This is a genomic window from Acidobacteriota bacterium (assembly GCA_016712445.1).
Lineage (GTDB): Bacteria > Pseudomonadota > Alphaproteobacteria > Caulobacterales > Hyphomonadaceae > Hyphomonas.
The window spans coordinates 1-57,671 of sequence record JADJRB010000001.1 but is presented as its reverse complement, the minus strand read 5'-3'; the positions used below and the strand labels follow the sequence as shown (position 1 = coordinate 57,671).

The window sequence follows — 57,671 nt, the reverse complement described above, 5'->3', positions numbered from 1 at the left end:
CCCCTCCATGGCAACGCGGCGCCGCCAGATTTGCGGGGCCCGCGGCGTCACCCGGCGGTTGCCGGCAATGGCTGGCGTGTTAAGCAGGCCTGGGCCGAAGGATGGCCGGTCAGGGAGCGTGACATGAATTATCTCGTGACCGGCGGCGCGGGTTTTATCGGCTCCGCCCTTTGCCGCGAACTGATGACGAAGCCGGGCGTGCGGGTGACCGTGCTCGACAAGCTGACCTATGCCGCGAATCCGGCTTCGCTCGCATCACTTGAAGCGCATCCCGGGTTTCGGCTTCTAAGGGCCGACATTTCAGACAGGGCGGCGGTTGAGCTTGCGTTCGCAGAGACAGTGCCCGATGCCGTGTTTCACCTCGCCGCCGAAACACATGTCGACCGCTCCATCGACGCGGCGGCGCCGTTTGTCCAGACCAACATTGTCGGCACAATGGTGACCCTGGAAGCGGCGCGGTCGTGGTGGAGCGCGCTGGAAGGCGATGCGAAAACGCGTTTCCGGTTCGTGCATGTCTCGACAGATGAAGTGTTCGGATCGCTCGGCGCGCAAGGGCTTTTCAGCGAGACAACGCCTTATGATCCGTCCTCGCCTTATTCGGCAAGCAAGGCAGGCTCCGACCACTTGGTGCGCGCCTGGCACCGTACCTACGGTCTGCCGGTGGTGATATCTAATTGTTCCAACAATTACGGCCCACGCCAGTTTCCCGAGAAGCTTATTCCCCTTGCTTTGCTGAACGGGCTGCAGGGAAAGCCGATCAGTCTCTATGGTGACGGCATGAATGTACGCGATTGGCTTTATGTACAGGACCATGCCCGCGCGCTGGTTCGCATGGCGGAGGCAGCGCCGGCGGGTGAGACTTTTGCCGTGGGCGCCAGCTCTGAGCGGACGAACCGCGACATCGTCGATATCATCTGCAGATTGCTGGACGAGCGGTTTCCGGCGGCTGCGCCCCATGCAAGGCTGGTGCATTTCGTAAAGGACCGTCCCGGACATGATCGCAGATATGCGATCGACAACAGAAAAATACGGAGGAGCTTGGCTGGTCACCTTCGGTGCGTTTTGAGACCGGCATTGCCGAAACCGTGGACTGGTATCTGGCAAACGAAAGCTGGTGGCGTTCGCTTCGCGACAAGGTATATGCCGGCGAGCGGATTGGCGAAGGCGCGCCCTCATAGCATTTTGAACAAAAAGGTCCGGAATGAAGGGAATTATCCTTGCAGGTGGACGTGGCAGCCGGCTAGAGCCGGTAACCCGCGGCGTAACGAAACAGCTGTTGCCAATTTATGACAAGCCGCTGATCTTTTATCCGCTGTCGGTGCTCATGCTTGCGGGTATTCGCGAGATCTTGGTTATCGTGACGCCGGACTCTTTGAACCAGTTCAAAGGCCTGCTCGGTGACGGCCGACAATGGGGAATTGAGATCGCTTATGCGGTGCAGTACGAACCGCGCGGACTGGCCGACGCGTTCATTCTGGGGGCGGACTTTCTCGACGGCTCGCCGGCCGCGCTCGCGCTGGGCGACAATATTTTCTATGGCGCGGGCCTTTCGGGCCTCGTGACGGACGCGGCAAAAGTTCCGAAGGGGCGAGTGTTTTTGCCTATGGCGTTCGCGATCCGGAGCGGTTCGGCGTCATCGAACTGGATTCTAACGGCCGCCCCTTGTCGATTGTGGAGAAGCCGGCAAATCCGCGTAGCAACTGGGCTGTGACAGGGCTTTATTTCTATGATGCGCAAGTGGTGGATATTGCCCGCGCCATCAAGCCCTCGCCTCGCGGGGAGATCGAGATCACCGACGTGAACGCGGCCTATCTGGCCATGGGCCAACTCAAAGCGGTCTGCCTGCCGCGCGGCTTTGCCTGGCTGGATGCAGGAACGTTCGACAGCCTGCTGGAAGCTTCTCACTTCGTACAGACGGTCGAGCGCCGACAGGGTCTTAAGATCGGATGTCTCGAGGAAGTCGCTTGGCGCCGGGGCTTTATCAGTGACGATACGCTGGAGCGCCTCGCGAGCGGGTACACGAATAGCTACCGCGACTACCTTCTCGGCCTTCTCGAAGCACGTCGCCCCTGAAGGACCAGCGCTCGCCCTTCAGCCGTTGAAGGTTCGCACCGCTTCGACGATGCGATCCTGCGTCGCCGTATCGAGATAAGGGTGCATCGGCAGCGAGATTACGCGCTCAGCCTTGGCTTCGGTCACAGCCAGTTCGCCCGGCTTCGGCGCCCATTCGCGGTACGCCTGGTTCATATGCATTGGCACGGGATAGTAGACCGCGGTCGGAATGTCTTGAGTTTTGAGATGCGCCGCAAGGCCGTCGCGGTTCACGTGTTCTATCGTATACTGCGCCCAGGTGGAGATGAAGCCTGTCTTTACGAATGGCACGGCGGCGACGTGAGGCGCTAGCAATTCATTGTAGCGCGCGGCGACCTTGTTGCGCAGCATGATTTCGTCGGCGTAGATCTTGAGCTTTTCGATCAATACGGCGGCCTGGATCGTGTCGAGGCGCGAGTTCATCCCGACGCGCATGTTCAGATATTTGGGGTCATGATCGAAGGTTCTGTCCTTCAGATCCGAGGCCACTGCCTTTCCATGCACTCGCAGACTGTCGATCAGTTCGGCTAGGGACGCTTCATTTGTCACGATCCCGCCGCCGTCGCCGTAGCAGCCGAGCGGCTTAGCCGGGAAGAAACTGGTTGTCACGCAGTCGGCCCAGTCGGACGGATGCTTGCCATTGATCGTGGTTCCGAAGCCCTGCGCGCTATCTGCTATGAGCTTCATGCCGTACTTGTCGGCAATCTCGCGCAGGCGCGGATAGTTGGCGGCCTGACCGAAGAGGCAAACACCGACGATGACGCGCGGCTTCAGCTTGCCATCCTTCAGTACACGCTCGATTTGGGCGACGAGATGGTCCGGGTTGATGTTATAGGTGTCAGGCTCGACATCGACGAAGACCGGAGTGGCGTTCAGCCACGGAACAACCTCGCCAGTCGCGCAGAAGGTGAAGCTCGGGCAGAAGACGGCATCGCCTTCGCAGACGCCCCAGGCCATCAGCGGTAGCGCTATGGCGTCGGTGCCATTGGCGCAGCCGAGGGCGTATTTTGCGCCGGAGAAGGCGGCAAGTTGAGTTTCGAACTGCTTGACTTCCGGCCCCATGATATAGGCGCCGCTCTCGATGACCTTCTGCACGGCGGCATTGATCTGCGGTTCAATCCGCCTGCGCTGCGCCTGAAGGTCGATGAACGCGATGGCCATACTATTGGTCCTTTTGGTCTGGTTGCCGTGCGGTCAGTAGACCAGCCCCCGTGGGCCATCAACTCACGCCTCATTACAAATGGTTGCACAAAGATCGAGGAAGCGGTCGGCAGCGGCGCTGGCGGTAGAAGGATACGCGTTTGAATTTCGACCCGCTCCCCTGGCACGGCGGACCAGCAGATCGGCGGCGGGCTCGGCCGGCACACGCGGATCTGCACGCCATGGCCCGTCGCCGCAAGCGACTATCGGTCGGTCGAAAGCCAGGTAGTCGGCAATTTTGCTCGGAGGGACGTGCATTTTGCCCGACGCCACGAAGGCGAGTGCGTCGGCGGCAGCCATCATGGCGCGCGCCGCCGTGTAAGGGACAGGTGCGAATTGTCGTATTGCGTTGAAGGCTGGGCTGGCTGCAATGCGGGCCTGCTCGGCGTTGGTTAGCCGGCCCACAAAGTTCAGCACGAGGTCGCTGCGCCGGACGGCAGCGGCTTCGAAGGGCAGTAGCAGATCTTCGATCCGGGCCTCTGGATCAGACAAAGCTATCGATCCGGCATGCAGAATGTTGAAATTTTCGCCCTCGTAATTGTAAGGAGCCGGTGCAGCGTCGCTCGTGAAGTGTTCCAGCACTTTTGGATTGCGGGCGCCGAGGCGGCCGGCTTCAGCTGCGACCACAGCATCGACGGCGGTCACCAGATCTGCTTCTGGCAGTATTTTTCCTGCGATCAAGCGCTCGCCTATCTGTCGATGCCGTCGGCGGCGTTCGGCGCGATGCGGCGACTCCAGCCAGAGATCACGAAAATCCGCGGCCCAGCGGGCACCAAAAGTGCGGGCGAGGCGGAGCCCTGCAACGTGAGCCGACTCTGGCGGACTAGTGGACAGCACCCAGTCCGGTTTCCAGCCGTCCGCAATAGCTGCTTCAGCGGCACGTTGACACCAGCGTATGTCGGGGTCGGGCCAAAGCAAAATGTCGCGCGCCAATCCTCGAAGGGAAAGACCTGCAGAGCCGGTAGCTGTAGAAGGGTCTCGATTTGGATGGGCCAACGCGATGCCGGATTCTCCCGCGGGCAACGACGGCGCGATCACACGGACCTCTACACCTCGTTCTCGCAGTGCCTCCGCCAACAAAAAAGGGCGCCTTGCGCCGCCAGACACGGCGGGTGGATAGTGCCGTGTAAGGAGCAATAGCTTCCTCACGCGCTCCTCAAGCCTTGACGACCTTCAATTTGAGATCGGCAGGGATATCGAATGTAGCGTTGCGCGTATCCACCACCAATTTGGAGTGCCTTACGAGCTCCGCATAGTCGATATCATCATGATCGGTTGAAATCAGAACACAGTCGTAGTCCGCCAGTTTCTTAGGGCTCAAGTTGATCGACCGGAGTCCAACAAACTCTGGATGTTCTCGATTGTAGGGGACTTCGGGGATCATTGGATCATAGTAGTCAACTGAAGCTTTGCGTTCGCGCAACAAGTGGATTAGGTGAAGCGAAGGGCTCTCTCGCATATCATCGACGTTCTTCTTGTATGCAAGTCCGACTACAAGAATGCGGCTGCCTGCGACCGACTTCTGTAGGTGAGAGCTCATCGCTTCCGAGAGGTGCTCAATTACCTGTTTTGGTAGCCTCGTAACCACGTCACCGGCCAGTTCGATGAACCGTGTAGTTTCGCCCACTGATCGAGCTTTCCAAGTCAAGTAGAATGGGTCAATTGGGATGCAGTGACCCCCAAGACCGGGGCCCGGGTAGAACGCCATGAACCCGAAGGGTTTTGTCTTTGCAGCGTCGATTACTTCCCAGACATCTATTCCCATGCCCTGGTAGACCGACTTTAGCTCATTCACGAGAGCGATGTTGACTAGTCGAAAGATGTTCTCGGTGAGCTTCACTGCTTCGGCAGTCTTCATGTCCGAGACAGGAACGACCTTCGTTATCGACTGATACACGGCCACCGCCATTTCGAGTTCGATACTCGAGTTGGCACCTACAACCTTCGGAATCGAGTTGGTCGAAAACGTTACATTTCCTGGATCTTCTCTCTCGGGCGAATACGCGACTGCGAAATCAGTTCCAGCGCGCAGGCCGGTCGTTTCAAGGATCGATTTCACGATTTCGTCGCTGGTACCCGGGTATGTCGTCGATTCCAAGATCACCAGCTGACCCGGACGAAGGTGGCGTGCGATCATGCGAGTGGTATCGCTGACAAAGGACATGTCCGGCTCACGGTGAGCGTTGAGCGGGGTGGGAACGCACATCAGCAGTGCATCAGCGGTGGGTAGGCGCGCTTCGTCGCTGGTGGTTTCGAAACGACCTGTTGTCAACATGGAAGCAATTCGATCATCCGGAATGTGACGTATGTAGGTCTTGCCCGCCGCTAGCAGGTCGATCTTGGCCTGGTCTATGTCGAAGCCAGTACTCGGAACCCTGCCTGAAGAAAAGCTTCGGCGAGCGGCAGGCCGACATAGCCCATTCCCATAATGCCAATGGTTAGGTCGCGCTCTTGCGCACGGCGCACATAGTCGGCAGCCATCGCATTAGAGATTTTGGATACTGTCAGCATCGAGACTCGCTTTGGCGATTAAGTGGGGCAGGATTGCGGCAGTTCAGGCCATGGCCGCTTCGAAACGGCCTTCGGCGCGCAGCAAGGTCTCGACCACGCCCATGGCCTCGATGCCATCGGTGCGCGGCGAAGCTTTGCCCGCGCAGCAATCGAGGAAGTGACGACATTCCTGCTTAAGCGGCTCATCTGCCGGAAATGGGACCGTTTCCGGCTCGGCCTTGACCACCTCAGGCACCTTGGCTTTCCAGACAACACTGTGCCGGTAGATCTTGAGCTTGTCCGCCGGTTTGAGAATGGAGTCTTCGAAGACCAACATGCCGGTCTCACCGACGACGACGAGGCGGTGCTCTTTGAACGGATGCAACCAGGAAGCAAACACGTGTGCGCGGCGACCGCCGGAAAAAAGTCATATCCACGCGGTATTCATCGTCGAGACCGGGAGAGATCCAGCTGCTGCCGCCCCCAGCTACCGTGGCGGGGCGCTCCCCATAATCGACAATAGCATCGAAAGGTCGTGCGGCGCGAAACTCCACAATGCGTTTTCCTCTGTCCGAAGCTTTCCGAGGCTGAGGCGATTGGAGTACGCGTAACGGACACTGCCTATGGCCCCTTCGCTCAGCAGTTCCCGGAGGCGGATAAAAGCGGGGTGGTATTGCAGGAGATGGCCGACCATGAGCGCCTTGCCGGTTCGTTCTGCCGCTTCACACATAGCGCGGCTGTCCTCGATCGACAGCGCGAGAGGCTTCTCGACGAAAACGTGCTTGCCGGCGGCAAAGGCCTTCAGCGCCAGGTCAGCATGTAACTCAGCCGGAGCGGCAATCGATATGCCGTCGATGTTGGGATCGTTCAGCACTTCGTCGAACGTTATCGCAACGACTCCATTTGCATCGGCTTCACGCTTCGCGGTCTCAGGATGGGGATCGCATACTGCTTTGAGGGCACCCAGCTCCGCAAAATTGCGAGCAAGATTCCTTCCCCAGTGGCCGGCACCAACTTGTGCGACTTGGGGCGTCGAACTGGGTTTCGTCATAGGGTTCGACCTTTATCGTGGAAGCGAGGTGATAAGGATACCTGCAGGGAAGCGTCAAGTCTGCATTTCCCGCTTAAGGCGATTTAAGCGAGGAGAGACAAATAGGCTCCGCCCACTCAAAACCGCGCAAGCGGCCGTTCGAATGCGCCGAATTTTTATGAATTGTTGGCAGCAAAGCGCCGCAGCCATCACGACGCAGCTTTAGGTTCCCCTCAGCAAATCCGATCGGCGTCATGTATCGGCTCCATGCGTGCCAATAACTACACGCGTCCATTGATCTGGGTGAAACTATCCGTACTCAGACAGAAGCGCTGCTCAGTAATTCATCCCGAACATATCACCCCACCGTCCGAAGAGATAAATGCGCCAGACGGAGAAATCGAAGGGCCGGGTCCCAGAAAGCATCTCGGAAGTATGTTGACGGACGGCTGCCGCATTGAAAAGGTCCGGATAGTTTCGCAGTGTTGCCTCCACGCCTGCGCTGATCTGCGCTCGTAGCGGTCCGCGAAACCAGATTTCTTCGGGTGTTGCGAAACCGATCTTGTCTCTGCGTTGCTGAACGCTTCGGGGGAGCAAGCCCTCCATAGCACGCCTCAGAACCCGCTTCGTATCCCCCCCCGAGATCTTGTGTTGATCACCAAGTTGAAGGCAGAACTCAATCAATCGGTGATCCAGGAACGGGACGCGCGCCTCGACTCCGTGAGCCATAGAGTTTCGGTCTTCGTAACGCAGCAGCATTGGCAGGTTGAGGGCGCGCGTGAGGATCACGCAATACTCGCCAAGTGTGCGCGGTTTGGGGCTACCCTCGTGCGCGAGCACCGAGCTAAGAGCCGTGCTTCCGGGCGAAGCGGTCAAGCGCATCAGTGCGGAATCAAAATTGGCAGTGGTTCAAGGATGCCCGGAGGCCGAAGCAGAGAACGCAACGGTTCAGGCAGTCGTGCTGAGAATGGGCTAAACTGATCGCGGTACGCAAATGCCATGCCATGCTTTGCGTTCCTGCATTGCTCGCACAAGACTCAAAAACTTCATCTGCCGAACCAGCCCGCGGTAATGGTAAGGAAAGCAACCATGGTATCCGCCCAACAGCTCATCGGCACCTTGTCCGTCAAGCATAACCTTGATTCCGTTTTCGCGTGCGGCTCGGAATACGTTGTATTGAGCAACAATGCTCGTGGAACCATACGGTTCATCCTGAGCGCGCAGCACTATTTCAGTATCTTCAATGAGCGTTTGGGGACGAACGGTGGTCAGAATGGATCGTACCTTCGACGCTGCAACCACATCGCGAATGAAAGCTGACTCGTCTACAGAAGTTCCCGGGAAAACGGCGCTTACTGCTCCAAACGGCTCAGCGCATCTTGGCCGGGCTTTCGACTGCGCACATACAATTGCCGAGCTGTCGAGCCCTCCTGACAGACATGCACCGACTTTTACATCCGCCCTCATCTGCAACCGAATGGAGTCAAAAAATAGTTCGCGAAACTTGTCGGCAGCGTCGCCTTCGCTGATCGGTGCCATGTCCGGGCTTGGAGGGGTCCAATAGGTCTCAGCGGGCAACGCATGGCCTGGACGCCACGTCTTCAAATCGAGACGGAGAAACCGGCCCGGGCTCAGGTTTGAAGCATCGTCAAACATGGTTCCCGGTAGGTGGTCTGTGACGCCGGAGGACAGGAAATCATACGCACGCGCCAAGTTCATACGCCGCCTGAAGGTAGGAAGCAGCAGGAGCTGTTTAATCTCGGACGCGAAAGCTATCCCCTCCGAAGAAGAATGCAGGACGAGCGGTTTGATCCCCACTCGGTCGCGCGCGATCAGAAGGATCTTGTCGTGGTCGTCCCATATGACGAACGAAAACATGCCGATCAATCGACCGAGAGCTTGCGGCCCCCAGTGTATGATTGCTTGCAGCAAAACCTCGGTGTCCGACTCCGTTCGAAAGCAAACACCGCTCGCCTGCAGTTCGCGGCGCAGTTCGATGTAGTTGTAAATTTCTCCATTGAAGACCATCGAATAGCGTTCGGAATTGTCAGAGATTGGTTGAGCCGAGCGGGAAGCGGGATCCAGAATACTGAGGCGCTGGTGACCCATTGCAACAGGGCCCGATGGGCTAGCGAAAACGCGCGAACCCTCACCGTCGGGTCCGCGATGAGAAGCAGCTCTGATGTATTTTGGAGAAGGCTCGAAGCCTACGGACACAAACAATCCACACATAGGCTCACGAAAGGTTTATGCTGTCTGCGGCCAAACTGCAGACAGACTGATTAGAGTGATTATAGTTCTGTCGGGCCATTCCCTAGAAAATCCGCAATCTTTTCAACACATCGTTGGGCAGTGTCACCCATTCCGTAGTCTGAAATTTCGACCCGAGGTACCTGCCAGTCGTTCTGGTGCCACAGGCGATTCCAACCGCATTCTATCGTCTCGATCCATTCTGTTTCGTCGCGCAATGTGATGCAGGGCTTCCTATGGAAATAAGCTTCCTTCTGGAGTCCGCCGCTGTCAGTGATGATCAGATCAGCGTCGACCAGAAGTCGATGCAGGTCGACGTAACCGAGCGGTTCGGTCAGCTGGATGCCGGACAGGGAAATGTCGGCGTCGAGCAGTCGCTGCCTAGTGCGAGGATGCAGCGGAAGAACGACTTTTCGAGTATCGGCCTGTTTTGAAATATACTCCACGCAGCGGCGAAGTCTTGAACTGTCGTCCGTGTTCTCAGAACGATGCAGCGTAGCTACTGCATAGCCCGGAGAGAGGCCCAGTCGGTCGACAATATCCGATGTTCGCATGCCGGTTTCGATTGCATGGAGTGTCGCATCGAACATAATGTCGCCAACGAGGTGCGCCTTGGCCGACAATCCCTCCATCTTCAGATTTTGCATGGCAAGTGAGGTGGGACACAGCAGCAAGCTACTTGCATGGTCCGTCAGTATACGGTTGATTTCTTCGGGCATTCGTCGATTGAATGACCTCAGTCCAGCTTCGATGTGGACGATTGGAATGTGCAGTTTGGCCGCGGCGATTGCCGCGGCAAGAGTGGTGTTCGTATCGCCATAGACCACGACCGCTTCGGGCGCTTCATCAACAAGGATTTCTTCAACAGCCTCAATCATCCGGCCCGTCATTTTGCCATGTCCACCTCCGCCAAGGTTCAGCCGATGCTTTGGCGTCGGAATGTTCAGTTCCTGAAAAAAAACATCAGACATGTTTTCATCATAATGCTGTCCGGTGTGCACAATCGACTCGGCGAGGCGGCCATCGGCCCTGATGGCTCTGCTCAGCGGCGCCGCCTTTACGAACTGGGGACGCGCCCCTACGACAGTCACGATTTGAGCCTGTTTCATACGGTTGCTCGGGATCTCTGATGTTTGGAGCTGTCGTCCATAAATTCTCGAAACCAGATTTCCAAGCTGAGCAAGCCCCAGGTTTTTCTTGAGAACTGGGAGTCCTGGCCAAGGTTTGCCAGAATTTTTTCAGGCTTGAAAATGGCTCTGCTTTGCGCCTGCTCACTCCCAAAAGTGTCATGAACGAATTCGCGCAATCCGCCACTCCACCATTCTTTCAGGGGCACGGGAAATCCCATCTTGTCGCGCCGCGCGAAAATCGAAGCTGGCAAGCGGGCTTGAAATGCATCTCGAAGCAGAAACTTCAGTTGCCCATCAGCAAGCTTGATTTGCGGCGGAAGTGTCGCTGCGAACTCGACTAGTTCGGTATCGAGAAATGGGACACGACTTTCAATTCCATGAGCCATGCTCATCCTATCTTCCACTTGCAGGAGTGCTGGAAGAAGGTGCTTAAAGTCAAACCTTGTCATCGCGTCCAGGCTTTGATTGTCGGAAAGATGATCTGATGAGTTGAAGGTATCCTCGAAGGTATCCCGGACATACTCGAGATCGATCTCGGCCCAGTCGATTTCATCTGTCATGTCAGACGAACGATCTGCGATCCTCCAGTAGCGAGCCGAAGGTGAGCCAAATAGATCTTTGGCAAAGAGTTGCCTGATCATAGGCTTGTACTCTCGAAGACTGCCCAAGTTAGGCACGATTTCGGAGAGACTTGGACGCACCGGCGGGACAGAACCGTCGATGGCGGAATGAAGCGCTCGTTCAAGATGTCCAACAAGATACCTGGCATAACCTGCAAACAATTCGTCGCCGCCCTGGCCGCCGAGGACGACTTTTCTGTGTCGCGACGCAAGCTGAGAGACCATGAACTGCGGAAATGAACCAGGACCGGCAACCGGCTGATCCAGATGATAAATCACCGCTTCGATGTTCTTCAGAAAATCGTTGGCTGTGATATCGATCTCATGCAATTCGAGGTTGCCGTGCTCCGCGGCAATTCGTGCGAACTGGCTTTCGTCATAGCCGGGAAATTCCTGTGAACTTTCCGTGAAACGCCATCAGACGCTGAGTGGAGTGTTGCGCTGCCATCAATGCGATGAGGCTAGAATCTACCCCGCCCGAAAGATAGGCGCCCACCGGCACGTCAGATCTCAAATGAAATCGCACCGATTCTTCAAGCAGCTCGCGCAGCCGCTCGGCTGCCTCAGCCGGCGCCCAATCCCGGTGTGAGTATGCCACGTCCCAGTATTTCCGAATTCTCATGTGCCCATTGGAGACGGAAAGCGAATGACCGGGCAGTAACTGCCGGATCCCCGATATCAAAGTCCGATCACTGATTGCGTGTTGGAAGACCAGATACTCGGACAGGCCTTTGAGATCGAGTTCCACTTTGTGCAGGACGGGCAACAGAGCTTTGAGCTCCGAGGCGAAGTAGAGCGTATCGTCTTGTTGCAGATAATAAAAAGGCTTGATGCCAAACCGATCGCGGGCGCAGAACAGGCGACCTGCTGCGGGATCCCAGATCGCAAATGCAAACATTCCTCGCAAATCGTCGCAGACTTGTTCACCGCGAGCGTCGTAGCCTGCCAAAATAGTTTCTGTGTCCGAGTTTGACCTGAAGAAATATCGCCCTTCGAGGCGCCGTTTGAGCTCAGGATAATTGTAGATCTCACCATTGAACGTGATGATCCTACCGCATGTTCCCGTCATCGGTTGGCTTCCGCCGTTTGTGAGATCAATGATCGCCAGACGGCGATGTGCGAATCCGACTTGAGCCCTGTCGCTGATCCAAATGCAGTCTCAATCAGGACCTCGGTGACGGATCTGCGCGCTCATTTGCTTAAGCTGCGTTTCCGGATCCGGCATCGGCTGATTACGTAGATTGATGAATCCTGCGATGCCGCACATTACTGAAAATCCGATACATTTTGCGAAGAGTGGTGCAATCGATGCTGCGATTAATGCAGGTTGCAGGTCTCTGCAATGAGTAAGAGCAACTCCGCGCGCTCACTAGTTGATGCTCGGCCTCAAATGTTTTAGGCGAAGACCGGGCCGGCGCTGGCATGATTGTCTCTCGATTAATTGTTGTGGGTAAGAAAACGAGTAGGTGTTCTACAATGTCGGATTTGTTGCAAAATATTTTCGTCGCTGACCCGTGGGTTGGCTATTACAACCTCGGCCGTTTCTCCAGTTTCGCTCTGACCAGCGACGTCGACTGGGCGCCGGACTATTGCATCGAAGACGTGCTGACCCTGGTCAGCAAGTTCAATTTCTTTCTTTCAGTTTTCGCGACGCACCGAAGCCCGATTTTGCTCGCTGCTTCAGACAGGGTCGAGGTGGGGCTGCACCCTGATTTTACGCGGCCTCACCCCGAGCACGGCATCCGTCGCAAGATTCTCGACCTGCTCGATGTCTATCCAGATGCGAAGGGAGTGCGGGCGCACCGAAATTTCTTCGGTCAGAATATAGCTCAACTCGCAGTCGAGGCAGGGCTTACCTACGACGCCAGCGTCTTCCATTGGGGAAGGCCGTTTTGCCAGATTGAGCGGGATCAGTATGGGTTGGTGAGAATGTCATATTGTTGGGAGGATGGGATCCAGGCTGATTACGGGCTGCCTTGGGAATTGCGGCATGTGCCTCTCGCAACTCCTGGCCTCAAGATTCTCAATGTCCACCCGATCTTCATCTACCTAAACTGTCCGAACGACTCTTACCGACGGCAAGTAACGCGGCACGTTTCTGACCTGACACAGCTCAACTATGCTGATGCCAAATCACAGATCTACCAAGGTTACGGGGCCAGGGATTTCTTGATTGACCTACTTGGGCATTTGTCCGCGAGCGGCGCGCAATCGTATAATTTGTCTACTCTGGCTTCTGCGGGTGAATCGAAATGACAAAACGGTTGGCGCGTGTGGTCGGCGCTCGGCCTCAATTTATGCAGGTGCCCACCGTTCAGCGTGCGATTGAGCAGCGCGGCATGAAGCACATTCTCGTGCACACGGGTCAGCACTACGACGACGCGATGAGTGAGGCATTCTTCCGTGACCTTGATCTTCCCAAGCCCGACATCAACCTGAATGCTGGCGGGTTAAGCCAGGGCGCATCAACCGGAAAGATCATGGAAAAGCTCGAAGCTTGGTTGCTGACGGAGAAGCCCGATGGTGTGCTAGTAGACGGCGACACCAACTCGACAATGGCGGCCGCCCTCGCTGCCGTGAAGTTGCAGATTCCTGTTTTTCACATCGAGGCAGGTCTCAGAGATTTCGATAGAAGGCGACCCGAAGAAATAAATCGTATCGTTACAGATCATGTAGCGACAATCAATTTCACTCCGATCCCCCGCGCGACGCTTAATCTCAGCACTGAGGGGCGTGCCCACACCAGCTGCGAAGTGGGCGATGTATTGCTTGACTGTTTTCTGCATTTTCTCCCGAAGGCAAGGAGCGCAATGCGAGAAAAGCTGGACCTCAAGCCAGCCTCCTATGATCTTTTGACGCTTCATCGGCCTGAGAATACCGATACGGTTGAAATGGAGCGGTTCCGGTCGATTTTCTCTGCGCTCAGAACGATCGGTCGGCCGATAATATGGCCTGTCCACCCGCGCGCTCGCCCAATACTGTCGGAGTTTGTCGCCGCCGGCGGCGACTTGGGCTCGATTCGCCTGATCGACCCGGTCAGCTACCTTGATATGTTGGGGCTGATGCAAGGGGCCGTGCGTATCATAACGGATTCAGGAGGCTTGCCACGCGAAGGCGTCTGGTCTGGCAAGCAGGTAGTGATGCTGTTCCGGATGGATACGTGGCACGATCTCATCGAAAAGAGATGGGCAACAATCGGCAAAACCGATGAAGCGTCCGTCTTGGCGGCACTCGACGCGCCACAATCGCCTGCGAGGGAAGCCCAGGCGTTTTTCGGTTGCGGGCAAGCTTCCGACCGTGTAGCGGAAGCAATCGCGAATTATTTCGAAGGTTGAAATTGGCTGCGAGAGTAGCCTATCCTCAGGGGTTGGCGTGGCCAGGATTTCATCGAAAGCCAAGATTGGCGATAACTGCCGCATTGCTGAAACGGCAGTCGTTCACGAGAACGTCGAACTTGGTTCAGATTGCGAAGTTGGCGAATACTGCATCCTCGGGCATCCAGTCGCGGGCAAGGTATCAGGGCAACCGCTGCGCATTGGAAGGCGTGCTATTATTCGTTCGCACACGATCATGTATGAAGGCTCCTCATTCGGTGACGACCTTCGTGTCGGACATTCCAGTTTGGTTCGCGAGGGTATTGTCGCCGGAGTGAACTTACAGATCGGAACTCTCAATGATCTGGAAGGTGACTGCGCGATAGGTGACTGGGTGAGATTTCACTCAAATGTTCACATAAGTCGGGGAACACGGGTCGGTGACCTGGTTTGGGTTTTTCCTTATGTTGTGACCACCAATGACCCAATTCCTCCTTCGGGCTTGCAAGTGGGTTGTACTCTAGCCGCGGGAAGCGTTGTGTGTACGTCGTCAATCCTGCTTCCCGGCACGCATCTGGGTCAAGGCGCATTTGTGGGCGCGATGTCGAGAGCATCAGGAAACGTGCCGGCTGGCGCACTTCTTGTGGGAAATCCGGGAAGAGTCATCGGGAGCGTCAGACGGCTCGTGCACGCTCAAACGGGAAAAAACCATCCTTGGATGACACACCACGCTTCCGCTTACCCACCAGAGGCCCAATCGCGAATCAAACAAATATTGCGAGATCTGGAAGAGGCGTGCGAGCAGCTTGAAGCAAAGTTGGCTTCGTAGAAGATGAAGCGCTGATTTTCGAAAGGAATAATTGTGCGCATACTCATGCTAGACAAAAACTGGCTGATAGATCGCCGCATTGCATTGATGATTAAGACCATGCAGGCGGACGGGCACGATTTTCGGGTGCTTTACGTTCAGGAACCTGAAGGTCGATGGGAGCGCACCCCAATGGAGGTTCCTACCGTCGCAATCAATCTGGAGCCGGAGCAGTTTGCGCCGATAGGAGATGGATTGTTTCCAACGCCGCCCCACGTCAATGAGGTCGTGCAGCGCGGACGCACGGATCCACGACGAAAGCGAAGCCAAGATAATCTCATAAGATCTGAGATGTTAGCGCCGGGGCCAGGTCGACTGCGCAGAGGCGCCTTGCTTTCCCTTCGGGCGCCTGAGGTCGCAATCGAGTTGCTGCCTCATCTATCCATGCCAGCGATTTTGCGCGCGCCCCTCGGGCTGTTTTATTCTTTGCTGAGCGCGGTCTCAAAGTTGGGACAAGCCACGCGCGCGCCGGCCGATTTTCTCAGCGATCCTGTTCGCTCTGCCGCGGGCGTCCCTCTGCATTATTGGGACAAAAGCGTCGTCCGCTATGCGGAGCAAATCTGGCGGCCGGACATGGTGGTGGCGAATGACTTTCCAACTCTGCGCGCAGCACTTGAAATCAAACGCAGGATACGCTGCCCAGTAATTTTGGATGCACATGAGCTTTATTCTTATCAGCCAAATGTGCCTCACAACACAGCCAAGCAGATTTTCCGAGAAGAGAGAGTTCTCGTCCGTCATCTGGATGGTCTCATCTTGATAAATCAGGAACACAGGAAAGTTGTTCAGCGAGACTCCCCATTTCGGGGAAAGACGGCGCTTTGCCCAAACGCTACCACTCAGCCAGAAGGATTTGATATCCGAGTTCGCTACGATCGGATCCGCGAAAAAGCTCCGATTCCGGATGACCATAAGATAATGCTGTTTCAGGGCGGAATAAACCGCGCTCGCCGAATTGATTTCTTGTTGCAAGGACTTGCGCAGGCGAAGAGTCGCAAGGTCCACCAGGTCTTCCTGACATTCGGACAGGAAGTTGAAGAGTTCAAAAAGCATGCACAGGACTTAGGGATTTCAGGGCGCGTTCATTTTCTGCCTTTCGTGCCCTGGGACGACGTGTTGTTTTGGGCAGCGTCTGCTGATTGCGGTGTAATGCCGTATCAGGCGACAGATCAGAACACGGCGATCTCTTCGCCCAACAAGATGTATGAGTTCATTGCGGCCGGCACGCCAATGATCGGGTCATCCGATCTGGTAAACGTGAACAAGATCATTTCCGAAGAGGGGTTTGGAGTGAGCATTCCTCTGCGTACTGTTGCGGACTATGCAAATGCAATCGATTTGATGTTTGATGAAGCGCTGGGCGGGCCTGAACGTTTTCGCTCCAACCTGATCGATAAACACCAGAAGTACCTCTGGCAAAATGAGGTGTCCGGCGCGGTCGAATTGTATCGTGGCGTGATCTCGCGTCACAGGAAGGCGAGGCTGCGCCGATGAGCTCGGATACTAGCCGGGAGACCGACGGTGGGTCTAAAGATGATCGCTTTCCGATCATGCGCAAAGCCGGAGAATTGAATGTTGGCTCAATCCAGCTCACTCTCGTTTCCCCGTTGTTTTGTGGGGACGAGGGGCGCCCTCAGCGACCCGTGGTGCCACTTTTCAATGACAATGATGTAGATCGAGCAACTGATCCTTTGGACGAATTTGCGAAGGATGTCGGGCACGATACATTCTCGTTTCTCCATCGCCCCTCGACGACATCAGGAGTCACACTGCGTGAACTATTGAGCGGCGGTGCGAAGCCGTCGCCTGTGCGCATCTCTCTCAGACTCACTCGGGAACAAGCGCTGGAAGTTGTTTCAACCCGCCAAATTGATTTCGAGAGTCGGACTTGGCAACTCGATATCCGCGGATCAGCCCTTCAAAACCTGATTGAGGGCTTGTCCACTGTGGTATCGGCCAGTTCGCGCGGTGAGACCACCTGGTTCGCATTGCTTATCATTCCCCAAGCAGAATCGGGGTTACGGACCTTCCGCTGGCGGACGAAATTATTGTTTTCGAGGACGATTTGTTTGGTTTCCTTGAGGAGCGCGTGGTTCCCGGGGCCAGAGGCTTGCCATGCCTTTTGCACCTCTCACCCAGCTCGGTGAGGGAGATTGTAGATTTTGGCTCAACACTCATCAACATTCCCGGAAACCGAACTCTATCCGTGATCGTGGCCAAGTCACCAGAGTCCCTCATTCGTCCCGGCTCAGCGAGTATTCAACACATTTGGCAGGCGAATTCTGCGGAGTTTCGTAAAGTTCAGAAGCTCAGAAGGCAGATCGCTACCATCGCCGATCAGAGTCGTTTGCCGCTGTGGGAGGCGACTGCATCTGACGCGCGCGAGCCGCAGCTGGCTCTCAGGACGCGCTGGCGTATTGAGCTTCAGGCGCGCGTTGATGAACGTTCGTTCAGCAAAGGTGGCCCCAGTGCCGCGGGTCCGCATCTGGTTCTCAGGTCTGGTCGTTGCCGATGGAGAACCTGAGAGCCTTCGCAGCGGATATGGGCGCGTCACCCATCGATTTAAATCGGGTAAGCTTTTCAGCATTGGCGCCAGCCGCGGTCGTCCTGTTGCAGGACAGCGCAACGTTGAAGCAATCCGTAGTCTGATCGAGCATGCGCTTTTTGCATTCTTTGATCGCGATACCGCTATCTCGTCGACGGATGGCCGGTACGCCGGTCAGATATGCAGCGCGAAAGTCAGTTTCGTGACAAATTCTGATGAAGTCAGAATTCTCATGCGCAATCCCGCTGATCCCGATCGCGTAGATGTGTCATTCGTCTTGCAGCACCAATCTGCCTTGGGTCCGAATTGGTTCGGCTAGGGTTTGAAAAAGGACTTATGGCGATGCGAAAGGCGGCCCGCCTCGATCCAAATCTTGAAGGCGGATCGAACGAAAATAGAATACCCGACGGATTGCACGCCCAGAGCATGCTTTCCGAGCAGGAGTTGGCAGAAGCGTATCGCTTGCTGGGACACTTTGAGGCCAACAAGGCTGCACACTCTGAAAAACTGTTCAATGCAGCTTCCATGCTCGACCGACTGAGCCTAGTCGAAGCCGCACTAAGGAAGAGGGTGGGGCGGGTTCCATGTGGCGCTTTGCAATCGCGCATCGAAACGCTGAAGAATGGGAGAATCTGTGTGGCAGTCGATCCCGATAGCTTATGGGGCGGCGACTACTTGCTAAAACAGATGCGCGAGCTCTTCAGCGGCACTTCGACCTTTGAGTTCAGGTCTCCCGACTGACAAGAAGCTCGTGCGCTGGCCTAGAGGAGAGGACGGTACACCAAAACGTGAGAGATCATCTTGAGGTGCCTTTTCAACAGTGGGATATCAACGGATCTGAGTGATGCGTCCAAGCGGCAGATCTTTGCGCGATGCGGGCTTTGGAACGTTATCTGGTGCATCGTCTCCGTTCGCTAAAACGCAGGTCGCATTCAGTAAATTCGATGAGGGAAATATGGCGGACCTGCCTGATCAACAACAATTCCGGGAATGGCTCATCGCTGCGGAATCTGCTGAAGCCAAGGGCGATTGGTCAATGGCGTCTAGTTTGCTTTTTCAAGCACTTCGCATTGAAAGATCTGCAAACCTCGCCAGTCGCTATGTCATCGCACTGTGGAAGGCGGAGCGTTTTGAGATCTGCGAACGTGACACGGCGATATTGGCTGCCGAGTATCCGCACGATTCCGAATTGGCTGAGCATGTGGTCCGCGTGTCAGATTTTATGAAGTATCATCATGTAGCGCGGTGCGTCGAAGCGTTTGAAAATCAATCGTTTACTGAAGCGTTACGTCACGGCATTCGTGCCTCGAAGCTTTGGCCGGATCATCCCTGGGTCGCCAACTACATAGAAATGAGCCAGTTGCGCGCGCCTGGATTTGGAAATCGACTAACGCAGGACAAGCGACGCATTTTCATAGCTGGGTGCGGACGTTCCGGAACTTACCTGCTGTCGGCCATGATGCAGTGCTTTGAGGATACGTACGTGCATCCCGGCGAAGCACCGGCGGAGGCGTTTGCGCTGTTGGAGGACGCCGCCTCGACGCACGTCATCAAGAGAGTAAGTGACAGCTACAAGACGTTGCATCTGGTGCCAGAAGATATCGGGCTGATACATATTGTTCGGCATCCATTCGATGTATTGACGAGCGAACACATGGGTACATTTCGATACATCAAACCGAACGACTGGAATGCCGAGATTGACTCGATGCGCCATCTCAAACGAGCAAATCATCTCGTCATTCGCTATGAGGACCTTGTTAGAGGGCCTGACAGTCTACAATCAATCATTCAGGCCAAATACGGACTGAATCCGGCTAGAAAGTTTTCTGAATTTCACCTAGTCGCGCAAGTACCAGGCGAAATTTCAGAATCCATGCATGGCTTGCGCGCCCCTTCCGAGTCCTCCGTACAAAAGTGGCGTCGCGACATTCACGAGCAAGGCTACCTTCGCTCTATTTGGCCTGACATAGAAACCAACTTCAATTGGCTTTGCTCTGAGTTCGGATACGAGCCGATTGGCGCCGAGTTCAAGCCCTGAGGCGAAAGTTGTTTCCGTTAAAAAAAGTTATAAAATTCAGTTAGTTGGGGGGGAGGTTCGTGGTGACCTTTTAGCTTGCGGATGCGGGGTGGCTCAACTATCAAATGGTTCTGGTTCGCGGACAATGGGTCGTAGTAGTGTCAGGAATTTATCGAAACCAGTTGTCGGAAGATTCGACGCTGGGGCAATTTCGCACATGGTTTGGGTACCGGCACCTTCTGTTCCACCTGGTGGCGTCGGACCTGCGATCACGTTATCGGCGCACTTATCTCGGAATATTGTGGGCGATAGTCTGGCCCATGCTTTTCAGTTTCATTTTTTCCTTTCTGGCCGTGAACATCTTCGACGTGCCGCTCTCGACCTATATCGCCTACGTTGTAACAGGATTCGTGATCTGGGATTTTATTGCCGGCTCCATAAACGGTGGTACTGTATCGTTTCAGGCGGCTGAAGGTTATTTGAAGCAGGTGCGCTTGCCTCTCATCCTTTTCCCGATGAGAACCGTCACGTTTCTTGCCGCCAATTTCATGTTCGGAACGATTGCCGCTGCTGTGGTTATCGCTGCAACGACGCCGTCTTCAATATCCTGGACATGGATTTTTTGGCCTCTTTCCTTGTTGATGACTTACATCCTTGCGCTTCCCCTGGCGACGATTAGTGCCATAGCGAACCTCAAGTACCGCGATTATTCACACGCGGTCAGCTTGATAGTGTTTCTGATGTGGTATCTCAGTCCAGCCTTGATCGCCCGTGAAGTCTACGAGAAAGAAAATCTGAAACTTTTCACCGACTTGAACCCGTTTGCCTCGCTAATCGACATTTTCCGGGATCCGATGCTCAATGGCCTGGCGCCGAGCCAGCATGACATTCTTCTTGTGCTGTTCTATTCAGCGGCATTGTGGACAATCAGCCTCGCGTGGCTAGCAGCTGAACGCAAACGTCTTGTCTTCTACCTTTGAAGTTTTGAGCAGCAGTTAGGATCTCGGGTTTCCATGGCCGACGGTGCAACGATCAGCGCAGCCCATATCGGGCTAGATGGCGTGAGTCTCGACTATCCGTCTGGCCCGCTCGTTCAGCGTAGCCTCAAATCGTTGCTTTTCAAGCCATTTGGAATCTCTGAAGCGAAGGCGCCGGTGCGAACAGTCCGCGCGCTCGATCAGGTCAGTTTCGAGATTCGTCATGGCGAACGGATCGGAATTGTCGGCCGTAACGGATCCGGGAAGTCTTCCTTTTTGCGGTTGGTTGCGGGAATTTATCCTCCGTCCGAAGGCATCGTGTCGGTGTACGGGCGTATTCAAGGTATGTTCGATATCAGCCTCGGCTTTGAAGGCGAAGCGACAGGACGCGAGAATATCATCTATCGTGGTTTGGTGATGGGGCTGAGTGCATTGGAGATCCAGAGCCGCTCTGCTGATATCATTGCGTTTGCCGATATCGGCGACTTCATCGACTATCCTGTGCGAGTTTATTCCAGCGGCATGGCCGTGCGGCTTGCTTTCGCTATTTCCACTTATCTCCAAGGAGACATCCTGTTGATAGATGAGATTCTCGGCGCTGGCGATGCTTCATTTCAAGCCAAAGCGGCCGCGCGAATGGCAAACTTGCTCGATTCGGCCTCAATTGTCGTGCTTGTCAGTCACGACATGGCCACGATCCGTCGAGTGTGCTCGCGCTGCATCTGGCTTGACAATGGACGTGTTTTGGCGGACGGCGATCCAGACCGCGTCACCGAACAATACATCAGTGCGCAAACGTAGCGTTCTGTCTCTCATCAGTCTCAATTCATTCAGCGCTGCGCAGCCTTCCGCTTTCCAGCACGTACGCATCGCCCTGGCGGGGACAAATCAAGTCCGCTCCTAAAACTTCGCCTGCTTTGGAGACCCAGCCAATTCGCTTTGCAGGCACTCCCGCCATCAATGCATATGCGGGAACATCTTTAGTCACCACAGCGCCGGCAGCAATGAAGCAGTATTCGCCAAGTTCCGTTGCGCCGTTGGGCGCACCGCAGACAATGGTCGCATTCGCTCCGATTGTTGCGCCTCGGCGCACGATCGTCGCACCAAATTCATTCTTCCGGCTGACAAATGCACGCGGCGTCAGCACGTTTGTGAACACGCACGATGGACCGCAGAATACATCATCTTCCAGCGTCACGCCTTCGTAGATCGCGACGTTGTTCTGGATCTTGCATCCGCTTCCAACAGAAACCTTCGGGCCTACCATCACGTTCTGGCCCAAAGAGCAATCGGCACCGATACTCGTTTGACTCAACACATGAACAAAGTGCCAGATTTTCGTTCGCGCACCGATCTCGACCTCAGGATCAATAACGGCGGATTCGTGAGCCCACCATGTGGTGTTCATGATATACAGTTCCTGAACGATTGTTTTTCTAAATGACCTTTCGAATACAGAGGCTCAACCACATGTGCAAGTTTGGTGCGAAGCCGAGCGCCGATTGTGTGTAGGGCCCGTGCCAACTCATCATTCGTCTTGGAACTCTTTGTGGCCTCGGTTTACCCCCAGCAGTGACAGCCGCTGCATCTTTTGCAGTCGTCCAAGCATCGCAGGATTCTAAACGGCGACACGGTTTCTAGTCGTCGCTTTGCCTCGTGAGAAGCGCAAGGTCTGCGTCAGGCCGTTGCTATCCCGAGAGACTCGATTTTAACGAGTGGGCGGCGGTTCTGGCTTCTGTAACCGACACTGCGCTAAGTCTTACGATTTACCGCTGTCCGGCGCGCAATCGTATGCATTGGGTTCCAGACCATCGCGCGCAGCAGCGCGCCGAGGCTGGCCGTGCGGTGCGCCTGCGTGATGCGCCGCTCGCGCCAGACCGGGCCGAGACCTTTCACCGCCAGGATCAGCCCGTCCATCGCGGCGCCAAACCGGCCTGTCATCAGCCCACGGAAGAGGATCGCCGCTGTCAACGCCAGATGGCCGGGCAGGGTGAACAGCAGCAGCGGCAGCGGCATGCATTTGAGATAGACCCACAGCCGGTTGCGCGTGCCGTATCTGACGGCAAATCCGGACACCTTTTTCGGAAAGCGCGCCCCGGCGTGTGAAACAACCGCATCCGGAAGGAAGACACAGTCCTCGCCTTCCAGCCGCAGGCGAAAGCCGAGTCCACGTCTTCGCAGAAGCAGAACAGTCGTTCGTCGTATCCGCCCGCCGCCATGAACGTCTCGCGGTGATAAACTGCGCTTGCCCCGCATGGGGAAAAGCAGGTGCCTTCGGCGGGCAGGTCCGCGACAGGACGGCGATACCCGCCCCGCCAGGGAATGCCGAAGGCGAGATAATTGTCGCCGGCGCCGTCGAGCTTCGTCTCATCGTGCATCAGAGCTGGGTGCAGGCGAAACTCGTGACACCCGGATGACGATGCGTGCCGGCCAGCACCTGTGCCAGCCAGTCGGGCCGGGCGGCGGCGTCCGGATTGAGCAGCGCCAGCCAGGTGCCGCGCGCCTGCGCGGCCGCCAGGTTGTTGCCGCGGGCAAAGCCGTGGTTCTCGGGCTCGCGCACCAGCCGGAAGGCCGGCAGGCCGCTTGCATCAAGCTTGTCGATCGATCCATCCGAGGACGCATTGTCGAGCAGGATCACCTCGAACGAGCGATGCGTCTGCGCCTTCAGGGAATTGAGCGCGCCCTGCACATAGTCGCCGCCGTTGAAATTGACGATCAGCACCGAGAAGTCCGGTCTGGTTTCCAAGCGTTCCGGCTCCCGCATGCGTTTCCCGCTCAATAGGTCGGGGGCAGGGCCGGTGGCAAGGGCCTGTTACTCCATCAGGTCGATCCACAGCGCCATGGCGCTGCAGGCTTCCGGACTGTGCAAGGCGTCGCGCGCGACCTGTGTGAACTGGTCGGACTCGGATGCGGCCCAGACGCCGGCAGCCGCATCAAAGGTTGTGAACCCGATCTCGGACAGGCCGCGTGAAATCCGTGTGCAGATCACGCGGGCCGTGTTCTCGTCGCCGGTCTCGTTCAGTGTGGTGATCCGGTCGTTCAGATCGAGCCGCGAAAACACATAGTCATAAACCCGCAGGTCCGTGCCGACATTGAACGTCAGGATGTCAGCCGAGCTGACGCCTGCGTAATCCGGGAACTTCGCCCCGGCCATACTGGGTCTGGCTCGTGAACACCGACGGGATCGGCGGATCGAGATAAACGACCCATTTGCCGATGCCTTCCTTCTTGGTGCTCTTCTTGATCTCACCCGGCGGCGGCATGTCGGCGCGGATCACGAGGATCGGATCCGGCGTCCAGGAACGGATCGCAAAGGCACCGGTGGATTCCTCGGAAATCGACTGGCCGAACAGCGCGGTCGACTGGGTGTTGAGGAAGGTCGAGGCCTGAACCATGGCCGGCGCATTGAAGAAGGTAACGAGCGCCGAGGTCGGCGCGATGAGGTTAGCCGCCGTCTGCAGCGCGTTCATCACGTTCGCGCCGGCGCCGGCCTGGCGCTCATCCGCCAGCTGGACGCGGAACTTGCCCTCAATGGTCGTGTTCGGGCTCACCTTGAAATACGGTGTCGCGTAGACCGCGATGCTCTCGTTGGTCTCCCATGCTTCGCCCTTCGAATTGTCAGACCGGAAGGTCGACGAGAACAGGGCTTTGGTCGTCTTGATGTCGGGATTTGAGATTTCGAAGTCGGCGATCAGCGTACGTGTGACGTTGCGCGATCCCATCATGGTGCGCGACAGCCAGCTGCGGCTTTCCTTGTCATAGTTGCGCGTGTCTTTCTTGGACTTGAGCCCCGCGCCGGCAACTTCCTGTACGCCAAAACTGTCCGGATCGAGCGACACGATCTGGATGCGCGTATAGCGGTCCTGCAGGGCCGGACCCGTTCCCGTGATGAGCACATCCTGCTCGATCGCGACGTCGATGTAGGGCAGCAGATCCGACATCGGCTTGCCCTTCTTGCGGGCATCTTCCCTGAATGCCGTGCGCGCCGCTAGATGTCCGGCGCACCGGCGCCAGGTCGGCGGCAGGCTTTCGAACCCGTCTTCGAGTTCAAAATAGTCGTCCGGATAGTCGCCCGCGCCCCGGTCGATGTCGATCGGCGGCTCGCCGGGTTCTTCGGTGACCGGCGGCGGAGGCGGCGGAGGCGGGGGCGGCGGACTCGTTTCCGGTGCCGGCGGCGGGCTGAGGCGCAGGCCGCCAGCACCATCGCCGCGCTGCCGAGCATCAGACGGGCTGCCAGAACCAGTGTGCGCATGTTTGTCATCCCCTGCGGCTGTCTCGCCGCTCATGACAAATGGTTAACACTTTCTCCCGGCACAGGCGAGGGGTGCGTCAGGCCTCTATGACCCGCGGTAACGTCTGGGGCCGCCTTTTTCCGGCGTAAGCAAGTCTAACGGAAATCTTTACATACCGCTGCTTGTGGATTCCCGTGCCGCGGTGCAAAAGCCCCTTGCTGTCCACCGCAGCGACCCCATATTCTCACCGTGAGCAAAAGTGCTCATGCAGAACACCGGAGTGTGCCTCCCTTGTTGCTCACGATGCTGAAGGCCAAGCTTCATTCGGCCACCGTCACTCAGTGCGATCTCTATTACGAGGGGTCGGTCTCGATCGATCAGGACCTGCTCGATGCGTCCGGTATCCTGCCGCACGAGAAGGTCGACATCTGGAACGTTACCAACGGCGCGCGCATCCAGACGTATGCGCTGGAAGCCCCGCGCGGGTCGAAGACGATCGGCGTCAACGGCGCCGCTGCCCGCCACTTCGCGGTCGGCGACACGGTCATCATCGCGGCCTTCTGCGGCGTCGATGCGGCCGAAGCGCGCCAGCACGCGCCAACCGTGGTGCTCCTCGGAACAAGGCAACCAGATCAAGCGCCCGGCCTGAGGCGGGCCTCCGGGCCTCTTTCAGGGGCTGTGTTCCGGATACGGACGAAGGACCAGGTCGCGCGTGACGAGCACGCGCACCGGCGTGCCCTGCGCAATCCGCAATGTCGGCTGGACACCAAGTTGCTGGTCAACCACGCGGTCGCCTGCACGCGAGACGGTATCTGAAACGCCGCGGCGCACCGCGCGTTCAAGATCTCTTTCGCTCTCGTCGCCGGCCGCTGCGAATGCCCGGTCCCAGTCATGATCGGTGCGCCCGCCAAGGCCGGCGGCGCCGGCCGCGTCAGTGGCAGGCTCCGAGATCACGACCGAGGCGCCGTCCGGAAAGATGATGCGCTCCCAGGTAACGCGGGCGCGCTCTTGGCCGTTTCGCCCGAGCTTCAGGCTGAGCAGTTTAACCTGCGTGTGCAGATCGGTGGCAAAATGCGCGAGCGAGCGTTCATAATCCTGCGCATCAAACTCACGCGATCAAACGGCTGTGCGCATCTACGAGACGCAGGGAACGACGCGCCTCTGAACCAGCTCCGTGATCGCGACATCCACAGTCAAGTCGCTCGCTGTCCTACCGGGCTCCGGCCCGGCAAGGACTTCGACGCCCTCTACGAGCGAAAGATAAACCATGAATTCGTCTGCGTGAGTGTTGCGCCAAGGTCAAAAAGGGTCTGTCTTCGCCTGTAGACGGGACAAGTACGACTTGCCGCACCTGCCAGGTACGTTGCAGTGCGCTGAGGCCATGAAAATTCGCCGCCGCATCGCCATATGGACGACACGGGAAGCAGGCAAAGGAAAAGCGGAATATGGCAAGTGGATGGGCACGCGACGGCGCTGTTCAGGACCAGATCGACGACAGCGTGAGAGATGAACTGGCGGCTGCGCGCGCGCATGCCGCCGTCGGGTCCCGGGCTCGAAGATTGTGAAGAATGCGGGGAGACGATCCCGCTGGCTCGGCGAAAGGCGCTGGCCGGCGTGCGCACGTGCGTCGCGTGCCAGTCAGTACGCGACAAACAGCCGAGATTCTCCGTTTTCAACCGGCGCGGCAGCAAGGACAGCCAACTGCGCTGAAGTCTGATCGGAGTCGAAGGCCGCCATCACCGCAAACCGGGCTTCGCGCTGGCAGGCGCCGGCCTATTCAACGCCCGGACCGCGCGCGTTCGCCCTGTTCCAGGATTGCTTCAGTGTTTCAGGATGTCCGGTTCCAAACACATAGCGATCCGGACGGACCAAGACGGCTTCCGCTCCGGTCTTGTCAAACCACGCGGCAAGCTGGTCGGCGAAGGGCGCGATGCTTTCCCTGAGCCAGATCGGCGCGTGACAACAGCCAATGGTCGCGGCTCAGACAGTCGTCGAGACGCGCGCCGTTGGCGGCGACGGCCTGAGGGAAATAACTTCCCGCCGCCGCGCTGCCAGCGGCAATCAGCCCTTCGGAAATCGGCGGATAGGCGGGCGGTCCGGCGGGCAATTTGCCGAGCATCCGGCCGAGCTTGAACTTCATGTCACGCAGCAAGGCAGACCATCTGCTCGTTGTGCAGACCATCCGGCCCATCATGATCGCCATCGCGATCGTTGCACGCACATTCGGCTCGCGCTCAGGCTGATAGGTGTCAAGCAGCCTGTCGTCGGCGCTCCCTGAGGTCACTGCGGCAAGTTTCCAGGCGAGATTTGCGGCGTCGCGCAAACCCGAACACATCCCTTGTCCGGCAAATGGTGGTGTCTGGTGTGCGGCGTCGCCCGCAAGCAGAACACGGCCCTTTCGCCATTGCCGGGCGATCCGTGCCCGGAATGTATAGACCGCCTTCCTTTCGATCCGGACGGCGCCCTTGACTTTCCAGGGTTCGAGCAGCCTGTCGATGAAGGCATCGTCGCTGACCTCGTCTGCTGTTTCGCCCGGCAGGATCATGAATTCCCATCGATGGCGCCCTTCGCCCATGAGCACGCAGGTCGTCGGACGCCCGGGATTGCAGATCTGAAGGTTCGCAGTTGGCAATCTTGCATAGTCATCGACGAAAAGCATCGACCACCAGCCAGGGCTCTTCGAAGTTCAGATCTTCAAAGGTGACCGACGAGAGTTTGCGAACGGGTGAGCGCGCGCCGTCCGCGCCCACCAGATAGCGCGCCCGCACGACACGTTCGCCGCCGGGCGCGGAAAGGCGCGCCGATACGCCGTCGCCATCTTCATTGAAAGACGTCAATTCCCATTCGCTACATAGGGAGGCATTGGCCTGCATCGCCAGTGACCGCCGAAGCGCGGCCTCGACCGAAGGCTGGTGGATCATGTTGGCGGCTGGCCAGCCGCCCGCCCCGGTGCGGTCTGCGCCTTCAAACCGCAACAGAACTTCGCCGCGGGCATTCAGGAAATCATAGCGCGCGGCGCGGCGCGGCTGGTCTTCATGACTTCGTCTGCAACGCCGGCTTCCTGCAGGATGCGCATGCATTCGTGGTCGATATGGGCGGCGCGCGGAAGCGGATAGATGCCGGCCTCTTTCTCGGCAACGATGACCTTAACCCCGCGCTGCGCAAGCAATATTGCCAGGGTCACACCCGTCGGTCCGCCGCCGGCAACAAGGACATCGCAATCAAATGCCATGCGTCAGCTTTCCGCAACCATGGTCGCCTCAATATGCCCGAGCCCGTCGACTTCGCAGCGCACAACATCGCCGGCTTGCAGGAACTGGCGCGGGTCCATCGCGGCACCAACGCCGCCAGGGGTGCCGGTGAACAGGACATCCCCGGGCTCAAGTGTCATGCCAAGCGAAAGATGTTCGATTTGCTGCCAGATATTGAACACGAGGTGGCGGGTGTTGGAATCCTGGCGCTTCTCGCCGTTGACGAAGCAGCGCAGGCCAAGCGTATGCGGGTCGCCCACTTCGTCGGCCGTGACAATCCATGGCCCGAACGGCGCATGGGTGTCGAAACTCTTGCCAAGCGACCATTGCGGCGTCGCGTGCTGCCACATCCGCTCGGTCACATCATTGCCGACACAGTAGCCGAACACCGCAGCCGGCGCGTCCGCAGCGCCGATATGCTTGCCGCCTTTCCCGATGATCGCAACGAGCTCGACCTCATAGTCGTTCGTCATCGTGCCCCTGGCGATCTCGATATCAGCATACGGCGCATTGACGCTGGTCTGCGCCTTGGTGAACCAGACCTGGCGCTGCGGGGTTTCCATCTTCGACTCTTCGATATGATCGGCATAGTTTAGGCCGATCGCAAAGATCTTTCCCGGACGCTGCACGGGCGCCTCGAGCCTGACGGACGACAGAGGCAGGCCGCCGCCCGCCGCGGCCCTGGCCTCAGAGCAGGCTTCAGCGCGTCCCATTCGCGGATCAGGTCGAGCATGGTCGCGCCGAGGCCGCTGTCGATGATGTGGTCGCCGACAATGATGCCGGTGCGGGTCTGGCCTTCTGCGGTGTAGGTGGCAAGTTTCATGTGAGTTTCCTCTCTGGCCGGCGGCGCGGCAGCCGTTTCAGTCTGATCATCAGGACCATGACGAAAGCGACGAGGGCCGGTGGCGGCGGCCTGCTGCCGGCGAACATCGGATGCGGGGCGCCCCACTGGACGGCAAGAAGCGCGCTCACCGGCATCTTCTGCGGCGGGTCGGCCGCCGTGAACAGATCGCCGTCGGTCAGTGCTCAAGCTCGTTTCCGAAGGGATCTTTCCAGTAGTCGAAGATCTGGCTGCCCATGATGTGGCGGCCAACACCCCAGGCGGCGACGTGTTTCTTCGACTTGAGAAACTGATGCCCGAGCATCAGGTCATCGAGATTGGTCACTTCGAAGGCGGCGTGGAGCAGGCCGAGCTCTCCCGGGAGCTGCGCCAGGAATATCGTATGATGGTCGGAGGGCCTGTCGCCGCGGTCGCAGCGCATGAAGGCGCCGAGCGGGACGTCCCTGGCTGCCTCGACCTCGTCCGAGGTGAGGAAGCCGAAACGATCCTTGTACCAGGTCTCGGATGTCCGGAAGTCGCTGACCTTGAGCACGGCGTGGCCGATGCGGATGACATGCGCCGGAGACGCGTCGAGCCGGACGCTCTGGCGCAGGCGAGGCTTTTCAGAAGCGGTGTTGCGCGGCAGATCTGCGGCTGGTCGAACGGCTTCCTGTTCTGCCTGGCCCGCAACAACCTCGACGAGATAGCCGTCCGGATCAGTCAACCGGACAACCTTGCCGCCGCCCGGTTCGTGCAGGTCCTCGACGCGCGCGCCCTCGGAGGCCGCAAGCGTTTCCAGATCTTCAACCGACGCCGCGCGCAGGCCGACCGCCAGGTATCTCGCCTCACCCGGCTCTGTGACATGCAGGAACGCGCGCCCGTCGCGTCCCTTGCCGTAGAGCCTTCCGTTCTCCTCAAAGCAGATCAGTCGAAATCATCCAGGAAGGCGCGCATGGCCGCAAGATCGGGCGCCGAAAACCGGACGTGCGCAATATCCTCAACCCTGATCACCGGCATGGCATGCTCCTGAGGGAACCAACGTATTGACTATTTGGTCAGATATCTTGAATTTGACCAGATAGTCAACTAGGTATCGGACATGACCGACCTGTCTCCTCGCATTGCCCGCACGCGCGCTTCGCTTCTGGCGGCAGGGTTCGACCTGCTTGTCGAACGACCCATCGACGCCATTCCGATTGACGACCTGGTCGCCAGGGCAGGGGTGGCGAAGGGCAGCTTCTTCAATCACTTCAAGGACAAAAGTGACTTCGCCGCGGCGATCGCCAGGGAGGTCAGGCTTGAGCTCGAGGCGCTGGTCTCCAAAGCGAACGAAACAGTCAGCGATCCGGTTGAACGCATCGCAGGCGGGATGCGTGTCGGCCTCGAGTTTGCGATCCGGCAACCGAAACGGAGCACGGCGCTCTTGCGCAGCATGGGCACGCCGACGATGCGAGAGCATCCTTTGAACGATGGCCTGCGCGCAGACATTGAGGCGGCCGCCTCGCGCAAGCTCATCCGGCCGCAGGCTGAACGCCTCGGGGTTCTATACTGGCTGGGGCTCTGTCGGGTTCTGATGCAGGACGCCTTGATGGGCCGCATCCCTGCCAGTGAAGCTGACAGGCGTCTGTCGGATATGCTGGTGCTCGGCCTCACGGGGCTGGGCGTGCCTGCAAGGCGCGCTGCCGCAATCGCGAAGAAGCAGAGGATCGGAAGCAAAGCGGCAATCTGACCCCACGTTTGATTTCGCGCGTGAGGTCTCTGTAAGCCCGGACCTCTGTTCGGCTGAGGCCCGGGTAATCAGCGAAGGGACATCCGTTCCCACATGAGCCTGGCCTGAATGGCGAATGCGGCGCGTTCCGGCCCCTCGTTTGCATGCCTGCCGTCCAGTCGCCGCGCCGTGCGGCGGCGAAAAAGCAGGCACGTCCCGGAAGACGACTTGAAACGAGGCGGCGCGGGCTCAGACACAACACACCAGAGTGCGGGCTCCTCGGCCAGAGACGAACTTCCCGGCGCCGCAATCACGAGCCGGGTTTCGAGACCGCAGATATGCTTTGATACGCCCCGTTCGGGGTGCTTCCGGCGGGTTACCCTCAACCTCGCTTAACGCTGCTCGAAACTGATCTATCATTCAGATGATGCTGGTCGGAGGGGAGATGGCACGCCTTGATGCGGCGACAGAAGCCGCACAGTCTCCTAGGGTTTTCCTGTCATATTCTCGCAGGATGCGACTTTTATTGCCCGTCTGTCCGAGGCCCTGAGCGCGCGCGGGTATCTCGCGGATTTCGATAACTCCACCCATGACCCGGGCAATGTCGAGGCCGGCATCTCGGCCGAAGATGAATGGTGGACGCGCCTGCAGCAGATGATCACGCTGGCCGATGTCTTTGTGTTCGTCGTCTCGCCGGACAGCGCCGGCTCCCGCGTTTGCGATGAGGAAATCGCGCATGCCCGGAACATGGGCAAGCGGATCGTGCCGGTGCTTTGCCGGCCCATCGATTTTGCGAAGGCGCCGCCGCGGCTGGCGGCGCTGAACGTCAAGATTTCCTTCGCCGACGAGGCACGCTTCGACGCGTCGGTGAGCGAACTCGTCGACGCCATCGAACGGGATGTGCTGTGGCTTCGGGAGGCAACGCGGCTAGCCGTGAGCGCGGCTGACTGGCGCCAGTCAGCGCGGCCTGAACTACCGCTGCTGCACGGCGGCGAAATCAGCGCGGCAGAGGCCTGGTCCGCACGGCGGCCAGCGAGCGCGCCGGAAGTGTCGGAACTCGTGCTGGCCTATATCGAGGCGAGCCGGGCCGGAGAAACGCGCCGGCTCGAAAAGGAGCGCCGCTCGCTGGCCCGTCAACGCAGCCTCCAGAGATGGATCGGAGGGCTTGTGCTTACGGCTCTCGTGATCACGCTGGCCGGCGCGGGACTTGTCGTTCTCGGGCAACGCAATCTCGGACTGTCACGTTCGCAGATGTTCGCGCTGGCTGCACAGAAATTCTATACCGAAGAGGACTATGTACGCGGCCTGAAAATGTCTGTTCTGGCCGCGCGGGACAACTGGCTGTCACCCGCTGTGCCCGAGGCGGAGAACCTCCTGGCGTCAGGGGCGTTGAGCAGTTCCATGCTGGCGGATATACGGACCGGGGAAGACAAGTTCCTGGGCGCCTGGCTGTCTTCTGATGGCCGCCGCGTGCTGACCTGGGGCGAAAGCGGGGCCGCACAATTGTGGGACGCGGAGACCGGCGCTGCCATCGGCAAGCCCATGCGGCATCCTCGGGTTCAAGGCGCCGATGGGCCGGCCGACGCAGCGATATTCGCGGCCCGGGTCACACAGGCGAGCGGCGCCTGATGACACTGGCCTCTGATGGAACGGCGCGGCTTTGGACGCTCGACAAGCAGGAGCCTGTGGGCTCCACCATCGAGCATGACGGCCTCTCGGGCGGGAATTTCTCCAAGACGCGTCGCGCATCGTGACGTGGGGGCGAGACGGATTTGCCCGCGTCTGGGATGAGGAAGGTGCACCGCTCGCGGCGATTCCGTTGCCGCACGATACCGAATGGGCGGGCGCTGCTTTTTCCTCCGATGGCGCACGGCTGGTTACGTGGACCGACAATGGCGACGCCAGACGATTTGAAGCCCAAGTCTGGTCGGTCGGGCCGGATGCTGCAGCCATCGGTCCCTTGATCGTGCATCCCTGGGGATTGGGAATGAGCTGGGGTGACGACGCCAACAACACTTCTGTCGGCGCGGCGTTCTCGCATGACGGGAACCGGGTGTTGGCATGGGCCCACGGAATGGCCTCGATCCAGCCCGTCGGCGGAGTTTCTTCGGTTTTGCTGAAGCATGAAATGGTGATCGTGGATGAGGAACCCTGGTTGCCATCCGTTGGCGCGCGGTGGGAGCCCGGCGACAAGACGGTGACGACCTGGGGCGCTGACAACATGGCGCGGCGTTGGGATGCCGACTCAGGCGAACAATTGGGAGCGGCCTTTCCGCACGGGTCGGAACTGGACGGCGCCGTCCTTTCAGTCGATGGAAGTACGCTGCTCTCCTGGTCTAGCGGCTCCGCTCAACTCTGGTGGCTGGGCGGCACGCCCGCCTTCTCGATCGACATCGACGCAGAGCGCCCAATCCGCGGCGCGCAGTTTTCGCCGGATGGCAACCGCATGCTGACTTGGAGCTCGGAAGGCACTGCGCAGCTCTGGAATGCGTCGTCCGGAAAGAAGGCTGGCGTCGCATTCCGGCAGGACGGCGCCATTCAAGGGGCGGCGTTCTCCGCTGACGGCGACAGGGTAGTCACCTGGGGCCACGGCACCGTCCGCACCTGGCGCACAACTGGCGGAGCGCGGATCGGACGGGTGATGGTGCATGATGAGGGCGAGTATGTCATGGCGCGCGCGACCTACTCTCACGACGGGCAAAAGATCCTGAGCTGGGGGTCTCATGGCACCAAGCTTTGGGATGCGGCCACGGGTGAGCTGGTCTGGGCGTCCGGCAGCGTTACGACAAATGACGCCGCATTCTCGCGTGACGATACGCGCCTGCTGACCTCCGATTCCGGCGAGGGCATCCGGGTTTGGGACCTTGCCACGCTGAAACCCCTGGCTCCGGCGATCCGGCTTGAGCCGGAGCTGCGAAGCGCTGCGCTGTCTCCGGACGGTAGCCGGATTCTGACCGCAACGGAGGATCAGAACATCCAAGTCTGGAACGCAGCGACCGGGGCGAGGCTGGACATGCATGCGACCGGCAACACGATCCGGTACGCCGCTTACTCCGAGGACGGAACACGTATACTTACGCGCGCGTATGACGGCTCGGGACAGGAATGGGACGCCGTCTCCTTTGCCCGAATTGGCGAGCCCATTCAGGACAAAGATGTGGACCGGATGTTCGCTTATGCCGGACGGACATGGGGTCCCAGAACCGGCGGCAGAAGCAATGATGTGTTCATCGACCTGCGCACGGGCGAAACATTCGGCAAGCCGCGACAAGAGGAAGGTCTTGTTCTGGATGTCAGCCGCGATCATTCGCGCGCCGTGACGATAGGTTCGGAAAGTGGCGCCGCCGAGATCTGGGATCTTCGAACGGGGGCCTTGATTGGCCTGCCGCTGGAACAGCCGTCCTTGAGGGGGGCAGAGTTCTCGCCGGACGGAACCCGGCTGTTGATCTGGGGATCGGAAGACGACGGAACGGTCCGGCAATTCGATGTCAGCTGGACCGTTTGGCGCCCGACCCGGGCAGAACTTGCAGGCGAGATCTGCCAGCGGCGGCTGAGCGGACCGATCGTTACCGCCTTTGTGGACGACCTGCTCGACGACAGCCCGCGGATTCCTGTTCAGGATTCCGCTGGCGCTCCGATCGCCGCGGGCCTCGGCCGGATCGATGCGGTCGATGTCGCGGCGGCACCTATTTTGCGGGGACAGGAAGGCCAGGATGTATGCGGACCGTGGACCTGGCTGTCTGCGCTGCGCACCAGTCTGCCCAACGACCTGCCTTGGAGAACCTCAGGACCGGCGGCTGTCACTGAAAGCCCCCGCTAGCGACGCGGCTCGTCGTGCTTTGACCTGCCCCGGGGTTTCGAGCCAAAGTCTCGTTGCATGGCCACCGGCGGTTCAGGGACAAGCTGGGTCAGATCGTCAGCGCCGGCGACGGTCCGGGGCACCCGGTACCGTCAGAAACGCTCCAGTGACCCAGCTCCTCGGAAATCCGGCCATGAATTTGCAGACCCTCTCGATTGGTTGCTCAGAGACCCAGGTCCGGACCGTTCCGGGCTGGAATTTTCCGGCCCCTGTCAAACTGGCGGACTTGTGACGCCGGCAGGACTGATGAGGGCAGCGCGGCATTCGTAGCCCATGGCTTGGACTCGTCTTGCTGGCCAGCGACAACCTGAAGGTTCAGCCCGGGGCTGGCGGCTCGTCGGTATAGTGCTGGCAGAGCGCATCGATGACATCGCGCGCGATGCCATCGAGGCTGCGATAGTAGATCGTCTGCCCATCGCGCCGGCTGTCAACAAGACCCGCCGCGCGCAGTTTTGACAGGTGCTGGGAAACCGTCGACTGGGATTGGCTGGTGATTTCGGCCAGCCGATTTACGGGCAACTCGCCTGAGCTGAGCGCGCAGAGGATCATCAGGCGCGTTTCGCTCGCCATGGCTTTCAGCGTACTGGCGGCCTCGGCGGCGCGGCCCGCGACAATGTCGATCGCGCCGGCAGCCTCAAGCTTCAATGGCATCGGAAAGGCCTTCTCCTGTTTCAGTGGGCGCGCCGGGCTGTGCGGGCCTGACCGGCCGCCATTCCGGCCCCCTCAGGGCTATATAGATCGCGGGGATTACCAGAACAGTAAGGGCTGTCGAGGAAGCGAGGCCGAACAGCAGCGAAATCGCCAGTCCCTGGAAGATAGGGTCGGCGAGGATGACCGCCGCGCCGATCATGGCAGCGAGCGCCGTCAGCAGGATCGGTTTGAACCGGATGGCGCCGGCGTCCAGCAAGACCTGCCGCAAGGGCGTCTCGTCATCGCTCAGGTGGCGGATAAAATCGACCAGCAGGATCGAGTTGCGCACAATGATGCCCGCCAGTGCGATGAAGCCGATCATCGACGTGGCCGTGAACGCCGCGCCGAACAGCCAGTGACCGATCATGATGCCGATCAAGGTCAGAGGCACCGGCGTCAGGATGATCAGCGGCACCCGGAATGTGCCGAACTGCGCGACCACCAGGATGTAGATCCCGATCAGCGCAACGCCGAACGCAAGGCCCATGTCGCGGAACGTCACATAGGTCACTTCCCATTCCCCGTCCCAGAGCAGGCTGGTCCTGGTTTCGTCCGCGGGCTGACCGTAAAGGCTGATCGAGGGCATTTCCAGGCCCTCGGCCGCCCAGTCGAACGCCTTGATGCGGGCCTCGATCTCGAACATCCCGTAGATCGGCGCCTCGAACCGTCCCGCAAGTTCGCCGAGCACCATGTCGGCAAAGTGCCCGTCGCGGCGGAAGATGGTCAACGATCCTTCCTCCTCCCGCAGTTCTACAAGTTCGCCAAGCTCGGCCGGCGCCACGTCCGTGCCAGCGAGGCGCCGCGGCACCGGCGTCGCGGCTGTCTGCTGCGACCAGCTACGTTCGGAACTGGGCAGATAGACGCGGATGTTGAGCGGATCGCGGCCTTCGCCGCGCGGCGAGACGCCGACGGTCTGGCCATGAAAGGCCAGATTGATCGTGTCCAGAATATCCGACTGCAGAACGCCGGCGTCTGCAGCGCTCGGCTCGTCGATTCCGAAGGTCATCCGCGGCGCCGCTTCGCCGATGGAATTGTCGACATCGACGATGAAGTCGGTCTCGGCAAAGAACCGCTCGATGATGGCTGCCGTCTTGCGGCGCACTTCGGGCGTCGGACCATAGATCTCTGCCATCAGGGTCGAGATGACAGGTGGGCCGGGCGGTACTTCAACGACTTTCACGCGCGCGCCTTCGGGCAGGGGCACCGCTGACACACGCGCGCGCAGATCAAGCGCAATTTCATGGCTGGCGCGGCTGCGCTCCTCTTTCTCGGTGAGGTTCACTTGCAGGTCGCCGAGCTCGGGGCTGGCGCGCAGGAAGTAGTGGCGCACGAGACCGTTGAAATTGAACGGGGCCGCTGTGCCGGCATAGGCCTGGATCGTCTCTACTTCCTCGACCGGTGCGATGGCATCAGCCAGCGCAAGCAGCGCGCGTTCGGTATCTTCAAGCGCCGCGCCTTCCGGCAAGTCGACGATCACCTGCACCTCGGACTTGTTGTCGAAGGGAAGCAGTTTGACCGGCACGGCCCGGGTAACGAAAAAGAGGAGGGAAAGAAGCGTCGCAGCGCCCACCGCGATCAGGAAAATCCACGCGCTGCGCCTCGATGCAACAATCGGCGCGGCGACGCGCCGGTAGAATCCGCTGAGGCGTGTCTCACCAGCATGCACGTGAGCCTGCGCGCCTGCGGGCGCCCTGCTGACAATTTTCATCATCAGCCAGGGGGCGATGCCAACTGCCACGAAGAACGAGAACACCATGGCGGCCGACGCATTCGCCGGAATGGGCGCCATGTAGGGGCCCATCAATCCGGATACGAACATCATCGGCAATAGTGCCGCGATTACGGTCAGCGTCGCGATGACAGTCGGATTGCCCACCTCGGATACGGCATCAATCGCGGCGTCCGCGCGCGTGCGGCCATCCTGCATCGCCCAATGGCGAGCGATGTTCTCGATGATCACGATCGCATCGTCGACAAGGATCCCGATGGCGAAGATCAACGCAAACAGGCTAACCCGGTTGATCGTGTAGCCCATCATCAACGAGGCGAACAAAGTCAGCAGGATGGTCGTCGGGATGACGATCAGGGTCACCAGCGCTTCGCGCCGGCCAATGCTGAACGCAATCAGCACGACGATCGACACGGTGGCCAGCCCCAGATGGAACAGGAGCTCGTTCGCCTTGTGGTTTGCCGTCGCGCCATAATTGCGCGTGACCTCGACGTTCACGCCGTCCGGAACCAGCGGTCCTTTCAGCGATTCCAGCCGCTGGAGCACCGCTTCAGAGACGACAACGGCATTCGCGCCCGGCCGTTTGGCAATCGTCACGGTCACTGCGGGCCTTGCGTCCAGATGGCTCGCCTCGTCAGCTTGTATCGTCCACACGCGCGAATCTGTTTCAGCGCAGGTCACGCGGACATTCGCGACGTCGCTGAGATAGACAACGCGTCCACCTGCGCCCCGGATCTGCAGGCGCTCAAGTTCATTCACCGCCGCGACCCGGTCACCCGCCTGCACGATCAGGGACTCGCCTTCCTGGTGCGCCCGGCCAGACGGCAGCGCGGCGGCCGCGGCCGAGACGCTCTGCACCAGCGTCTGCAGCGAGACGCCTTGCGCCGACAAGGCTTCCACTTCCGGCTCGATCCTCAATTCCAGGGGCCGCCCGCCGATCACGTCGGTCAGGCCGACATCCTTGACCTTCGTCAACTCGCCTCGCAGCTCGTCTGCGACCATCCGCAGGGCTGTATCGTTCCAGACATTGCCGGTGGAGGCATCGGGCGAGAGCGTCAGGGTGACGATCGGCACGTCATTGATCCCGCGGCCGACCACGAGCGGCATCGGCACGTCATAGGGAATGGAGTCGAGGTTTGCGCGTATCTTCTCGTGCACGCGCAGGATGGCATTGTCCGCATCCGTGCCCACGGCGAACCGCGCTGTGACGAGCGCGCCGTCATCGCGCGTCTGGGAATAGACGTGCTCGACATCCGGAATCGCCATCAGGATGCTTTCGAGCGGCTTGGTCACCTGCTCGGTCGCATCCGCCGCGCGAAGCCCGGGCGCCGAGACCATGATGTCGACCATAGGCACGGAGATCTGCGGCTCTTCCTCGCGCGGGATCGAGAGCAGCGCGATCAGCCCGACCGCCAATGCCGACAGCAGGAACAGGGGCGTGAGGGGCGAGCGGATGGTTGCGCGTGTGATCGCGCCGGACAGGTCGGGCTTCATGGACGCGTTTCCGGCTTCTCGATCCGGTCACCGGGCCTCAGGCCCGAGAGAATTTCGAATTGCCCGGCCGTGTCCACCAGCGGCGCTGCCAGTGCAACCGGCGCGTCGATGAAGCGCTCGCCCACCTGGACCCGGACAAAGTCGACGCCGAAGCGGGTCGACACATAGTCTTTTGGAATCCGGATCGCTCGCCGCTCACCGACGGGCGCCAGCACATCAACCCGTTCTCCGAACAGGGGCCGTCAGACCGCCCTCGACTTTCGCGTCGGCGATGACGGAGCCCTGTTTCAGCTCGGGATAGATCCGGATCACGGTCGCCGTGCGGATTTCATCCGAGCGGGAAGGCAGCCGCAGCGAAATGGTCTCGCCTTCTTCCAGCGTCGCCGCGTGGCGCTCGGGCAAAGCGAGGCGAACGACCCCGTTCACCGTCGCAAAGCTGGCCAGAACGTCTCCCGGAGAAACAACCGATCCTTTGACCACGCCGACATCAGTCACATGTGCGTCCGCCGGCGCCAGGATGCGGCCTTCGGCCTCTCGGGCCGACAACGCGCGCTTCTCCGCTTCAGCTGTTGCTAGGCTTCGCTTCAGGACGTCGAGCGAGGTCTTTTCCTCATCTAGCCGTGCGCGCGGGTAGAAGCCCTGCGCCAGAAGGCCTTCATTGCGTGCAATGTCGCTTTCCCGCTGTTTCACCTGCGACTTCAGTCCCTCGATTGTGGAGCCGAGCGCTGAGAGCTGGGGGGAAAGGGTGCTGTCCGTGACCACTGCGACCAGGCTGCCGGCCTTGACGATCTGGCCCTCGACGACGTTCAGCTGCGTGACCACGCCCTGAAGGCGCGACCGGGCGGTCGCGGTGTCGCCCGCTTCAATGCGGGCAATGACCGGGCGGTAGTCGACCACGACCGCTTCTTCCACAGTCAGGGGCTGGGCATGGGCGATCGGGACCGGAGTCATCAGCATTGCTGCGAGACTGAGCCCCGTTGCCATGATCATTCGGGCGCCCGAAGGCCGCCTCGGAAGCCTGCTGCCCGTCATCCGCCCCGGCAGACGTTCCATCCCGCGTTCCTTCAATCTTTCAAATCCTTCGCTGCCGGACAGATCGAAACATCTTCATCCCGCCCGCAATGCGTATATTTACATATATTATGAAATAATAAAATATGCTAGACGCCGCTCAACAAAGGGGAGAGTCTGCCATGGCGAAGATTGTAGTTCTGGGTGCGGGCCTCGGCGGCGTCATCGCCGCTTATGAAATCCGAAAATCGGTCAGGCCCGAAGACGACGTGGTCGTGATCAACGAGAATCCCTTCTACCAGTTTGTGCCGTCGAACCCCTGGGTCCTCGTCGGTTGGCGTGACCGGCAGGACATCGTGGTCGACCTGGCGAAGCCGATGAAGAAGCGGCGCATCGAACTGGTCGTCGGCAAGGCCGAGAAAGTGGAACCGGACCAGAAACGGGTCCGACTGTCGGGCGGCCGGGACGTGCCCTACGACTATCTCGTCATCGCAACCGGCCCTGAGCTGGCTTTCGACGAAATCGAAGGGCTTGGCCCGGACGGGCACACGCAATCGGTCTGCCACATAGATCATGCCTTGCAGGCGCACGCTGCGTTCGAAGCGTTCTGCGCCGATCCGGGCCCCGTGATCGTCGGCGCCGTGCAGGGCGCGTCGTGTTTCGGGCCCGCCTACGAGACCCTCATGATCATTGAAACCGAGCTGCGGCGGCGGAAGATTCGCGACCGCGTTCCGATGACCTACGTGACGTCTGAGCCTTACATCGGCCACCTCGGCCTCGACGGCGTCGGTGACACGAAGAGCCTGCTCGAAAGTGAACTGCGCGAGCGACACATAAAGTGGATCACCAACGCCCGTGTCGTAAAAAGCTGAGCCCGGCAAGATGACTGTCGAGGAGATGGCCGAAGACGGCAGCGTCAAGCAGGTTCACGAACTCCCGATGAAGTTCTCGATGATGCTCCCGGCTTTCCGGGGCGTGGAGGCCGTGGGGGGGATTGAGGGCCTGACCAATCCGCGCGGTTTCATCCTCACCGACAGGCACCAGAGAAACGAGCGGTACAAGGAAATCTTCGGCATTGGCGTTTGCATCGCGATCCCGCCGATCGGCAAGACGCCGGTGCCGGTCGGTGTGCCGAAAACGGGCTTCATGATTGAATCCATGGTGACCGCGACGGCGGAGAATCTCGGCCAGATCGTCAGGGGCGAGGAGCCCACGCACGAAGCAACCTGGAACGCCATCTGCCTGGCCGACTTCGGAGACAAGGGCGTGGCCTTCGTTGCGCAGCCGCAGATCCCGCCGCGCAATGTCAACTGGTCTGGTTCCGGCGGCTGGGTTCACACCGCGAAAGTCGGCTTCGAGAAATACTTCATCGGCAAGGTCAAGTCAGGTGTGTCTGAAACCTTCTACGAAAACGCCGTGCTCGGACTGATCAAGACACACAAGATCAAGGCAGGGTGAGGCGAACGGCAATGGCATCCGAAAAAGACCGGAATATCCTGTGCCTGGCCTGCGGCGCGCTGAATCGTCTGCCAGCTGACAAGTCGCTGTCGGGCGCGAAGTGTGGCCGCTGCGCTGCAGGGCTGGCGACGCCGGAGCCCGTTGACATCACCTCCCAGCAACTCGCTGATCTCCAGTCCAAGGACACCGGCGCCTATCTGCTGGATGTCTGGGCGCAGTGGTGCGGGCCGTGCCGGATGATGGCGCCGCATTACCGCGCTGCCGCTGGCAGGTTGAATTCCGACGTGCGTTTCTTCAAACTCGACTCCGACCAGAACAGGGAAGCAGCAGCCCGTCTCCAGATTCGCGGCATTCCCACGCTCTTCGGCTGGAGCGGCGGCAGGCTCATCGCAAACCAACCCGGCGCCCAGACCGGGGCGGGGCTTGAGACCTGGATCCGCAAAGCCTTCACACTCGCCTGACCCTCAATCCTGTTCGCACGGAGACCATCCCATGAACCTTGACCGCGCTGTCCTCGCCTTTGCCGGACTTGTAGTCCTGCTGAGCCTCACGCTTGGCTATTTCGTATCGCCTTACTGGTTCCTCCTCACCGCCTTTGCAGGCCTGAACATGCTGCAGGCATCCATCACAGGCTTCTGCCCGGCCGCCATGATCTTCAAGGCAGCCGGCATCAAGCCGGGCAACGCCTTTCGGTGATGTGTGACTGACCAGGCGGCTGAGAACATTTCAGCCTTGCATGAGGCCGCTTCGTGCCAGGGGGCCGGCGGAGTTTCAGGCTGATGGCTTGCCGCCGCAACCGTTGCGTTCGCGGCATAGAAACGAACACATTGAGTTTATGGCGCGCGGGGCGGGTGGCAGGGGTCGCGGCCCAGACCGGCTCTGCCCGATGGTGCGCAGTGAAAAAAGAAAACCTCAGCGACCAGGCGCTGAGGAGGTCCTGCGAAAAATGTGCCTCGCCCCAGGGGTAGGGCGAGGCACGGCACTACCGCTTATTGCGACATCACGCGGAGGCGAACGCCGAGCGTGCGCGGTGTCGGACCTGCGCCCGCAGGTACGCCGGCATTGCCGACAAAAGTCGGGCCGCGTTCGTCGGTCAGGTTCGTACCGAACAGCGACAGCTCATAATTGTCCGTTCGCATGCCAAGCGTGAAGTTGGCACCGCTGTAGGGGTCTGCGATGCGTCCGTTCGACTGCAGACGGTCTCCGTTGCGGCTGTAGCCGATATTGCCGAAGCCTTCGATGTCCGCAGTAATGTCGCGGGCGTAGGAGGCGTCGATGCGGTAGTTGGACTCGATCGTGTTGACGACGCGCGAGCCGGGACGGAAGAGCGGCAGCGCAGCCTGAACAGCCGGGTTCACCGTATCATAGTTGGTGTCGTTGACGTTTCCGACGATGCCAACCGAGAGGCCGTCCAGCGGCGTGATCCAGCGCACCTCGAAGTCGAGACCCTTGGATGTGGCGTCCCCGAAGTTCGAGAAGCCGTTGACGCCCGTGATTCCACCCGGCGTGTTCGTCTGCATGTCCTTGTACTCGGTCTGGTAGAGGTTCAGGCCGATGTTCAGGGTATCGTCGAAGATGCGCCACTTCAGGCCGGCTTCGTAGTTCTTCGACGTCTCCGGATCGAGCGCCACCGACACCGGCACGCCGGCCAGCTGCAGCGAAGCCACCTGGGCCTGCGACTGCACGATTCCCGCGCGGAAGCCGGTGGCCGCCGTGATGAACATCGTCAGGTCATCTGTCGGCAGGTAGGACAGGTTCACGCGCCAGGTCGTTACGTCCTTTTCGTTGGGCAGCGAGCTTGTGGCGTCTTCGAAGGTACGTTCGTCATGGTACTGACGAAGCCCGACCAGCGGCACCAGCTTTCCGTCCATCAGATCGTAGCTGATCTCGCCGAAGATGGCGTGGCTCTTGGTGATGGTGTTGTTGTCAGCGTTGATGTTGGCCGTCGGGTTGATGAGCGTGTTTTCCTGCGGACCCTGGCCATCGAGGTACTGGCCACCGATCACCCAGTTGAACGGGCCTTCGCCGGTAGAGTAGGCGCGGATCTCCTGCGCGAACATTTCCGGGAAAAACTGGCTCGAGAAGAAGCCCGAAGGCGACTGCGGAATGTAGATGCCGAAGTTTCCGGACAGGTCGCTTGTGGCGCTGGTGATCGAGAAATTCTCGAAATCGACATCGGCGGTGAAGCTGAGCAGCTTGAAATCGCCGTTGCCGAAGCTCGGCTGTCCTTGCGTGTTCTGGTAATAGGCCGGCTCGACCGATGCCATGTTGCCGAGGAAGCTCTGGCGCGGCTGGAAGTGCCAGTACTGCGCACGCAGCGTGATATTGTCGGTCGGCTTCGCCAGCGCGACGATGCGGACATCGTCGTTTTTCATGTCGTTGACGCCAGTTTCGTCCGGGGTGCCGTCAAACAGGCCGTAGTATTCGTCTGCCCAGCCCGGGTTCTCGGAGGTGCCGCCGCTGATCCGCACGGCGAGACGGTCCTTGATGACCGGAATCGACACGGCGCCGGAATAGCCGAAATTGTTGCCTTCGGCGTCTTCGGTATGGGACGTTTCCAGTTCAGCGATCCATTCCATGTCGCTGAGGTTCGGGTCCTTGGTGTGGAAGATGAACACACCGCCCGACGAGCCCTGGCCGTAAAGCGTGCCTTGCGGTCCGCGCAGCACTTCCACGCGCTCCATGTCGAGGAAACGTACGGGCGGCGCGATGCCGAAGTTGGTGACGATGAACGGCACGTCGTCGAGGTAGTAGCCGATCGGGGAATCGCCGTTGGCATTGCTGCCGCCGGCGCCGCGCAGGTTGTAGGAGCGCGACGCAACCGATTGGCGCTGGCCTTCATAGGCGCCCGGCACCGCGGAGATCAGGTCGTCGATCGTGTTGATGTTCTTGACCTTCAGGTCTTCGGCTCCGAACGCCTGGATGGCGAGGGGCACGGACTGAAGTTCCTGGGCGCCTGACTTGGTCGCCGTCACCGTGATGGTGTCCAGCTTGCGATCCGATTCGGCGGACTTCGCCGGTTCGGTCGTTTCGGTCTGAGCAATCGCCGAGCCGGTGGCCAGTGACATCGCAAGCACGAGTGACACTGCAGAAGTACTGCAAAAACGTAGCATGTTTTCCTCCCTCAAGGATCTTTTTGTATTTCAAATTCCAAACGTTTGCATACTCCCATGATTTGAAGATGCCTAGATGGATTTCCAAGTTTCTTTCCGGGGCGTTGCCGAAATGCATCGGTGGGCGCAGGCTGGGCTGACCTGCGGTGCGGTGCAGGCCCTTTCGGCCGCGCAAATTGGCTGAATAAGCCTGAAAATTCGATATTGCCGCCTGTCGTGAGCGTATCGCGCGGTCCTTCCGCGATTCTCCGGGCTGGTCCTGAGCATCCGGGCTGCAGCGGGGAAGGGCGCTTGCGGCGCGCGTTTTCAGAGCGGCTTGCATAACTTGGCTGCCGGGTTTATCCAAAATCCAATCGGTTGCATAAAGCAAAGAACAAAACAGGGAGACTCGACCATGACCGCCATCCGGAACCCAATGACGTTACTCGCGCGAATAGCGCGCAACGTGCTCAAGAGCGCCGCGGGATCGCTCGCTTCGCTCCGCAGGCTGACGGTCGCGGGCCTTGTAATTTTCCTGTTCGCCCCGGGACTGGTCGCACAAGCCGGTCCGCTGCGGGTCGGCGCCGCCAAGGTCGACATCACGCCGGATGACGACAAGATGCCCGGCCAGTTCCTCGGTGTGCTGGACCGGGTCTATGTGCGGGCAATCGTGCTTGAGAGCGGGAGTTCGCGCGCCGCGCTGGTCACCGTGGACGTTGGCGGAATTCCTGCCCAGATTTGGCAGCGTGTGTCGGAAAAACTGGCGAAAGATCTCGATATTCCGGTCGAAAACCTCATCCTGACGGCGACGCACACGCATTCCGTGCCATTCGGTGTTGGCCTCAGCTACGAAGAAAAGCTCTTCCAGGCCGTCTCCGAAGCCGCCGATGCCCTGCGCCCCGCGCGCATGTCGAATGGAAACGGCGTCTCCTACATCAACGTCAACCGCAACATCATCGATCCGGAAACGAACCGTTGGTGGGAAGGCCCGAACTACGAGGGCGCCTCGGACAAGACTGTCGCGGTCGTGAACTTTGAAGCGCTCGACGGCGAACCGATTGCGGTGTTCTACAACTACGCGGTCCATCCGGTCATCACCGGTAACCTTGACATGATCAGCGGCGACATTCCTGGCGCCGCGTCAAAATACATTGAGGATTCGCTGGGCGGCGACGTGATCGCGGTCAATTCCTACGGCGCTTCCGGCGACCAGAACCCGATCTTCTTCCAGCAGACCTACGACCTTCGGGCGATCCGCATCAAGGATTTCGCCGCCAAGGGCGAAGACATCAGCAATGCCATGCCCCCGGGCGGACAGGGCATGGATCGCAGCAATCCGAAGGTTGCGATGTTGATGGAACAGCAGAAGCAGATGAACCTGACGCTCGGCCAGATGCTTGGGGAAGAGGTGTTGCACGTGCTGCGCACAGGGCTTACCCGGCCGGTTTCCGACATCAAGATCAAAGGCGCGCAGATGACGGCCATGTGCCCGGGCCGCAAACGGCTCGACACCGGCCGGGCCGGCTATGCCGGCGTCTATGAGGATGCTGATCCCATTGGCCTGAAACTCAGCCTCCTGCGTCTCGGCGACACGGTGATCGGCGGTGTGAACGCGGAGATGTTCACGCTGATCGCCCAGCGCCTGAAAGCCGAATCGCCGATCAAGCACACCATTCTTGCCGCCCTGACCAATGGCTCGGCAGGTTCTGGCTACATTCCGAACGACGAGGCCTATGGTCAGTACACGTTCGAAGTCGTTTCTTCCCGCCTGAAACAGGGCTGTGCAGAGACTGCAATCGTCGACGGCCTGCTCGATCTGATCGAAGAGACGGAATAAGCCAGCCTGGCGGCGCTCGCCCAGGACCAGTAATCGCCGGGCCGGACCTCAAGGTTCGGCCCGGTCTTTTTTTGGCTTGTCTGCGAAATACAGGTGCTGACGCGCAGGCCCGCCGCGCCGCCGCCTTCGGACCTTCAGCGGCCCAGTGCGTCCAGCGCGAGGGCCAATGCGCCTCGCGGACCCGCATCATGGCCCAAAGCGGGCGCGCAAATGATGTCCTTCACCGTATCGCGGGTCACAAAGGGCAAGTATCCCGCGAGTCGTTCGACCACTTGATCGCGCACGCTGTCCAGCAGGACCGGGCGCGCGGTCGCGACGCCTCCTCCAACAAGAATGCGCTCCGGGGACGCGGTGAGGAGCAGGGTGCAGGCAAGCTCGGCAATTTCCCCAGCGACCTGTCGCCAAAGCGGATGGGATTCATCCACGGTGTCTGCAGGTTGGCCAAAACGCGCTGCAAGGGCAGGCCCCGAAACCAGTCCTTCCGCACAGTCGCCGTGGAACGGGCAGACCCCTGCAAAGCCATCGCCGCTGGCCCGGCGAATACGGATGTGACCGATTTCAGGATGCATGGCGCCGTGCACCGCACGTCCGTCTACGATCAGGCCGCCGCCCAGCCCGGTCCCGATGGTGATATAGATCAGGCTCCGGCACCCGGCGCCGGCTCCCCAGCGATACTCGGCAAGGCCGGCACCGTTCACATCCGTGTCGATGGACCAAGGGCATGACAGGGCGCCGATCAGGTCGCCGGCCACCGCGGCGCCGCTCCAATGGGGCTTCGGTGTCTTGAGCATTGTTCCAAAGCCGGGCTTGTCCGGCGCAAGCTGGAGCGGACCGAACGACGCGATCCCGACCGAGTCCAGCGCGCGCTCGGCGTTCCAGCGGTGAAGCACATCGCGCAATTGCCCGAGGGTCCCGGCGGGCGTTGTGGTCGCAATCGTGAACTTTTCCAGCATGTCCGCGCCCTGCGCGAGCACGGCAATCGATTTGGTGCCGCCAAGTTCAATGCCGGCGATGCGATTTGACGAGTCCATGTCACATCCTGATTGGTCGAAGCGCTGCTTGCGCTCTTCTTGTCAAAAGAAAAAGGGCGCAACGACACGTCATTGCGCCCAGTTGTTGGGAGGAAACCTGTTCTTCTTCTTTCTGCAGGGAGCGGATCCTAGTTCGTGTCGGGATGTTTGGCGGGCAGTCTGCCGAGGTGAGTGTCGAAGAATTTGACCATGACATTGTACGCCTCGCGCGACTCCGGCACGTCCGGATTGGTGTAGAAACCGTGGAACATGCCTTCCCACACGTGCAGGTCGGCTTCCACGCCCAGCGCGACGAGACGGCTGTGGGTGTAGACGGCAGTGCTGAGGTCGAAACTGCGCGTGCCGGAAATGATCTGGGTCGGCGGAAATTTCGAAAGCACCGCATCCGATGTTGCCGGCGAAACCAGCGGATCGTTGAGGTCGGCCTCGGACAGGTATTCCATGCGCGAACGCGGGGGTGTTTGCGCTGCCGCGCCGCTCGGCGGCGCAAAGAACCGCCCTTCGCCGATGGCCGTGGCCGTAAAGCTCGCATCACCGCCGAAACCTGACACAGACGGCGCGGCGCCAGCGCAATAGATGCCAGCCGCGCCGGGTGTCGGCAGTCCGTGGGCCTGGAACCAGGCCAGCGACATGCCGGTCAGCATGCCGCCAGCCGAGCAACCGAACAGGCCAATATTCCCGGCCGGGTAGCTCTTCAGCAATTCGGTATAGACTGCAGCGACGTCTTCGCTGGCGGCCGGAAACTTGTACTCCGGGCTTTCCCGGTACTCAGGTGACACGACACGGAATCCGCCCAGGGCGGAGACTGGCATCGATTCCAGTTCGGCGCAGGCGGGCCAGCAATTGCTGAACCCGCCGCCATGCAGGTTGATCAGCACACGGTTCTCGTTGCCGGCCGTCACGCCGCCAGCCGGCGAGTAGTCATAAACGGGCACGCCCGCTATTTGCGTTTTCGTCAGGGTCACCGGAAAGAGGATCTTCTGGCGGTCGACAAAGTCCTGCAGGAACACGGGCGCCCCTAGCGCGTCCGAGAACACCATCCGCACCGGTGTCCGCAGCGTGTGAAGGTGATCGACGATATATGCCTTGCCTTCAGGGCTCATGAAATCCGAAACGGGCACCGCCATCGCCGGCACATGCACGGTGCCGTCAGGATCGACTGCCAACCGGCTCTGCGCCGGAGGCGCCGCGGCTGCTTCGGCCTCAGGGGGGCGCTCGTGTGCGCAGGCGGCACACATCACCGCCGAAAGGACAAGCGCACCGATCCGGAAGCCACGACCGGTCAAGATTGCCTTCAGGTTCATGCGATCCTCCCTTGTCCGGCACTTCGCTGGCCGCCTGGCAAAAGATCTGCAGGACGCACTCGCGCTCGACGCTGCCGATCACTCGGCGGGTCGGGGAAGGGGCCAACAGACGGTTGCCTTGTGTCCGACCTGACTACACAAAAGGCACGGATAATGCAAACGATTGCATATCGCGGCGCAAAAGTTGTCAGTTCGGTATTGCCGGGGCGGGGACCCAGACATAGCTCATGTTCGGTAACCACTGGCTGACCGCTCTCCGCGGCCGGGAAAACGTCGAGCCTGCGCTCGGTTTGCCCGGTTTCATATCGAAACAGACGCATTTTCAGGGAATCTTGCATGCCCCCTCAACATGTTTCGGGTTAACCGGTAGGATCATGTCCGAGGTCGCGGCGAAAAGGTCGAAATGAACAAGAAAGTCACCATGCTCGAGTTGGCGAAAATCGCGCGAGTCGACATTTCGACGGTTTCGCGCGCGCTCAACGATAGCCCCGTGGTCAAGGAGAGTACCCGCAAGCGCATCCAGAGGATCGCGTCCGAAATCGGCTATGCCGTCAACGCGCCCGCCAGCAGCCTGCGGCGCAAGTCCGCTCGGGCCATCGGCATGGTCATCCCGCTCGATCCGGTAACCGAACAGACCATGTCCGATCCCTTCTTCCTGGAGATGGTCGGCGCCGTCTCGCAAGCCGCCGCCGATCTGGACTATGATCTTGTTGTGACCGTGCCGCGCGATGCGCGCCAGGTTGCGGAACGCCGCCTGCTGAACACGGGCCGGGCTGACGGCATCATTGTGATCGGTCAGGCCGCGCGGGCCGATCGCCTGAACGAGCTTGCCGCCGTGCACACGAATTTTGTCGTCTGGGGCGGACGTATCAGCGGCGCCAAGTACACCACGGTCGGAAGCGACAACGTCAAAGGCGGCCATCTCGCGACGTCGCACCTCTTCAAGCGCGGCGCACGCCGTATTCTCTTTCTCGGCGACCCGACCCTGCCGGAGGTGAAACTTCGCTACGAAGGTTTCCTCAAGGCACACCAGGAAGCCGGCGCTTCGGTTGATCGGTCCTATACACTCAAGATGAACTTCAGTGGCCGCTCCACGTTCGATCAGGTGCTCGATTTCATCCGGGCCGGAAACAAGTTCGACGGCATTTTCGCCAGCTCGGACCTGCTGGCCAATTCCGCCATCCATGCCCTCGTGGCGCACGGGCTCAGCGTGCCGGGCGATGTCCGGATCGTCGGATACGACAACATCGGCCAGGCTTCGATGATGACGCCCCCCTTGACCACCGTTTCCCAAAACATCGGCGAAGGCGGTCGCCTGCTGGTCGAATTGCTTCTGGCCAAGCTGGAAGGCGAGAAAGTAAAGAGCTGCTTCACCAAGACCGAACTGATCGTGCGCAGCTCCGCCTGATCTGCCGCCTCTCAGGTCTGCTTCTGCGCAGCCGGCGCCAGTTCCTGCGACTCGAGCGGCACATCGACCATCTTGATCGGCGCGAAGGTCAGTTGCTTTCCCGTGGGCTCATATTCCGAATAGGGCGCGAGCAGGTGAAACTGCGCGGCGCCGGGATCGGTCTTCAGGATGCTGGCGCCGAACAGGTTTTCCGTATCCGGAATAAGTGAAGCACCGTCAGCATAAGCCGGCTTCCAGGGCCCTCGGATCGCGGCGGCCCGGTAGAGCCGCAGCACCTTTGTGACTTCGTGCGCGGGCTGGGATTCGTTCAGCCGGTCGCACGCCGAAATCATCATGAAGTAGTCGCCCGCTGCTGACCGGCAGATCTTGGGCACTTCGGCCTGGGTGAACGCTGCGTCGTCGGGCAGTGTGATCGGCGCGTGGAGCTTTTCGATCTCGAACCCGTTGGCCGTCCGGCGTACCGTGGCATGCGCGACGGCCGGACGGGCAGGCGCAATCTTCGCCGACCAGAACACTTCCAGTTTCCGGTCGCCGGCATCAAGGATGAACGGGTCGCGCCAGGCAAGGATCGGTCCGCCTTCTTCGCCTTCGTAAGCCCCGAGCGTCTCGCGCGCAGGCAAGTAGTAACCGGCGGCGCGGATATGGTCATAGTCCCTGTACGGACAGGACAGCGAAACGACGGCGCCGGCATCAAGCGAATAGGCGTTGTCGGACCGTCCGAGGCAAATGCTCTGCAGGAAGGGCCGCTCCGCGCCCGCTTCCCGCAGGCCGGTAAAGGCGGCAATCCAGTCATGGTCATTGCGCGCCAGCACGCCGCCACTCCAAACATTGCGTGCGAAAGCCCCGTCGCTGGCGCCGGACGGTTCGAAGAACGCGCCTTCATCCTTCCAGGTTCGCCCACCGTCTTCTGACGTGAAATGGCGGATATGGAACGGATAGTCATTGCGGTGTTCGGGCAGGACCGCGTCACCGGCGCTGTCGATGCGGTTTAGCGCGAGACAGTAAAGATGTGCCACGCCATCGATTTCCGCCGTCCAGGAATCCCAAAGCCACAACGCCGGATGCGCGATGGCGTTCTCAAACTTCTGGGTCGACGGCGGCGGAACCGAGGTCGGCTTTTGATTGGCCATGGCGATATCTCAGTACTCGCGGGAATCGGCTTCGGAGAGCGCGGTCCCGGCAGGATCGGCAACGAGGTTGTAGAGGGTGAACGCGAACAACAGCCCCGCCAGACCGGTTGCGAGCAGGAATCCGGTCTCCATGCGTCCGCCGCCAAATTCATCGCTGACGAAACCCATCAGCAACGGCGTGAAGGCGGCAGAGACGGCCGTGAAGAACAGGATGAGGCCGGCAGCCGCGCCATGCTTCGCCTTCGGCAGGCAGCTGATGCCCTTGGAGTTGAAGGTCGGGTAGATCATCGACATGAACAGGCCCGAAAGCGGCAGCAGGAACACGGCCGTTTGCTTGCCCATCATTGAGCTCAGCAGGAAGCACAGGAATATGGCACCGGTGAATGCAGCCATGACGACCTTCCAGTCGACAATCTGCAGGATCCAGATGGCGAGGAACCGTCCGACTGCGCGCAGGATGAAAAAGATCATCACGGCGTAGGCCGCAAAGGACATCGCCAGCGGCGTGCCGGTGAAATCCGAGAACAGGGTCGGCGCCCAGACGAAGATCGCCACTTCGCAGGCCACATACAGCGCAATTGCGACCGAGAACCCCATTGCATAGCGATTGCCCATCAGGCGGATGGAGCTGAACAAGTCAGCGTCGGACTTCTCCTGCTTCACGCTTTCGGGCGGAAAAGTCGTCCTCATGGCGGCGAGGATCATCAGCAGGCAGAGCGACGCGGCGATCAGGTAGAGCCAACGCCAGGAAAGTCCGGCCGAGTCGAGCGACACGACAATGAGAGGACCGATGATCGCACCGATGCCGAAGAAGCCCTCGCAGGTGTTCATGCGGCGCGTGTGGTCACTGGTGGACTCCGAGATCTCGCCGATCAGCGCGAGGATCGCCGTCTTGAAAATGCCGATGGCCAGGCCGCCGGCAAATAGCAGCGTCAGGTAAAAAAGGAAGGAGGAGGAGCTGAAGAAGGTCGCGCTGGTTGCGCCATAGAGGCCCAGTCCGAGCACGATCGCCTTTTTCCGGCCGATCAGGTCGGCCAGGAAGCCGAGCAGGATGCCGCTCAGCGCGATGCCGACCATGGTAGCCCAATGGAAAAGGCTCGCTTGCGTATTGGACAATCCCATCTCGCCCTTGGCGATACTGATGATCTCACCTACCGCGTCGGTGGTCATCGCAAACATGAAGAACATTGCGAAGGAAAGGGCCGAAACGAGCGGAAACCGGACAGGGCTTCCGGCCTGGCTCATTGTTTGCGTATCTTGTGTCGTACTCATGCCCGTTTCCTCCGGAACTCATTCGCTACCGACAATACAAACGTTTGTAAATCCACTCGCCGTCCTTTCCGGTTGCGCGGCGGCCTTGCGGAACGGGCAACAGTGACCCTGTTACGCACCGGCCGCCGCCCACCCGGCTACCTGAACAGGTCAAGATCAATGGACTCGGCCATTGCCTTGTATCCGGTGTCCGATGGGTGCAGCAGGTCTCCGGCATCGTACTGTTTGGCCAGGTATTGCGGCTTTTCGGGGTCGCGCACAGTCGCATCGAAATCGATCACGGCATCAAAGGCGCCGCTGGTCCGGATCCAGGCATTGATTTCGTTGCGGATCACATCCTTCTCCTCCGTCGCATAGCCCGGAAAGGGGGATCCGAGATCCGGCGTCAAGGTGGCTCCGATGACCCGGATCCCGTGCGCATGGGCGCGGTCAATCAATTGCTGGTAAGCGGCGATGAAATCCCCGGCGGATAGCGTCGGGAAGGGCTCGGTACGTCCGAACACGGTCAGCCCGCTCAAGCCGAGATCGTTGATGCCTTCGAGGATGATCACGTCGGTGACGCCTGGAATGGCGATCACCTCGCGGTCGAACCGCGCGAGCGCGCTCGGGCCGACGCTGTCCTGCAGCAGGCGATTGCCACCGATCCCCTGGTTGACAATGGCCACATGGCCCATGCCTTCGGCCCGCATGCGTTCAGCCAGGAAGTCAGGCCATCCCCGCATCAGCGGATCGCGGCTACCCATGCCGTCCGTGATGGAATCCCCGAAGGCGACAATGACGCGGTCGACATCCGGATTGTCTGTGTGGATCGCCGTCACAAGCGGGCGTGCGACCAGTTGCGTGGCGCCGTCCAGTTGTGCGTCGGCTGTCTTGTCGTCGCCGGGCAACATCCGGACCACGAGTTGCGGGTCGGCCATGGGAACAGTGACCGGCTCCAGCAGATGCAGGCTGACGGCGACCACTGCGCCGTCGGGAATGGCGAGGTCCACCGGGTCGCTCCATACCGGCGCGCCTGCTGACAGCGACAGGACGCCGGCCTCACCCGCAAAAGTCAGTGGGCGGATCGTGTTGGTATCGATCGAGTTGCCATCCGACAGGGCAATGCTCGCCGCACCGATCGACAGACGCGGGATCGTCGGGCCGCCGTCCACCACGACGCGCACCCGGTCGCCGCCCGCAGTCACCCGCATCGTGTACCGGATCGTGCCATCAAGCACCGGGGGCGTGCGTCCGCGGGGCGGCGCGCCGGCGGGGGCAGGCGGGGGCGCCAGGGAAACGCTGCTTGTCCAGCTGGCGACCCAGTTTTCGCGCCGGGCGGCCGCGATTGCTGCAGCGGCAGCGTCGTGGATGGCGGCATAGCCGAGCCGGTTCGGGTGAACGCCGTCCGGTGTCAACGCGGGGGTCAGACGGGCGCCATCGTCCGACAACAGGCTGTGGTAATCGGCATAGATCGATCCGGTTTCGGCCGCATAGTCTTCAAGCCAGGCGTTGAGGACCTCAATGCGCTCGGCCGGCTTCAAAGCCGGGCGCCATCCAAATTTGTCGGCCGGCGGAATACTGGCCAGCACGACGGCGATGCCGTTCTCCTGCGCCAGCGTCACCATCGTGCGGATATTGTTCTTGAAGGCATCGTCGCTGACCGGGCCGGTGTTTTCGGCCAGGTCGTTCGTTCCCGCCATGATGTGGACGACGTCAGGCTTCAGCGCCACGACATCTGGCGCAAACCGCACGACCATCTGCGCGCTCGTCTGGCCGCTGATGCCGCGGTTCACCGCGCCGTCTCCGAACAAGGCCGGATCGCCGGCGCTCCAGAACTCGGTGATCGAGTCGCCCATGAATACGACCCTGGGCGCGGGTCCCGCTGAGACCACGCCGTTCGCGTCCCGGTATTTGCAAAGGTTGGCCCAATCGGTCCGCAGCCGCGCCTGTTCCGCTGCCTGCACCTCCTGAAGGGCAGGCGTGCCACGGATGGCCGCGTGGCTGAAGTTGCTGTCGGGGTTCATCATGTCGGCCACGACCTGGTCCATGAACGCCGTCGTTTCGGGGCTCAGGGGCTTGCATTGGGCCGTGTCCTGGAGCGCCTGGATTTGCGCAGCGGGCGCCTCGGGGCGCAGGCTGCACGCTGCCAGCGCGGCGCTCGACACCAATGCGACAACAAAGTGGATCGGCTTGATCATCCGGTTTGCTCCTAGGGGGGACAATTTGGGAAACGGGTCGGTTGCCCTGACGGGCGGGCAAGGGCTGGCAATGTCATCAGGCCGGCCGGGCATCGCAGGGACAAGCCTGGCAAGCGGGGCGGGCGTGTTCGCCGGGAAGCACGTCTTCACTGCAGTAACTCCTCCCGTTTCGGCCGCTGGCGTCTCAATCCGGCGCACCGGGCTGGACGAATTGTTCTTGGCCGGCGCATGCGCCTCTTCAGGCAGAGACTAGGGTCCGTACTCAATTAGAATTCCCGTGATCGGGTAGATGTGATTCACTGCGCCCTGGAGGATGCTGTGATGAGTGATCTTTACTGGCTGGATGACGAGGCCTGGTGCCGTATCGAACCGTTGCTGCCTCGGGGGCGGCGCGGCGCCCACCGGGTTGATGACCGGCGGGTCATTTCGGGGATCATGCACATGTTGCGGACCGGCGCACGGTGGCGCGATTGCCCCGAGGTCTATGGTCCGTACACGACGATCTACAATCGCTTCAACCGGTGGAGCCGTCAGGGCATCTGGCGGGACATCTTCTATACCCTGACCGGCTCGACCGGCATTGTCGGGACCCGAACGGTCTGCATCGACTCGACCCATGTGAAGGCCCATCGCTCTGCAGGCGGCGCTAGGGGGGCCTTCCATCACGCCATCGGCCGCTCGCGCGGTGGGCGCACCACCAAGATCCACGCCCCTGACAGACGCCTCAGGCAGGCCTCTGACCTTCCTGCTGACGCCCGGCAATATACATGACATGACGCCGGCCCTGGATCTGCTCGGCATGATCGCGCCGCCCCGGAAACTACTCCAGACAAGGCCTATGACGCCGGACGCCTCAGAAACTGGCTTGCGGAAGGGACGCTGAGGCGGTCATCCCTCTACCGCCACGCGCAAGACGCCGATCAACTACAACCGCAAGACCTACAAAAGCCGCAACAGCATCGAGCGCATGTTCTGCAGGCTAAAGGACTTCCGGAGAATCGCCACACGCTACGACAAGCGCGCAGACATCTTCCTCTCAGCAATCTGCCTCGCAGCAGCCATAGAATGGTGGACCTAATTGAGTCCCGACCCTAGTCCATCCGCCGAACAAATAGCAATCGTTTGTATTTTGGCTTCGGGGGCTGTCCGACAGTTCGGCGCCAGGCGTCAGCTCCCTGTCGCGGCGGTCACGTCCAATGCATCCAGCTGCACGGCGGGGCGGCGTCTGAGAGCCCGGACGAGCGCGCTTCCGCCCAGACCTTCGGCGCCGTCAGGGCGTTCTGAGCACGTCGGCCGGCCGGCGCGACAGCGCCGAATAGCCTGCAGCGGCGCCGCCCGCGGCCGCGAGGGCAACGGCCGAGGCGATCACCGTTGCCGCCGGTTGCCAGGGCAGGGACCACTTCGCCTCGAACACGAACACCACGACCGGATAGGCGGCCGCAACGCCGATCGCCGTGCCGAGCAGCGCGGCGACTCCTGCCGCCAGACCGAACTCGGCCGCGTACAGGCGCAGGATTTCGCCCTGCGATGCGCCGAACACTTTCAGCAGGGCCGCTTCGCGCCGCCGGCGGCGTGCGAGCGCGGCAAACGTTCCGACCAGCACCAGCAGGCCCGCCAGTGTCACGATCCCGGCGGCTCCGTTCACCGCGGCGGCGATCTGGCTGAACAGGCGCGCGGCCGTCTCCAGCGCAGGGCGAGTCTGGAACACGACCACTTCGCGCAGGTCCTTTCCGAGCGCCGCGATGACGGCGCTTTCCTGCTCCGGTGTGGCCTTTGCGATCGCCACGAAGGATGGGCTCATGGCTTCAAGCGTGCCGGGCGACAAAATGAAGGCGGTGTTCGACCCGATGCCGAACTGCCCCCAGTCGGCCTTGCGCAGCGACGCGACCTTGGCGGTGATCTCGCGCCCCGCAATGCGGTAGCCGATCGTGTCGCCGACGCCGATGCCGAGCCCGCGCGCGGCATCGAACTCGACGGAAACGAGCAACGGCCCTGAATAGCCGGCCGGCCACCACTCGCCGTCTACAAGTTCCGTCTCCGGCGGTTGTTCGTCCAGATAGGTCAGGCTCGTCTCACCGCGCACAACCCAGCGCTCGGACTCTGCCACATCTGTCTCGACAAGCGGCTTGCCCTTGAGCGCGATCACGCGGGCGAGCACGAACGGGGCCTGCCGGAAGCGGCCCGGATCGCTGGTATCGATTCCGGCGGCCGACACGACTTCGTCGAAGGCCTCCACCTTGTCGTTCGGGATCTGCGAGAAAACGAGCGACGGCGCATTGGCCGGCGCTGTTGAAGAAATCTGCCGTATCAGGTTTGTCTGTACCGAGACGACCAGCACCAGCAATACCAGTCCAAGCCCAAGCGACGGCACGATCAGCGGCGCAAGCGAACCCGGCCCCCCAAGGTTGGCAAGCGCGATGCGCCAGAACCCGCGCGCGCTTCTGGCAAGTTTGCGCGCAATGCCTTTGACGATCCAGGCCGCGCCGGCAAAAATGGCCGCCGAGAACAGCGCGCCGGTCAGCAGCATGGCCGTGAGCATCGGGCGATAGCTGGTCGCGACCGCAATCGCGGCGAGCAGCGCCGCAGCGCCAATTGCCCACGACACTTCCAGCCAGGGCGCGCGCGCCTTTCCCGTCTGGCTGGTCTCGCGAAACAGGGCTGATGGCTTCGTTGACCGCGCCCGCCCGATCTCGGGCACGGCGAACACCGCTGCGGCCAGCAAGCCGAGGAGCAGCGCCTTCAGCACGGGCAGCGGATAAAGCGCCAGCGCCTGGGGAATCGGAATGGAGCTGCCGGCAAAGAAGGCGAGCAGGTAAGGCGCGGCCGCGCCCAGCGCTGTGCCCGCAAGCGCGCCGGCAAAGGCGAGGGTGCCCAATTGTAGCAGGTAGGCCGTCCGTATCGTGGCGGCATCTGCCCCGAACACTTTCAGCACGGCGATCGACTGCGTTCGCGAGGCAAGGAAAGCCGATGTGGCCTGCGCCACGCCGACGCCGCCCGAAACCAGCGCCGCAATGCCGATGATGGCGAGAAAACTGTTCAGTGTCCGGAGCAGGTTCTGCAGCCCGTCGACGGCGTCTTCCGGGGCGCGCAGGCGCGCGCTGCCATCGGGAAAGGTCTCTTCGAACTGCTTCCTTGCATCGTCGAACACTTCGCCGGGTTTCAGCAGGATGCGGATGTCAGCCCGGAACAGCTGGCCTGGGGTCAGCCGGCCAGCTTCGACCAGCGCCTCCAGCGCCACCATGGCTTCCGGCCCGAAGGCGCCGGGCGTGCCGATGCGGTCCGGGGCCGCGTCGAGGCGCGCTGTGATGACGCCGTCCACCGGTCCGATCTCCACAGCGTCGCCAATGTTAGCGCCGAACTTTTCGAGGAACGACCGGGTGACCACCACGCCCCACCGCTCGTCCCTCCGTTTCAGCGCCGTCTGAAGGTCGGCTTCGCCGCCGGACAGCTTTGCGGTCCCGATCAGCGGATAGCCATTGTCGACCGCGCGCACGTCAACTTGCGCCCGCACGCCGTTCGCGGCGCCCATGACATCGAGCGAGGCGGTCTCCGAAATCGTGCCAAGCCCCTCCGCGAAGCGCGCTCTTCGTCTGTCGCCCGGTGCTGCGCGGTCGAGAACCGGGCGTCGGCGCC

At 60.3% G+C, this 57,671-nt stretch carries 44 protein-coding genes and 9 pseudogenes; 22 read left to right on the top strand and 31 right to left on the bottom strand.

All coding sequences use genetic code 11. The annotated features are described in order from the left end of the window. The first annotated feature begins 123 nt into the window (after positions 1-123). Positions 124-1,178: pseudogene (gene rfbB / locus IPK75_00265) on the top strand (dTDP-glucose 4,6-dehydratase). A 23-nt stretch (positions 1,179-1,201) separates the two neighbouring features. Beyond that, positions 1,202-2,073, top strand: a pseudogene (rfbA, locus tag IPK75_00260) (glucose-1-phosphate thymidylyltransferase RfbA). Between the two features lie 18 nt (positions 2,074-2,091). On the opposite strand, the gene IPK75_00255 reads toward rfbA, so the two are convergent. The 9 genes and pseudogenes from IPK75_00255 to asnB (IPK75_00215) all read right to left on the bottom strand — a co-directional run bounded on the left by IPK75_00255 (position 2,092) and on the right by asnB (IPK75_00215) (position 12,078). Continuing rightward, a complete protein-coding gene (locus IPK75_00255; GenBank protein ID MBK8196769.1) occupies positions 2,092-3,252 on the bottom strand; it encodes a DegT/DnrJ/EryC1/StrS aminotransferase family protein in 1,161 nt (386 codons plus the stop codon). A 63-nt stretch (positions 3,253-3,315) separates the two neighbouring features. Continuing rightward, on the bottom strand, positions 3,316-4,368 hold the full coding sequence (locus tag IPK75_00250) for a hypothetical protein (protein ID MBK8196768.1): 1,053 nt from the start codon (positions 4,366-4,368) through the stop codon (positions 3,316-3,318). Between the two features lie 79 nt (positions 4,369-4,447). Continuing rightward, positions 4,448-5,772, bottom strand: a pseudogene (locus tag IPK75_00245) (nucleotide sugar dehydrogenase). 73 nt (positions 5,773-5,845) lie between these two features. Beyond that, positions 5,846-6,166 carry a hypothetical protein gene (locus IPK75_00240; GenBank protein ID MBK8196767.1) on the bottom strand — a complete coding sequence of 107 codons (321 nt, stop codon included), beginning with the start codon at positions 6,164-6,166 and terminating at the stop codon, positions 5,846-5,848. A gap of 102 nt (positions 6,167-6,268) precedes the next feature. After that, positions 6,269-6,832 (bottom strand): Gfo/Idh/MocA family oxidoreductase, encoded by a 564-nt coding sequence (locus IPK75_00235; protein MBK8196766.1) that lies wholly within the window; start codon positions 6,830-6,832, stop codon positions 6,269-6,271. Between the two features lie 315 nt (positions 6,833-7,147). Then, positions 7,148-7,693 (bottom strand): hypothetical protein, encoded by a 546-nt coding sequence (locus tag IPK75_00230; GenBank protein MBK8196765.1) that lies wholly within the window; start codon positions 7,691-7,693, stop codon positions 7,148-7,150. Between the two features lie 90 nt (positions 7,694-7,783). Then, positions 7,784-9,028 carry an asparagine synthase (glutamine-hydrolyzing) gene (gene asnB, locus IPK75_00225; protein MBK8196764.1) on the bottom strand — a complete coding sequence of 415 codons (1,245 nt, stop codon included), beginning with the start codon at positions 9,026-9,028 and terminating at the stop codon, positions 7,784-7,786. 74 nt (positions 9,029-9,102) lie between these two features. Beyond that, positions 9,103-10,170 carry a UDP-N-acetylglucosamine 2-epimerase (non-hydrolyzing) gene (gene wecB / locus IPK75_00220; GenBank protein ID MBK8196763.1) on the bottom strand — a complete coding sequence of 356 codons (1,068 nt, stop codon included), beginning with the start codon at positions 10,168-10,170 and terminating at the stop codon, positions 9,103-9,105. Continuing rightward, a pseudogene (gene asnB / locus IPK75_00215) lies at positions 10,167-12,078 on the bottom strand (asparagine synthase (glutamine-hydrolyzing)). Before asnB (IPK75_00215) ends, wecB (IPK75_00220) begins: the two are co-directional and overlap by 4 nt. Before the next feature lie 209 nt (positions 12,079-12,287). Here asnB (IPK75_00215) and IPK75_00210 point away from each other — a divergent pair. The 9 genes from IPK75_00210 (at position 12,288) to IPK75_00170 (ending at position 21,336) form a co-directional block, all read left to right on the top strand. Continuing rightward, a complete protein-coding gene (locus tag IPK75_00210; GenBank protein ID MBK8196762.1) occupies positions 12,288-13,067 on the top strand; it encodes a hypothetical protein in 780 nt (259 codons plus the stop codon). Continuing rightward, positions 13,064-14,146, top strand: coding sequence for a UDP-N-acetylglucosamine 2-epimerase (non-hydrolyzing) (gene wecB, locus IPK75_00205; protein ID MBK8196761.1), 1,083 nt, complete (start codon positions 13,064-13,066; stop codon positions 14,144-14,146). Before IPK75_00210 ends, wecB (IPK75_00205) begins: the two co-directional genes overlap by 4 nt. Before the next feature lie 37 nt (positions 14,147-14,183). Beyond that, positions 14,184-14,954: a hypothetical protein gene (locus IPK75_00200; protein ID MBK8196760.1), complete on the top strand. Its 771-nt coding sequence runs from the start codon at positions 14,184-14,186 to the stop codon at positions 14,952-14,954. Between the two features lie 45 nt (positions 14,955-14,999). Beyond that, complete coding sequence (locus tag IPK75_00195; protein MBK8196759.1) at positions 15,000-16,487, top strand: glycosyltransferase; 1,488 nt, start codon at positions 15,000-15,002, stop codon at positions 16,485-16,487. 944 nt (positions 16,488-17,431) lie between these two features. Further along, positions 17,432-17,857, top strand: coding sequence for a hypothetical protein (locus IPK75_00190; GenBank protein MBK8196758.1), 426 nt, complete (start codon positions 17,432-17,434; stop codon positions 17,855-17,857). Positions 17,858-17,880: 23 nt separating this feature from the next. After that, positions 17,881-18,279, top strand: a complete 399-nt coding sequence (locus IPK75_00185; GenBank protein ID MBK8196757.1) for a hypothetical protein — start codon at positions 17,881-17,883, stop codon at positions 18,277-18,279. 214 nt (positions 18,280-18,493) lie between these two features. After that, positions 18,494-19,579 carry a hypothetical protein gene (locus IPK75_00180; GenBank protein ID MBK8196756.1) on the top strand — a complete coding sequence of 362 codons (1,086 nt, stop codon included), beginning with the start codon at positions 18,494-18,496 and terminating at the stop codon, positions 19,577-19,579. Between the two features lie 161 nt (positions 19,580-19,740). Continuing rightward, positions 19,741-20,538, top strand: coding sequence for an ABC transporter permease (locus IPK75_00175; GenBank protein MBK8196755.1), 798 nt, complete (start codon positions 19,741-19,743; stop codon positions 20,536-20,538). A 51-nt stretch (positions 20,539-20,589) separates the two neighbouring features. Continuing rightward, positions 20,590-21,336: an ABC transporter ATP-binding protein gene (locus IPK75_00170; GenBank protein ID MBK8196754.1), complete on the top strand. Its 747-nt coding sequence runs from the start codon at positions 20,590-20,592 to the stop codon at positions 21,334-21,336. Positions 21,337-21,361: 25 nt separating this feature from the next. Here the strand turns inward: IPK75_00170 and IPK75_00165 are convergent, their stop codons facing one another. From IPK75_00165 to IPK75_00145, 5 genes are all read right to left on the bottom strand, one after another. Next, positions 21,362-21,943, bottom strand: a complete 582-nt coding sequence (locus IPK75_00165; GenBank protein ID MBK8196753.1) for an N-acetyltransferase — start codon at positions 21,941-21,943, stop codon at positions 21,362-21,364. 344 nt (positions 21,944-22,287) lie between these two features. After that, complete coding sequence (locus IPK75_00160) at positions 22,288-22,791, bottom strand: hypothetical protein (protein ID MBK8196752.1); 504 nt, start codon at positions 22,789-22,791, stop codon at positions 22,288-22,290. Positions 22,792-22,912: 121 nt separating this feature from the next. Then, on the bottom strand, positions 22,913-23,281 hold the full coding sequence (locus IPK75_00155; protein ID MBK8196751.1) for a glycosyltransferase: 369 nt from the start codon (positions 23,279-23,281) through the stop codon (positions 22,913-22,915). Between the two features lie 66 nt (positions 23,282-23,347). After that, the gene (locus IPK75_00150) at positions 23,348-23,689 is read right to left on the bottom strand and encodes a hypothetical protein (GenBank protein ID MBK8196750.1); all 342 of its coding nucleotides are present in this window, start codon (positions 23,687-23,689) and stop codon (positions 23,348-23,350) included. Next, the gene (locus IPK75_00145; GenBank protein MBK8196749.1) at positions 23,643-24,821 is read right to left on the bottom strand and encodes a hypothetical protein; all 1,179 of its coding nucleotides are present in this window, start codon (positions 24,819-24,821) and stop codon (positions 23,643-23,645) included. The genes IPK75_00150 and IPK75_00145 overlap by 47 nt, the downstream gene beginning before the upstream one ends. Positions 24,822-25,058: 237 nt before the next feature. Between IPK75_00145 and IPK75_00140 the strand changes: the two are divergent. Further along, positions 25,059-25,442, top strand: a pseudogene (locus IPK75_00140) (aspartate 1-decarboxylase). Here IPK75_00140 and IPK75_00135 read toward each other — a convergent pair. After that, positions 25,437-25,826, bottom strand: coding sequence for a TrbI/VirB10 family protein (locus tag IPK75_00135; GenBank protein MBK8196748.1), 390 nt, complete (start codon positions 25,824-25,826; stop codon positions 25,437-25,439). The pseudogene IPK75_00140 and the gene IPK75_00135 sit on opposite strands and share 6 nt — an antisense overlap. A 386-nt stretch (positions 25,827-26,212) precedes the next feature. Here IPK75_00135 and IPK75_00130 point away from each other — a divergent pair. Next, positions 26,213-26,477 (top strand): annotated as a pseudogene (locus IPK75_00130) (DksA/TraR family C4-type zinc finger protein). A 184-nt stretch (positions 26,478-26,661) separates the two neighbouring features. On the opposite strand, the gene IPK75_00125 reads toward IPK75_00130, so the two are convergent. From IPK75_00125 to IPK75_00105, 5 genes and pseudogenes are all read right to left on the bottom strand, one after another. Next, complete coding sequence (locus IPK75_00125; protein ID MBK8196747.1) at positions 26,662-27,426, bottom strand: FAD-dependent monooxygenase; 765 nt, start codon at positions 27,424-27,426, stop codon at positions 26,662-26,664. Beyond that, positions 27,410-27,688: an FAD-dependent monooxygenase gene (locus IPK75_00120; GenBank protein MBK8196746.1), complete on the bottom strand. Its 279-nt coding sequence runs from the start codon at positions 27,686-27,688 to the stop codon at positions 27,410-27,412. The genes IPK75_00125 and IPK75_00120 overlap by 17 nt, the downstream gene beginning before the upstream one ends. Before the next feature lie 74 nt (positions 27,689-27,762). After that, entirely contained in the window at positions 27,763-27,999 is a 237-nt protein-coding gene (locus tag IPK75_00115; GenBank protein MBK8196745.1) for an FAD-dependent monooxygenase, read from the bottom strand. 3 nt (positions 28,000-28,002) lie between these two features. Further along, a complete protein-coding gene (locus IPK75_00110; protein ID MBK8196744.1) occupies positions 28,003-28,731 on the bottom strand; it encodes a fumarylacetoacetate hydrolase family protein in 729 nt (242 codons plus the stop codon). Between the two features lie 106 nt (positions 28,732-28,837). After that, positions 28,838-29,855, bottom strand: a pseudogene (locus tag IPK75_00105) (VOC family protein). An 82-nt stretch (positions 29,856-29,937) separates the two neighbouring features. Here IPK75_00105 and IPK75_00100 point away from each other — a divergent pair. From IPK75_00100 to IPK75_00090, 3 genes are all read left to right on the top strand, one after another. Then, positions 29,938-30,567 carry a TetR/AcrR family transcriptional regulator gene (locus tag IPK75_00100; GenBank protein ID MBK8196743.1) on the top strand — a complete coding sequence of 210 codons (630 nt, stop codon included), beginning with the start codon at positions 29,938-29,940 and terminating at the stop codon, positions 30,565-30,567. 480 nt (positions 30,568-31,047) lie between these two features. Then, positions 31,048-32,175 carry a toll/interleukin-1 receptor domain-containing protein gene (locus IPK75_00095; protein MBK8196742.1) on the top strand — a complete coding sequence of 376 codons (1,128 nt, stop codon included), beginning with the start codon at positions 31,048-31,050 and terminating at the stop codon, positions 32,173-32,175. A gap of 121 nt (positions 32,176-32,296) precedes the next feature. After that, the gene (locus IPK75_00090) at positions 32,297-34,366 is read left to right on the top strand and encodes a WD40 repeat domain-containing protein (GenBank protein ID MBK8196741.1); all 2,070 of its coding nucleotides are present in this window, start codon (positions 32,297-32,299) and stop codon (positions 34,364-34,366) included. Positions 34,367-34,720: 354 nt separating this feature from the next. Here the strand turns inward: IPK75_00090 and IPK75_00085 are convergent, their stop codons facing one another. From IPK75_00085 to IPK75_00070, 4 genes are read right to left on the bottom strand one after another with little or no spacing between them, the layout of a single operon-like run. Then, complete coding sequence (locus tag IPK75_00085) at positions 34,721-35,056, bottom strand: winged helix-turn-helix transcriptional regulator (protein MBK8196740.1); 336 nt, start codon at positions 35,054-35,056, stop codon at positions 34,721-34,723. Continuing rightward, positions 35,040-38,318 (bottom strand): efflux RND transporter permease subunit, encoded by a 3,279-nt coding sequence (locus IPK75_00080; protein MBK8196739.1) that lies wholly within the window; start codon positions 38,316-38,318, stop codon positions 35,040-35,042. Before IPK75_00080 ends, IPK75_00085 begins: the two co-directional genes overlap by 17 nt. Beyond that, positions 38,315-38,533, bottom strand: coding sequence for a hypothetical protein (locus IPK75_00075; GenBank protein ID MBK8196738.1), 219 nt, complete (start codon positions 38,531-38,533; stop codon positions 38,315-38,317). The genes IPK75_00080 and IPK75_00075 overlap by 4 nt, the downstream gene beginning before the upstream one ends. Before the next feature lies 1 nt (position 38,534). Beyond that, complete coding sequence (locus IPK75_00070) at positions 38,535-39,275, bottom strand: HlyD family efflux transporter periplasmic adaptor subunit (protein ID MBK8196737.1); 741 nt, start codon at positions 39,273-39,275, stop codon at positions 38,535-38,537. A 236-nt stretch (positions 39,276-39,511) separates the two neighbouring features. Between IPK75_00070 and IPK75_00065 the strand changes: the two are divergent. The 3 genes and pseudogenes from IPK75_00065 to IPK75_00055 all read left to right on the top strand — a co-directional run bounded on the left by IPK75_00065 (position 39,512) and on the right by IPK75_00055 (position 41,483). After that, positions 39,512-40,787: pseudogene (locus IPK75_00065) on the top strand (NAD(P)/FAD-dependent oxidoreductase). 11 nt (positions 40,788-40,798) lie between these two features. Next, positions 40,799-41,248, top strand: a complete 450-nt coding sequence (locus IPK75_00060) for a thiol reductase thioredoxin (GenBank protein ID MBK8196736.1) — start codon at positions 40,799-40,801, stop codon at positions 41,246-41,248. Positions 41,249-41,279: 31 nt separating this feature from the next. Continuing rightward, the gene (locus tag IPK75_00055; GenBank protein ID MBK8196735.1) at positions 41,280-41,483 is read left to right on the top strand and encodes a DUF2892 domain-containing protein; all 204 of its coding nucleotides are present in this window, start codon (positions 41,280-41,282) and stop codon (positions 41,481-41,483) included. A gap of 293 nt (positions 41,484-41,776) precedes the next feature. Here IPK75_00055 and IPK75_00050 read toward each other — a convergent pair whose 3' ends face one another. Beyond that, positions 41,777-43,900: a TonB-dependent receptor gene (locus tag IPK75_00050; protein MBK8196734.1), complete on the bottom strand. Its 2,124-nt coding sequence runs from the start codon at positions 43,898-43,900 to the stop codon at positions 41,777-41,779. Positions 43,901-44,315: 415 nt separating this feature from the next. On the opposite strand from IPK75_00050, the gene IPK75_00045 reads away from it, so the two are divergent. Continuing rightward, positions 44,316-45,716 carry a neutral/alkaline non-lysosomal ceramidase N-terminal domain-containing protein gene (locus IPK75_00045; GenBank protein ID MBK8196733.1) on the top strand — a complete coding sequence of 467 codons (1,401 nt, stop codon included), beginning with the start codon at positions 44,316-44,318 and terminating at the stop codon, positions 45,714-45,716. 134 nt (positions 45,717-45,850) lie between these two features. On the opposite strand, the gene IPK75_00040 is transcribed toward IPK75_00045, so the two are convergent. Together IPK75_00040 and IPK75_00035 are read right to left on the bottom strand one after the other, a co-directional pair. Continuing rightward, on the bottom strand, positions 45,851-46,747 hold the full coding sequence (locus IPK75_00040) for an ROK family protein (protein MBK8196732.1): 897 nt from the start codon (positions 46,745-46,747) through the stop codon (positions 45,851-45,853). A 128-nt stretch (positions 46,748-46,875) separates the two neighbouring features. Further along, positions 46,876-48,051 carry an alpha/beta hydrolase fold domain-containing protein gene (locus IPK75_00035; GenBank protein MBK8196731.1) on the bottom strand — a complete coding sequence of 392 codons (1,176 nt, stop codon included), beginning with the start codon at positions 48,049-48,051 and terminating at the stop codon, positions 46,876-46,878. 421 nt (positions 48,052-48,472) lie between these two features. Between IPK75_00035 and IPK75_00030 the strand changes: the two genes are divergently transcribed. Continuing rightward, positions 48,473-49,459, top strand: coding sequence for a LacI family DNA-binding transcriptional regulator (locus tag IPK75_00030; GenBank protein ID MBK8196730.1), 987 nt, complete (start codon positions 48,473-48,475; stop codon positions 49,457-49,459). Positions 49,460-49,470: 11 nt separating this feature from the next. On the opposite strand, the gene IPK75_00025 is transcribed toward IPK75_00030, so the two are convergent. The 3 genes from IPK75_00025 to IPK75_00015 form a co-directional block, all read right to left on the bottom strand. Next, complete coding sequence (locus IPK75_00025) at positions 49,471-50,589, bottom strand: hypothetical protein (protein MBK8196729.1); 1,119 nt, start codon at positions 50,587-50,589, stop codon at positions 49,471-49,473. 9 nt (positions 50,590-50,598) lie between these two features. Further along, on the bottom strand, positions 50,599-51,834 hold the full coding sequence (locus IPK75_00020; protein ID MBK8196728.1) for an MFS transporter: 1,236 nt from the start codon (positions 51,832-51,834) through the stop codon (positions 50,599-50,601). Positions 51,835-51,998: 164 nt separating this feature from the next. After that, a complete protein-coding gene (locus tag IPK75_00015; GenBank protein MBK8196727.1) occupies positions 51,999-54,038 on the bottom strand; it encodes a hypothetical protein in 2,040 nt (679 codons plus the stop codon). Between the two features lie 321 nt (positions 54,039-54,359). Here IPK75_00015 and IPK75_00010 point away from each other — a divergent pair. Continuing rightward, a pseudogene (locus IPK75_00010) lies at positions 54,360-55,116 on the top strand (IS5 family transposase). A 192-nt stretch (positions 55,117-55,308) separates the two neighbouring features. Here IPK75_00010 and IPK75_00005 read toward each other — a convergent pair. After that, positions 55,309-57,671, bottom strand: a 2,363-nt coding sequence (locus IPK75_00005) for an FtsX-like permease family protein (protein ID MBK8196726.1), incomplete at its 5' end; no start/stop codon positions are given.

Coding starts and splice junctions, on each gene's coding strand:
- IPK75_00110 (MBK8196744.1), bottom strand. CDS start 28,731: ATGGGACGCGCTGAAGCCTGCTCTGAGGCCAGGGCCGCGGCGGGCGGC.
- IPK75_00190 (MBK8196758.1), top strand. CDS start 17,432: ATGAACGTTCGTTCAGCAAAGGTGGCCCCAGTGCCGCGGGTCCGCATC.
- IPK75_00145 (MBK8196749.1), bottom strand. CDS start 24,821: ATGAGCGGCGAGACAGCCGCAGGGGATGACAAACATGCGCACACTGGT.
- IPK75_00020 (MBK8196728.1), bottom strand. CDS start 51,834: ATGAGCCAGGCCGGAAGCCCTGTCCGGTTTCCGCTCGTTTCGGCCCTT.
- wecB (MBK8196763.1), bottom strand. CDS start 10,170: ATGAAACAGGCTCAAATCGTGACTGTCGTAGGGGCGCGTCCCCAGTTC.
- IPK75_00085 (MBK8196740.1), bottom strand. CDS start 35,056: ATGCCATTGAAGCTTGAGGCTGCCGGCGCGATCGACATTGTCGCGGGC.
- IPK75_00230 (MBK8196765.1), bottom strand. CDS start 7,693: ATGCGCTTGACCGCTTCGCCCGGAAGCACGGCTCTTAGCTCGGTGCTC.
- IPK75_00070 (MBK8196737.1), bottom strand. CDS start 39,275: ATGCTGATGACTCCGGTCCCGATCGCCCATGCCCAGCCCCTGACTGTG.
- IPK75_00040 (MBK8196732.1), bottom strand. CDS start 46,747: ATGGACTCGTCAAATCGCATCGCCGGCATTGAACTTGGCGGCACCAAA.
- IPK75_00195 (MBK8196759.1), top strand. CDS start 15,000: ATGCTAGACAAAAACTGGCTGATAGATCGCCGCATTGCATTGATGATT.
- IPK75_00180 (MBK8196756.1), top strand. CDS start 18,494: ATGGCGGACCTGCCTGATCAACAACAATTCCGGGAATGGCTCATCGCT.
- wecB (MBK8196761.1), top strand. CDS start 13,064: ATGACAAAACGGTTGGCGCGTGTGGTCGGCGCTCGGCCTCAATTTATG.
- IPK75_00255 (MBK8196769.1), bottom strand. CDS start 3,252: ATGGCCATCGCGTTCATCGACCTTCAGGCGCAGCGCAGGCGGATTGAA.
- IPK75_00055 (MBK8196735.1), top strand. CDS start 41,280: ATGAACCTTGACCGCGCTGTCCTCGCCTTTGCCGGACTTGTAGTCCTG.
- IPK75_00100 (MBK8196743.1), top strand. CDS start 29,938: ATGACCGACCTGTCTCCTCGCATTGCCCGCACGCGCGCTTCGCTTCTG.
- IPK75_00150 (MBK8196750.1), bottom strand. CDS start 23,689: ATGGCCGGGGCGAAGTTCCCGGATTACGCAGGCGTCAGCTCGGCTGAC.
- IPK75_00015 (MBK8196727.1), bottom strand. CDS start 54,038: ATGATCAAGCCGATCCACTTTGTTGTCGCATTGGTGTCGAGCGCCGCG.
- IPK75_00030 (MBK8196730.1), top strand. CDS start 48,473: ATGCTCGAGTTGGCGAAAATCGCGCGAGTCGACATTTCGACGGTTTCG.
- IPK75_00050 (MBK8196734.1), bottom strand. CDS start 43,900: ATGCTACGTTTTTGCAGTACTTCTGCAGTGTCACTCGTGCTTGCGATG.
- IPK75_00235 (MBK8196766.1), bottom strand. CDS start 6,832: ATGACGAAACCCAGTTCGACGCCCCAAGTCGCACAAGTTGGTGCCGGC.
- IPK75_00115 (MBK8196745.1), bottom strand. CDS start 27,999: ATGGCATTTGATTGCGATGTCCTTGTTGCCGGCGGCGGACCGACGGGT.
- IPK75_00185 (MBK8196757.1), top strand. CDS start 17,881: ATGCGAAAGGCGGCCCGCCTCGATCCAAATCTTGAAGGCGGATCGAAC.
- IPK75_00025 (MBK8196729.1), bottom strand. CDS start 50,589: ATGGCCAATCAAAAGCCGACCTCGGTTCCGCCGCCGTCGACCCAGAAG.
- IPK75_00080 (MBK8196739.1), bottom strand. CDS start 38,318: ATGAAGCCCGACCTGTCCGGCGCGATCACACGCGCAACCATCCGCTCG.
- IPK75_00160 (MBK8196752.1), bottom strand. CDS start 22,791: ATGCGGGGCAAGCGCAGTTTATCACCGCGAGACGTTCATGGCGGCGGG.
- IPK75_00035 (MBK8196731.1), bottom strand. CDS start 48,051: ATGAACCTGAAGGCAATCTTGACCGGTCGTGGCTTCCGGATCGGTGCG.
- IPK75_00045 (MBK8196733.1), top strand. CDS start 44,316: ATGACGTTACTCGCGCGAATAGCGCGCAACGTGCTCAAGAGCGCCGCG.
- IPK75_00125 (MBK8196747.1), bottom strand. CDS start 27,426: ATGCTTTTCGTCGATGACTATGCAAGATTGCCAACTGCGAACCTTCAG.
- IPK75_00060 (MBK8196736.1), top strand. CDS start 40,799: ATGGCATCCGAAAAAGACCGGAATATCCTGTGCCTGGCCTGCGGCGCG.
- IPK75_00120 (MBK8196746.1), bottom strand. CDS start 27,688: ATGATCCACCAGCCTTCGGTCGAGGCCGCGCTTCGGCGGTCACTGGCG.
- IPK75_00210 (MBK8196762.1), top strand. CDS start 12,288: ATGTCGGATTTGTTGCAAAATATTTTCGTCGCTGACCCGTGGGTTGGC.
- IPK75_00165 (MBK8196753.1), bottom strand. CDS start 21,943: ATGAACACCACATGGTGGGCTCACGAATCCGCCGTTATTGATCCTGAG.